This is a genomic window from Pseudoalteromonas sp. OF7H-1, assembly GCF_022347825.1.
GTDB lineage: Bacteria > Pseudomonadota > Gammaproteobacteria > Enterobacterales > Alteromonadaceae > Pseudoalteromonas > Pseudoalteromonas maricaloris.
Window position 1 is genome coordinate 115,343 of sequence record NZ_JAKRFX010000012.1, and the last position, 57,671, is coordinate 173,013.

General features: G+C 42.7%; 46 protein-coding genes (2 of these 46 running past the window's edge). 20 read left to right on the forward strand and 26 right to left on the reverse strand.

Going from position 1 to position 57,671, the window contains the following annotated elements; genetic code table 11:
- A protein-coding gene (locus tag MHN30_RS15575) for a methyl-accepting chemotaxis protein (RefSeq protein WP_239360272.1) crosses the window boundary here: on the reverse strand, positions 1-1,670 show its 5' portion. The gene continues 1,096 nt to the left of window position 1, outside the view; 1,670 of the gene's 2,766 nt are visible here — the first part of the coding sequence; its start codon is at positions 1,668-1,670; its stop codon lies off the left edge, out of view.
- Positions 1,671-1,899: 229 nt separating this feature from the next.
- Between MHN30_RS15575 and MHN30_RS15580 the strand changes: the two genes are divergently transcribed.
- From MHN30_RS15580 to MHN30_RS15595, 4 genes are all read left to right on the forward strand, one after another.
- Positions 1,900-3,012 (forward strand): histidine kinase, encoded by a 1,113-nt coding sequence (locus tag MHN30_RS15580; protein ID WP_239360273.1) that lies wholly within the window; start codon positions 1,900-1,902, stop codon positions 3,010-3,012.
- Positions 3,005-3,631 carry a response regulator transcription factor gene (locus tag MHN30_RS15585; RefSeq protein ID WP_130165838.1) on the forward strand — a complete coding sequence of 209 codons (627 nt, stop codon included), beginning with the start codon at positions 3,005-3,007 and terminating at the stop codon, positions 3,629-3,631. The genes MHN30_RS15580 and MHN30_RS15585 overlap by 8 nt, the downstream gene beginning before the upstream one ends.
- A 39-nt stretch (positions 3,632-3,670) precedes the next feature.
- Positions 3,671-4,576 carry a histone deacetylase gene (locus MHN30_RS15590; protein WP_130165837.1) on the forward strand — a complete coding sequence of 302 codons (906 nt, stop codon included), beginning with the start codon at positions 3,671-3,673 and terminating at the stop codon, positions 4,574-4,576.
- A gap of 303 nt (positions 4,577-4,879) precedes the next feature.
- Positions 4,880-7,834 (forward strand): TonB-dependent receptor, encoded by a 2,955-nt coding sequence (locus tag MHN30_RS15595; RefSeq protein WP_239360274.1) that lies wholly within the window; start codon positions 4,880-4,882, stop codon positions 7,832-7,834.
- A gap of 374 nt (positions 7,835-8,208) precedes the next feature.
- Here MHN30_RS15595 and MHN30_RS15600 read toward each other — a convergent pair whose 3' ends face one another.
- Positions 8,209-8,934 (reverse strand): transporter substrate-binding domain-containing protein, encoded by a 726-nt coding sequence (locus MHN30_RS15600; protein ID WP_130165835.1) that lies wholly within the window; start codon positions 8,932-8,934, stop codon positions 8,209-8,211.
- An 89-nt stretch (positions 8,935-9,023) separates the two neighbouring features.
- On the opposite strand from MHN30_RS15600, the gene MHN30_RS15605 reads away from it, so the two are divergent.
- Positions 9,024-9,902, forward strand: a complete 879-nt coding sequence (locus tag MHN30_RS15605; protein ID WP_010369934.1) for a tetratricopeptide repeat protein — start codon at positions 9,024-9,026, stop codon at positions 9,900-9,902.
- Here MHN30_RS15605 and MHN30_RS15610 read toward each other — a convergent pair.
- The 5 genes from MHN30_RS15610 to MHN30_RS15630 form a co-directional block, all read right to left on the reverse strand.
- Positions 9,880-10,782, reverse strand: coding sequence for a hypothetical protein (locus MHN30_RS15610; RefSeq protein ID WP_239360275.1), 903 nt, complete (start codon positions 10,780-10,782; stop codon positions 9,880-9,882). The genes MHN30_RS15605 and MHN30_RS15610 overlap by 23 nt on opposite strands.
- Before the next feature lie 4 nt (positions 10,783-10,786).
- On the reverse strand, positions 10,787-11,527 hold the full coding sequence (locus MHN30_RS15615; protein WP_239360276.1) for a ferredoxin--NADP reductase: 741 nt from the start codon (positions 11,525-11,527) through the stop codon (positions 10,787-10,789).
- Between the two features lie 69 nt (positions 11,528-11,596).
- Positions 11,597-12,592 carry a hypothetical protein gene (locus MHN30_RS15620; RefSeq protein ID WP_239360277.1) on the reverse strand — a complete coding sequence of 332 codons (996 nt, stop codon included), beginning with the start codon at positions 12,590-12,592 and terminating at the stop codon, positions 11,597-11,599.
- A gap of 169 nt (positions 12,593-12,761) precedes the next feature.
- Positions 12,762-13,463, reverse strand: coding sequence for a purine-nucleoside phosphorylase (gene deoD / locus MHN30_RS15625; protein ID WP_010369942.1), 702 nt, complete (start codon positions 13,461-13,463; stop codon positions 12,762-12,764).
- A 14-nt stretch (positions 13,464-13,477) separates the two neighbouring features.
- Positions 13,478-14,689, reverse strand: a complete 1,212-nt coding sequence (locus MHN30_RS15630) for a phosphopentomutase (RefSeq protein WP_130165831.1) — start codon at positions 14,687-14,689, stop codon at positions 13,478-13,480.
- Between the two features lie 308 nt (positions 14,690-14,997).
- On the opposite strand from MHN30_RS15630, the gene udk reads away from it, so the two are divergent.
- Both udk and MHN30_RS15640 read left to right on the forward strand, forming a co-directional pair.
- Complete coding sequence (udk, locus tag MHN30_RS15635) at positions 14,998-15,627, forward strand: uridine kinase (protein ID WP_010603723.1); 630 nt, start codon at positions 14,998-15,000, stop codon at positions 15,625-15,627.
- A 12-nt stretch (positions 15,628-15,639) separates the two neighbouring features.
- The gene (locus MHN30_RS15640) at positions 15,640-16,863 is read left to right on the forward strand and encodes a NupC/NupG family nucleoside CNT transporter (RefSeq protein ID WP_010369948.1); all 1,224 of its coding nucleotides are present in this window, start codon (positions 15,640-15,642) and stop codon (positions 16,861-16,863) included.
- 170 nt (positions 16,864-17,033) lie between these two features.
- On the opposite strand, the gene MHN30_RS15645 is transcribed toward MHN30_RS15640, so the two are convergent.
- On the reverse strand, positions 17,034-17,918 hold the full coding sequence (locus MHN30_RS15645) for a DMT family transporter (RefSeq protein WP_239360279.1): 885 nt from the start codon (positions 17,916-17,918) through the stop codon (positions 17,034-17,036).
- A gap of 140 nt (positions 17,919-18,058) precedes the next feature.
- Here MHN30_RS15645 and MHN30_RS15650 point away from each other — a divergent pair, with 140 nt between their 5' ends.
- Positions 18,059-19,048: a hypothetical protein gene (locus MHN30_RS15650; protein WP_239360281.1), complete on the forward strand. Its 990-nt coding sequence runs from the start codon at positions 18,059-18,061 to the stop codon at positions 19,046-19,048.
- 386 nt (positions 19,049-19,434) lie between these two features.
- On the forward strand, positions 19,435-19,857 hold the full coding sequence (locus MHN30_RS15660; RefSeq protein ID WP_239360316.1) for a hypothetical protein: 423 nt from the start codon (positions 19,435-19,437) through the stop codon (positions 19,855-19,857).
- Positions 19,858-19,924: 67 nt separating this feature from the next.
- Here MHN30_RS15660 and MHN30_RS15665 read toward each other — a convergent pair whose 3' ends face one another.
- From MHN30_RS15665 to MHN30_RS15675, 3 genes are all read right to left on the reverse strand, one after another.
- Complete coding sequence (locus MHN30_RS15665; protein ID WP_039496508.1) at positions 19,925-20,176, reverse strand: DUF2999 family protein; 252 nt, start codon at positions 20,174-20,176, stop codon at positions 19,925-19,927.
- 8 nt (positions 20,177-20,184) lie between these two features.
- Entirely contained in the window at positions 20,185-21,384 is a 1,200-nt protein-coding gene (locus MHN30_RS15670; protein WP_239360284.1) for an RsmB/NOP family class I SAM-dependent RNA methyltransferase, read from the reverse strand.
- Positions 21,385-21,719: 335 nt separating this feature from the next.
- Positions 21,720-23,159 carry a chitinase gene (locus tag MHN30_RS15675; protein ID WP_222244137.1) on the reverse strand — a complete coding sequence of 480 codons (1,440 nt, stop codon included), beginning with the start codon at positions 23,157-23,159 and terminating at the stop codon, positions 21,720-21,722.
- A gap of 206 nt (positions 23,160-23,365) precedes the next feature.
- On the opposite strand from MHN30_RS15675, the gene MHN30_RS15680 reads away from it, so the two are divergent.
- Both MHN30_RS15680 and MHN30_RS15685 read left to right on the forward strand, forming a co-directional pair.
- Positions 23,366-23,923 carry a GNAT family N-acetyltransferase gene (locus MHN30_RS15680; RefSeq protein WP_130165827.1) on the forward strand — a complete coding sequence of 186 codons (558 nt, stop codon included), beginning with the start codon at positions 23,366-23,368 and terminating at the stop codon, positions 23,921-23,923.
- 1 nt (position 23,924) lies between these two features.
- Entirely contained in the window at positions 23,925-25,259 is a 1,335-nt protein-coding gene (locus MHN30_RS15685) for an FAD-dependent oxidoreductase (protein WP_239360315.1), read from the forward strand.
- Positions 25,260-25,301: 42 nt separating this feature from the next.
- Here MHN30_RS15685 and MHN30_RS15690 read toward each other — a convergent pair whose 3' ends face one another.
- From MHN30_RS15690 to MHN30_RS15735, 10 genes are all read right to left on the reverse strand, one after another.
- Positions 25,302-25,988: a porin gene (locus MHN30_RS15690; protein WP_239360293.1), complete on the reverse strand. Its 687-nt coding sequence runs from the start codon at positions 25,986-25,988 to the stop codon at positions 25,302-25,304.
- A gap of 483 nt (positions 25,989-26,471) precedes the next feature.
- Positions 26,472-27,158: a porin family protein gene (locus MHN30_RS15695; protein WP_222244141.1), complete on the reverse strand. Its 687-nt coding sequence runs from the start codon at positions 27,156-27,158 to the stop codon at positions 26,472-26,474.
- A 246-nt stretch (positions 27,159-27,404) separates the two neighbouring features.
- Positions 27,405-28,103, reverse strand: a complete 699-nt coding sequence (locus MHN30_RS15700; protein WP_239360295.1) for a hypothetical protein — start codon at positions 28,101-28,103, stop codon at positions 27,405-27,407.
- Between the two features lie 157 nt (positions 28,104-28,260).
- Entirely contained in the window at positions 28,261-29,244 is a 984-nt protein-coding gene (locus tag MHN30_RS15705; RefSeq protein ID WP_130165824.1) for an HD domain-containing phosphohydrolase, read from the reverse strand.
- Positions 29,244-32,522, reverse strand: coding sequence for an MHYT domain-containing protein (locus MHN30_RS15710; RefSeq protein ID WP_239360296.1), 3,279 nt, complete (start codon positions 32,520-32,522; stop codon positions 29,244-29,246). The genes MHN30_RS15705 and MHN30_RS15710 overlap by 1 nt, the downstream gene beginning before the upstream one ends.
- Before the next feature lie 178 nt (positions 32,523-32,700).
- Entirely contained in the window at positions 32,701-33,768 is a 1,068-nt protein-coding gene (locus MHN30_RS15715; RefSeq protein WP_239360297.1) for a lipocalin-like domain-containing protein, read from the reverse strand.
- Entirely contained in the window at positions 33,758-36,133 is a 2,376-nt protein-coding gene (locus MHN30_RS15720; RefSeq protein ID WP_239360298.1) for an ABC transporter permease, read from the reverse strand. Before MHN30_RS15720 ends, MHN30_RS15715 begins: the two co-directional genes overlap by 11 nt.
- Positions 36,134-36,215: 82 nt before the next feature.
- Positions 36,216-36,872 carry an ABC transporter ATP-binding protein gene (locus MHN30_RS15725; protein ID WP_239360299.1) on the reverse strand — a complete coding sequence of 219 codons (657 nt, stop codon included), beginning with the start codon at positions 36,870-36,872 and terminating at the stop codon, positions 36,216-36,218.
- 108 nt (positions 36,873-36,980) lie between these two features.
- Positions 36,981-37,673, reverse strand: a complete 693-nt coding sequence (locus MHN30_RS15730; protein ID WP_239360300.1) for an SDR family oxidoreductase — start codon at positions 37,671-37,673, stop codon at positions 36,981-36,983.
- 142 nt (positions 37,674-37,815) lie between these two features.
- A complete protein-coding gene (locus MHN30_RS15735; RefSeq protein WP_239360301.1) occupies positions 37,816-38,202 on the reverse strand; it encodes an STAS/SEC14 domain-containing protein in 387 nt (128 codons plus the stop codon).
- Positions 38,203-38,372: 170 nt separating this feature from the next.
- Between MHN30_RS15735 and MHN30_RS15740 the strand changes: the two genes are divergently transcribed.
- The 6 genes from MHN30_RS15740 to MHN30_RS15765 all read left to right on the forward strand — a co-directional run bounded on the left by MHN30_RS15740 (position 38,373) and on the right by MHN30_RS15765 (position 49,080).
- Positions 38,373-39,176 carry a putative porin gene (locus MHN30_RS15740; protein WP_239360302.1) on the forward strand — a complete coding sequence of 268 codons (804 nt, stop codon included), beginning with the start codon at positions 38,373-38,375 and terminating at the stop codon, positions 39,174-39,176.
- A 144-nt stretch (positions 39,177-39,320) separates the two neighbouring features.
- Positions 39,321-42,572: a S41 family peptidase gene (locus MHN30_RS15745; protein WP_205992132.1), complete on the forward strand. Its 3,252-nt coding sequence runs from the start codon at positions 39,321-39,323 to the stop codon at positions 42,570-42,572.
- A 298-nt stretch (positions 42,573-42,870) separates the two neighbouring features.
- Positions 42,871-45,183: a ferritin-like domain-containing protein gene (locus MHN30_RS15750; protein ID WP_130165817.1), complete on the forward strand. Its 2,313-nt coding sequence runs from the start codon at positions 42,871-42,873 to the stop codon at positions 45,181-45,183.
- A gap of 13 nt (positions 45,184-45,196) precedes the next feature.
- Positions 45,197-46,147, forward strand: coding sequence for a DUF692 domain-containing protein (locus tag MHN30_RS15755; protein WP_239360303.1), 951 nt, complete (start codon positions 45,197-45,199; stop codon positions 46,145-46,147).
- On the forward strand, positions 46,147-47,022 hold the full coding sequence (locus MHN30_RS15760; protein WP_239360304.1) for a DNA-binding domain-containing protein: 876 nt from the start codon (positions 46,147-46,149) through the stop codon (positions 47,020-47,022). The genes MHN30_RS15755 and MHN30_RS15760 overlap by 1 nt, the downstream gene beginning before the upstream one ends.
- A 111-nt stretch (positions 47,023-47,133) precedes the next feature.
- Positions 47,134-49,080, forward strand: coding sequence for a winged helix-turn-helix domain-containing protein (locus MHN30_RS15765; RefSeq protein WP_239360306.1), 1,947 nt, complete (start codon positions 47,134-47,136; stop codon positions 49,078-49,080).
- A gap of 51 nt (positions 49,081-49,131) precedes the next feature.
- On the opposite strand, the gene MHN30_RS15770 is transcribed toward MHN30_RS15765, so the two are convergent.
- The 4 genes from MHN30_RS15770 to MHN30_RS15785 all read right to left on the reverse strand — a co-directional run bounded on the left by MHN30_RS15770 (position 49,132) and on the right by MHN30_RS15785 (position 54,065).
- Complete coding sequence (locus MHN30_RS15770) at positions 49,132-50,241, reverse strand: alpha/beta hydrolase-fold protein (protein ID WP_239360308.1); 1,110 nt, start codon at positions 50,239-50,241, stop codon at positions 49,132-49,134.
- A 203-nt stretch (positions 50,242-50,444) separates the two neighbouring features.
- Entirely contained in the window at positions 50,445-50,846 is a 402-nt protein-coding gene (locus MHN30_RS15775) for a hypothetical protein (RefSeq protein ID WP_239360310.1), read from the reverse strand.
- A 401-nt stretch (positions 50,847-51,247) separates the two neighbouring features.
- Positions 51,248-53,152: a S9 family peptidase gene (locus MHN30_RS15780; RefSeq protein ID WP_130165812.1), complete on the reverse strand. Its 1,905-nt coding sequence runs from the start codon at positions 53,150-53,152 to the stop codon at positions 51,248-51,250.
- Between the two features lie 121 nt (positions 53,153-53,273).
- Positions 53,274-54,065, reverse strand: coding sequence for an AraC family transcriptional regulator (locus MHN30_RS15785; protein WP_130165811.1), 792 nt, complete (start codon positions 54,063-54,065; stop codon positions 53,274-53,276).
- A gap of 98 nt (positions 54,066-54,163) precedes the next feature.
- Here MHN30_RS15785 and MHN30_RS15790 point away from each other — a divergent pair, with 98 nt between their 5' ends.
- Positions 54,164-54,886 (forward strand): type 1 glutamine amidotransferase, encoded by a 723-nt coding sequence (locus tag MHN30_RS15790; protein ID WP_239360311.1) that lies wholly within the window; start codon positions 54,164-54,166, stop codon positions 54,884-54,886.
- 336 nt (positions 54,887-55,222) lie between these two features.
- A complete protein-coding gene (locus tag MHN30_RS15795) occupies positions 55,223-55,714 on the forward strand; it encodes a hypothetical protein (protein WP_130165809.1) in 492 nt (163 codons plus the stop codon).
- Between the two features lie 157 nt (positions 55,715-55,871).
- On the opposite strand, the gene MHN30_RS15800 is transcribed toward MHN30_RS15795, so the two are convergent.
- Positions 55,872-56,648, reverse strand: a complete 777-nt coding sequence (locus tag MHN30_RS15800) for a complement resistance protein TraT (protein ID WP_239360312.1) — start codon at positions 56,646-56,648, stop codon at positions 55,872-55,874.
- 156 nt (positions 56,649-56,804) lie between these two features.
- Between MHN30_RS15800 and MHN30_RS15805 the strand changes: the two genes are divergently transcribed.
- Positions 56,805-57,671: the 5' end (the start) of a VWD domain-containing protein gene (locus MHN30_RS15805; protein ID WP_239360313.1), read on the forward strand. The gene runs 3,234 nt beyond the window's last position; 867 of the gene's 4,101 nt are visible here — the first part of the coding sequence; the start codon lies at positions 56,805-56,807; its stop codon lies off the right edge, out of view.

A 57,671-nucleotide genomic window follows, 5' to 3' on the forward strand; every position in this document is an offset into this window, starting at 1 on the left:
AGGCTTTGATAGATGCTATCAAACTCTCCTTTATAACCATCATTCGTTAAGGCGGGTAATTCTCCTTTTGCGATACTTTCTAGATATCCACTAGTAAGGGCTACGGGTTTAGAGACCGCATCAAGCGTTTCATTAACGCCACGAATGATTTTCCGAAATTCACCCTGATGTTTGGCTTCATCCGCGCGAGTAGAGAGCTCCCCTTCTCCTGCGGCGGCAACTAAACTGTAAGTATCCTCAATAAGTAACGATAGTGATGAGGTGGCGCGCTGTAAGGCCATATGTATTTGCGCAAATTCGCCCTTAAACTCACCGCTAATCTGCTCGGGAATTTCTCCTTTTGAAAGCGAAGTAAGATATTGTTTTGTTTGGCTAATGGGCTGCTCAACAGCATCAAGTAGTTTGTTAAGTCCGCTGGCTATTAATTTCATAGAGCCAACGTATCCCTCAAGGTTTATACGTTCACTTAGTTTGCCATCGGAAGCTGACTTAATGAGCTGTTCAACCTGTTGTTCTGCACGTCTTGTCTGGCTTAAATCCTTAAATTCAAATACCGTACCTAACACCCTACCATTTTGATCGGAAACTGGGTTGGCGGTTACTGCAATGATTATGTCACCTACGCACCACTCCCACTCTAGCTGACGTACTAATTGACCCGCAGCCTGGTGCAGTGCTTTAGAGCTGTGAAGTAAAGCTTCGGGAATTGGATGATTAACGACTTCAGTCGGCACACTTAACGCAGTGCGGTAACGATCAAATAAAGAATCACATTGTGCATTTACGTAGATCACTTGATTACTGTCATCACATAAAAGCACGGGCGCGGCCACGTTATTTAGCGCATAACGGATCCGTAAGTTTTCTTTTGCTTGTAGCTCTAGCTTTTGAGTCGCATCAAGTAAGCTAGTTTGCATTTGCCGTAAATTTGCCAGTAAATTACCTATTTCATCGTTACTGTGTACAACGACTTTGTTGTCTAATCGACCACTCGCAATTGCTTTCGCCACATCAGATGCACGGCGGATTGGACGAGTGATTAAATGCTGCATATACCAAGTCAGTAATCCTAAAGTCACAAGCGCAATAATGATGAGTCCTAGGGTACTAAAAAAGATAAGTTGGTTTTTTGTCGCGACAATTTCACTCGTTCTCGTGTCTACTAACGCGTTAATTTGCTCATTAATTTCAAGTAAGTAAACACTTGCTTGGCGGTCTATTCCACTCACTGAAGCATCAGCAAGGTTAATATCAAAGCCTGAACTTTTGAATAGTTCCACCGCTTCACGATATTTTTGTCCTAAGGTGAGGTGTTCTTTTTGATATTCACGCAACTTATTTTCTAGGGTGGTTGGTAACGTATAGGCTGAAACAATTGAACTGAGTTGCTTTTGTACTTCAGCTTCTTTGGTTTCAAATCTTGACCAATATTTATTTAGCTGGGCAGGATCTCTTCCTCTAATGAGTACATTTTTCCACTCTTGTACTTGGGTTTTGAAATCATCGAGCACTATGTTTATTTGCTCGCGAGCAGCCAATTCATTGTCTATCATGCTGTCATACTGCTCCGCGACGCGTTTCATCACCAAAACAGTAATCATCGCACCGATGAGCATTACCACTAAACCCGCAGTTACCGCAGAAATAAGTTTTGCCTTAACACTTTTCATTCTGAGTATCCCTAATTATGAAAAGATTGTTACATAAAGATAGAACAGGAATAGTGGTGCCACAAATCAATGCAGTATCAAGGGTGAAAAACCGTTATTGCACTTTGATTTACAATGTAAAACTTATGACATTCGTCATCATCACAGAGTCACAAATATCTGCTAGGATAGGTTCGCAAGAGAATAAAGGAATAATACCTGCAGAGCAGGTTTTTAGCGGAGTAAGTAGATGTCGGCGTTTTTTCGCTATCCGACGGCTTGGTTGGTAACAACCATTTTCACTTGGTTAGCCGTTGCAATACCAAGTTTGATTTATGCTCAGCAAAAAGCACAATGGCTGCCTTGGGTACAGCATATCGGTGTTTTGATCCTCGTACTTTTATGTATCAATGAATCCGAAAAATACTATGGCTACAAGGTTAGGTATTCAATGCTGTTTGTATTGGCACTTTTGATCCAGTCAATTAACCTTACCTCCCCAGCCGCAATTCATCTCATTTACAACGTAAAACTCGTTGGGATCCTTGCTTTTTATGTTCCTTTAAGTTTTGCGCTTGGGTATATCCTAGTTACCTCCTGCTTATATGTTGCGTCGCAATACTTTTTTTGGGGACATGGTTTTGAATATCTCAACGCTGTGTTATTTGCTTGTTTTCAGTTATTTGCGTACGTGGTGTGTAAAAGAATGCAAAAAGAACAAGAGGCCAAAGAAGCGCTACAACTCGCGCACAGTGAGCTATCTGCAACGCAGTCTCTGTTGAGCCAAAGTATTGCTAAACAAGAGCGACTTCAGTTAGCACGAGAATTACATGACGATGTTGGACATCAAATAACCAGTCTGATTGTAAATTTAGATGTCGCAAGACGAACTGCGGCTGCACCATTAACCGAGCTATTAGATAGCTGCTATTTGCAAGCTAAAGACACCCTAAAATGTATTCGCGATTTAGTCAGCGACAAGCGTAGCAACGAGCATATCGATCTCCATGATGCATTGCTGAGGCTTACTGAATCAATCCCTCGTCTTAACATTGAACTCGACTATGAACATCATCCCTTACTCGAGAAATTAAGTTATGCCAATTGCATTTTAAAATGCTGCCAAGAGGCCATCACCAATACCTTGAAGCACGCCAAGGCGGATAAAATGCGAGTACGAGTGTATTGTCAACAAGGGTTAAAAGTACAAATAAGTGACAACGGCATTACCTTAAATAGTATTCGATTTGGAAATGGTCTGGCTGGTATGCAGGAACGGATCCAAGAACTCGGCGGCAGTCTTGATGTGTCAACTCATCAAGGCGTAACATTAACTATCCATTTTGGGACGACAAATGGCTAAAATATCAGTTTACCTAGTCGATGATCAGGCGCTTGTGCGCCAAGGTATGCAAGCACTGCTTTCGCTAAGTGGTGACATTATTTGTTCTGGTAGTTGTGGCAGCGGCAGTGAGTTCATCCAACAGGTTCAATTAAACCAAATTACAGCTGACATTGTACTTTTAGATATGCGAATGCCTGAGCTAGATGGTGTCGATGTGCTCACCGAGCTTTTGCCTTTGGCAATCAAGTTTAAAGTCATTATCCTCACTACCTTCAATGATACTGCAAAGCTAAAGTTAGCCCTAGAGCTTGGTGCTAAAGGCTGTCTTCTTAAGGACGTGGACTTAGAAGAGCTAATTGATGCCGTTCGACAAGTCCATCAAGGTGAGCTCATCATCCAAGACGAGCTTGCTGAGACCTTACTAAAACCTGACCCCACTTTAGATAAGCTCACCACACGAGAAAAGGATATTTTAAAACTAATCGCGAAAGGATATTCCAATAAGGAAATCGCCAATACATTATATAAAGCGGAAGGTACCATCCGTAACTCGGTTTCTTGTTTGCTCGCAAAACTACAAGTACGAGACAGAACACAAGCAACACTGAAAGCTAAAGCGCTCGGCTTCGGGGATTGATATTGCTACACTGTCATATCGCCATTTCCGGAGCCGTTTTTGAACAACCCAAATTTACCACTAGTTTATCACTCTAATTACTCATTCAATTTTGACCCAAAGCACCGCTTCGTGATGAGTAAATTTGCGCGTCTTTACCATGAAGTAGACGCATTAGGGCTCATTCACAACAATGTTTATAGCCCTGAAGCCGGCGACCCATCGCCACTTGAAAGCGTGCACTGCGAGCAATATATTTGGGACTTATGGCGTGATCAACTCAACGCTAAAATGATGCGCCGTATCGGCTTGCCTTGGTCGGAGCAGCTTATGGCACGTACTTTTACTGCGCCTCTTGGAACGCTAAAAACTGCAGAACTTGCGCTTAAACATGGTATTGCATGCCATTTAGCCGGAGGCACGCACCACGCACACTATGATTTTGGCTCTGGTTTTTGCATGGTAAACGATCTCGCTTTTACGACCACACATCTGCTCGACAGCAATCAGATCACCAATGCCTTAATCTTTGACTTGGATGTTCATCAAGGCGACGGTACCGCCGCTATGCTAAAGCACAACCCGTATGTTTATACCTGCTCAATCCACTGCGAGAAAAACTTCCCCTTTCGTAAGCATGATAGCGATTTAGATATTGGCTTAGAAGTAGGGATCAGTGACACTCACTACCTAGAAGTTGTCGCACATACACTTGAGTCATTATTGATTGATCTAAATCCAGATATTGTGCTGTACGACGCTGGTGTCGATGTTTGGCAAGGTGATAACTTAGGTAAATTGGATATCTCATGGCTTGGCATTGCGAAACGAGATGCACTGGTGCTGAGCTTATGTCAAAAGCATGGTGTCCCTGTCGCGACCGTGATTGGTGGCGGATACGATAAAGATCACCAAAGATTAGCAAAGCGCCACGCGATTGTGGTGCAACAAGCTGCAAAACTTTAAACCAACTAAGCAACCGTCAAATCAAACAAGTTTCCCTTTATTCTTCAATGAATAAGCTTCACCAATGAATAAACTCCTCATCAAAAACAACAAATTTATATTATTAATTCAATTTTTCTCAACTTTTTTGGAAGAAATAGTCAAATTGAGACGAAATATGTTAGATCTTTACAAATGGAAGAACAAAAAACGCTAACCATTTGTTTATTATACTTATAATAAAATTTTAAAATTTACATTTGTAAATATATACAGACTTTGTTACAAAATATGTGCATCTTTGCAAAATATAAAGGAATAATAATGAAAATAAACTTAGTTACATTAGGTGTTGTACTTGCACTCTCTTCAGCTGCTCCTGCGTTCGCAGATAACTCAACGGGCTCAATTTCAGGCATTGCCAGCCACGGTTCTGTTGTAACAATCAAAAATAAAAATACAGGCCTTTCAAGAACGTTTTCCGTATCAACGAATGAGAAGTTTCACTTTAGACAATTACCTACCGGTAATTATACCGTTTCTAATGGTGAGCAAAGCTTCGACATAGTTGTAACTGTTGGTGGTACGCGCTCTATCGATTTTACAGACAAAGTTGAAGTTCTTAGTGTCGTTGGCTCCCGAGTTTCTCCCTTAGATTTAACTTCAGTGGAGTCAGCAACTGTCTTTACTGCGGAAGATATAGATCGACTACCAATTACAAAGGACTTAACGAGTGTTGCATTACTTGCTCCAGGTACAACTAAAGGTGATTCAGGCTTTGGAAATCTAGCATCATTCGGTGGTGCATCTGTTGCTGAAAATGGCTATTATATCAATGGCTTTGATGTTACAAATATTCGGAAATTTACTTCTTTTGCCAATCTTCCTTACGATGGCGTATCACAACAACAAGTTAAAACTGGTGGTTATGGTGCCGAGTATGGACGTTCGCTCGGTGGCGTCGTGAATATCGTGACAAAACGCGGTTCCAATGATTGGGAGTTTGGAGGCTCAGCATATTGGACACCTAAAGGCTTGCGTGAAGATCGAACCGATAACTTAAGCAAGCAAACCGACCCTTCTCCGAGCGAAAAGTATCATGTATATAATTCTGACAATACATATGATTACTTGAAATATAACGTATACGGTTCAGGTCCGATCATTGAAGACAAACTATTTTTCTTCGCAATGTATCAATGGCGCGACGATGAATGGAACGATTTTAATGTCGACAGAAGTACACGAAACACCGATGAGTCTCCGTTAGGCTTATTTAAGTTGGACTGGAATATTACCGATAGTCAGGTATTAGAATATACCTATATTCTTAATGATGATGAGTACACGATTCATCCATACACCAACCCTGAAGATGAATATTACACGGGTAAGCATGGCACACCAGCAGATCCATATTCAATAAGTGACAGTGGTGATATTCACATCCTTAGCTACACGGGGTATATCACAGATAACCTAACTGTAAATGCACTTCTTGGGCGTATGGAGTTTGATTCTAGTGTTAGAAATCCACTTGAAGGACCTGGGGCTGAATGCCCATTAGTTTATGATCGCCGCGAGACTCCAACTTCTTCACAACGGATCGGTTGTTGGGGTAAAGATTCAAACCAATATTATCGCTACGATCCTGAAGGAGAAACAGAATCTGATACTCGTGATTCGATTCGACTGGGATTACGCTACGACATTGGCGCACACAGTATTTCTTTTGGCTATGACAAAGAAGAGTTTGAATCAACCAAACTCGGACGAGAGTTCTCTGGTGGTGATTACTGGCGCTGGCATAGGGGCACAGGAAGTGAAGTACGAGGTGTGGTTGTACCCGAAGGACAAGATTATGTTCGCCACCGTACTCTCACAGAAGCTTCGGGTAAATATCTCGTGGAGAATACCGCGTTTTATCTAACTGATGAGTGGCAAGTCACAGACGACATAATTCTTCGACTAGGTATTCGTGCTGAAGGGTTCGAAAACTTTAACTCAAAGGGTGAATCCTTTGTGAAAGGTGACACTAAATATGCGCCTCGATTGGGGTTCTCTTGGGATGTCTTTGGTGAAGGTGATAAAAAGCTATTTGCCACAGCTGGACGCTATTATATTCCTATTTCGGCCAATACTAACATTCGTGGTTCTGGTATAGAGTTTTCCACAGAAGAATACTTCCTTGTCGATAGTGCTGATGAAGATCCAACAACAAGTGCACCAACCAAGTTAGGTGCTAAATTAGGCGAAACATCATACAACGGTGATGAAAATCCACCTCATCCAGGTTCTATTGCTGCTATTAACCTTGAACCAATGCACCAAGATGAGTTCATCTTAGGCTATCAGCAAGAGTTTGATACTTGGACCGTAGGAGTTAAAGCAATTTATCGTGAAATAAAAGATGGTATGGATGACTACTGTGGTCACCAAGCATTTATAAACTATGCAACCGATAATGGCTACAATAACTTCGACTACAATAGCATGGCAAATTGTATGATGATGAACCCTGGCAATAATGTTGAAATTGCTATGGATCTTGAAAACGATGGAAACTATCAAGCCGTTTCAATTCCCGCCAGCTACTTTGACCTAGATAAATATAAACGTACCTACACCGCTGTAGAGTTCTTTTGGGAACGAGCATTTGAAGACAATTGGTATTTAAAAGGCTCATACAGTTATGCTAAGAGTAAAGGGAACGCGGAAGGTTATGTGAATTCGACATTAGAGCAGGATGATGCAGGAGCCACACAAGATGTGGATCATGCATTATTCCAAAAAGGTGCTGATGGCTACTTACCGAATGATAGACGTCATACATTGAAACTGTTTGGCGGATATAACATCACAGAAGAAATCGCAGTGTCTGCAAATATTTTGGTTCAGTCTGGTAGACCAGTAAGCTGCTATGGATATCTACCATTGGAGCAATACAAAGACGAATTAGGTGTTGATTATAGCGGTCTTGCAGGTTATAGCGCATCTTCATTCTTTTGCCAAGGCAAGCTAGGCAGTCGCGGTAATGAAGGAAGAACACCTTGGGTTAAAACTGTAGATTTAGGTGTTACATATAAACCTGAGTGGGCAGAAAACCTAACGTTACGCGCAAATATTAAAAATGCATTTAACTCTCAAGAAGTTACAGAATATACGGAGACAAGTGAAATTGGTTCTGCATCAGCGCCTGAAGCAAACCCAAATTACTTAAATGCTTCAAACTATTTAACACCTAGAAGAGTTGAGTTATCAGTCAGTTATAAATTTTAGAACATAGAATCAAGCTCAATGCGTTGTTAACCCAAGCATTGAGCTTTTCTAACTAAAGTTAGCTGTGAGGAACATACAACCGTTCTGTAGAACAGCACTAAATCATGCGCTATTTAAATTAATTTTCAAGTAGTTAGAACCATCTTCTCCTTTCTTTAGACAGCTATCTCCACTAAAAGAAAATTACATACCATTTATGAAAACTTCACAAACAATTCGTTTACCAAAATAACTACAAAAGTAGTGCTATTTTGAACTTCAAGTGCAGAACAACGTGGGATAACGGCAGCGTGGCGGTTGGTCAAATTAAGCTTAGCTACTAATATTGATTAGTGCCCTAACACTCTGGGCAATCTTTCCCTAAGGATTGCCTATTATGGTCCAACAAATTCTTGATTATGCTTTACCAGTGCACGCCTAATTCGGTCTATGAGCATCGGATCTGTATCCTTGCTAAATGCCATACATCCACGCTGCTGACTTGCCTTCGTCACTTCTAAAAGCGGTGTAACTTCGTCATCGTTAAGCCCTGCAGTTTTAAGTTCTTCACTCATGATGTATTCCGTTGACATTACAAGGTCTATCCGCCCTTTGAAAAAGAGTTTGTAAAAGCTTTTGGAGTCGGCGGCAACAACCAAATGCTCTCCTTGAGTAAATCCGTGTTGAATCAAAAAATCATAATAGATATTGCCTTTTACTACTGCAGAAGTGTACTGCTTGGCATCTTCCAATGAAGCCACTTGAATATCTTTGCGCGTTTTAAGCTTGAAGAAATACACGCCCACAGGGCGGATCAAAGGGCATGCCCATTCATAGTCAGCTTCACGCTCAGCGGTACGATAAATAGAGTAAATCATTGTATTTGGGCGCTCTTTGGCAATTTTCATTGCCCGTACCCAAGGGTAAACTTTTATCTCGTAGTCAACTTCAGCAGCAGCAAGCACTTCCCTTACCTTTTTTGTTGCTCTCCCAACAACCTCACCTTTGTCATTGGTGAAGTTGTACGGCTTCCACTCTTCGGTTACCACGAGTAGATCTTTTGCAGAGGCACTCAAACTCGTTAAAGAGAGTATAATCAGGCTATAAATCGCTAATTTCATTACATAAGCCAATATTTCTTCTCCGCTTTTTGCAATTCCACCTTAACTCATGCACCATATTAAAAATATAAAGTTTCAAGAACATCAATATGAAAAGCATAGTACTATTTATCCTTCTCGTCGCTTGTAGTTTTACGAGCATGGCGAATGAACAGGCAACGTCAAAAAAGCCGACAGAAAACCAACAACAACAAGCTTTATCACAATTACAAGAGCCCATGTATAGACCCTTAATTGAGCGTTATATCCTTGATGAGTTAAGAGCAGTCAGAGAAGATCAAATGCGTTTAAGAGCTGATATAGAGAAGAAAATCAGCCACTCTCAGCTAGATACTGCAGATCGTGCAATTACCTACACCACGGATACCATCAATAATGTGCTCTTTTTGATCACAGCAGCTGCGTCCATCTTAGTGGTTGTTGGTTGGACTTCTTTTAGAGATATTAAGAGTAAAGTAGAAGATATCGTTAGCCTGCGCGTTGGCACGATCACCGACGAATATGAAAAGCGCCTTCAGGTTATTGAAGAGAAATTACGCGAACGTTCTGAAGAAATCCTCAATAACCAGAAGAAAATCTCTATAACGAATGAAGTACACTCTCTGTGGATGCGGGCAAATCTTGAGAGTGACATGAATTCTAAAATTGAAATTTACGATGAGATCCTAAATCGCAAACCGGAAGATGTCGAGGCGATTGCCTACAAAGCCGATGCGTTATTAGAGCTTGGTCAAACCAACACTGCAATTGCTTTGTGTAATCAAGCATTAGAAATCGACAGTGACTATGGCTATGCCTATTGGCAGCGCGCGTGTGCTTACTCCATGCTATATAAGCATGCAGATGCGATGGCCGACATCCGTATGGCTTTGGAATATGCGCCTAACTTAAAGAACGAGTTACAACACGAGCCAGCGTTTGCAAGCCTTGCAGATAACCAGAGCTTTAACGAGCTGGTGAATAGTTAAGTTGTTTTAGCAGCTCGATTTGTAACTGCGTAATCACATCGAGCTGCTTCTTAGAGATAATTAACGGATTTTCAATTTGATGGATTGCAGCCCCTTGCAAATTAAAGTGTTTTTTTAGCTCAACCATCATATTACTGTCGTAGAAAAGCGCAGCCAAAGAGCCATCTTCAAATGCTTGTGTTAAGCCATACTCAAGGCGTTTATGCAGTTTAATATCCTCTTTGCGGACATAGAAGTAAACCATTGAAGGGTAGAGTAACAGGTTCTTCTCGCCATAAGTCACTTGCTTGTTATCGAACGCCTTGAGCTCAGGAACGACTTCAATGACACCTCGTGGAAAAATTTTACCGGTACTATTTGCAAGCACTCTGTAAACTGCCAACCCATCAACATATTTTTCTACCGTAAAACCCGCTTTTTCAAAAATCTGAACATCGGGCCAATCCTGCCCCAAGACAACGTTGAACTGTTGTAGCTCAGCTAATGATAAATGCACATTCAGCTTGCCGCTGTCGGCCACGTTCATTGCCAGTGCCCTTATACCAAAGCTGCCAAACGCTATGGGAATGGCCACTGGCTTTGCTTGAGTGTCTCTAGCGGCTGTTGAGACCGTCCAGAATACATCGATATTGTGCTTTAGCAATTCCTTAAATTGCCGTGATTGATTAATTGGTAAATCAATCGGTTCTATCCAATACTCGCCATATTGCTCTCGTGACTTATCTAAAGCTAAGCGCAAGACTGACAAAAAATATTGATTCTGCGGCGTGCCATTTTCTTCTGCTGCGTCCACGACCCTAATGACCTTTGGCTCTGCAGAAACAGTATTCGCGGTTACCAGCAATAATAAGCATAAGAGATACATAACACGAGCCTGCATAGGATCACCAATATTGCTCAACGGTAATATGCCCAGGCTTGGCTCGCCTATGGCGTTCGTACCCCATACTCTGCAACTGAGCACTTAGCTCTTTCACCATTTCGGGGTTACCACAAAGCATAAAATGACTGTTATCCGGAAACTGCTTATAGCCTAGGTAGGTTAATAATTGCTTGTTTTCGATCAGTTCAGTGACACGGCCTTGGCAACCGCTCTCAGGTTGTTCCCGTGTAACAAGCGGCACATAAGTAAAGCCATCTCTTTGTTGTTGCAACTGCTCAAGCTCTTCACGGTAACACAAATCTGCATTTAGGCGCACACCATGAATAAGGATCACCTGTTTAACCCTCTGCCACACGTCACCTTCTCTGAGCATAGACAAAAATGGGCCAACCGCCGTACCTGTACTTATCATCCAAAGCGTATCGCAAGGTGGTAGTTCATCTAGTATAAAAAAACCGTTTGCTTGGTAAGCTACATTGAGCTCATCACCGACTTGTAGCTGATGTAAAGGCACTGAAAGGTTGCCATCGGGCACTTCAACTAACAAGACTTCATGAATTGGTTCTGACGGCGCGTTTACAAAAGAATATGCTCGCGCGATGCGCTTTTCCCCTTGTTGCAAACTCAATTTAGTATATTGACCAGCCTTAAACGGTGCGATATCCGCTTTAAATCTGATACTGAATAATGTGGGCGTCCAATGTGTGATTTCGACGATTTCTCCTTTTACCCATTGCGACATTATTTCTCCAAAACTCACAAGCCGTATTTATTTAACGATAACATAACCATGGCAAAAAAATTGGCTTTGTCAAAGTTTCGGGCACCAGGTTTTTCCTAATTCAACAGGAAGCGGATCTCTGACGATGATCTGTGAAGTGACTTTGGGCAGCGACAGATTAAACTTGTCGATATGCGCATTCACCATGGACGCATATCCTGCATTTGCAGCGCCGAGCGCATAGGCTTTCATTGTTGTCGACACGGTTACGGCTTGTTTGTTTTGCTCTAACTGTTGTACCAGCTCCCGCAACCAACCGAGATAGTTTTGATTATCTTCTATTAGGGAAGGCTCCGTCGCAATATCAGCAAGCGCCTTGTGGTAGTTTGAGAAGTCTGAGTTGAGTACATATATCCCAAGACCATTGATTGATACTTGCTTCACAGCCCTATAGTTTTCATCTTTTGCGTAATGGGTCGCCGCATCAACGTAATAGCTCAGCGCCTCATCGGCTTCACCCATTGCAAATGTTGCATTGCCAAGCGCAGTTAACAGCCCTGCTTGCATAAAGCTTGGTAACATTTCTCTATCCACGCTTTTTAAGAGATTGTAGCCAATCGCGGGTTGTTCAAGGCGCGTGTACGCAATCGCGATGTTCACTTTAAGTGCAGACTTATGCTGGAAGCTGGCCGGAGTGTTCATTGCACATCGATAATGCCAGATAGCTTGTTCATTCTGGTTACGGCGACGATAACCAACACCAATATTAGTCAGAATTTTCGCCCTATCTTCGTCAGCCAAAGTCTTGAAGGGTGGCGCTTTAAGCGTATTTAGCGCTTTAATAAAAATGGCGTTATTGAACGTATTGGCACTCGCTCTAATGGCAAGGTAATGAAGTTGATATAAATCTGCAACAGCAAGATCCTCCCGAGCAATCGCGTTTTGGTATGCCTTAAGCGCTTCATCAGGCGCGTTTTTAACCAGAGATTCAAACGCATCTAAGTCCACTTCGGCATTCGCCATTAATGCTAACAAGCCCAGAACAAAAATCGCCATCGTCCAATACCAATACCAATACCTTATCATTAGAAAACTCTACCACCTTTGTGTAGTGTAAACTAGTCGAGGGAATTTTGGATGGACCAAGATCAAAAAAAAAGCCGCTTCAAGCGGCTTTTTTGGGTGTGATTCGCGTTGTTTTAGGCGTGTCTCCAAAACTCTGCGATTACGTTACCAAGGAACTTTTCAAGTTGTATTAAATAGACTCTAGCGCAATTTTAACCATTTCATTGAACGTGCTTTGACGCTCTTCTGGTGGCGTTGCTTCACCAGTAATAACATGGTCACTTACTGTGAATAGTGCCATCGCTTTTGCACCGTATTCAGCCGCTACGCCGTATAAACCAGCCGTTTCCATATCAACAGCCATTACGCCTAGCTTGTCTAATTCTTTATAAAATTCGCCATCGGCTTGATAGAAAGTATCTGTAGTGAAAACATTACCAACTTTTGCTTCAATACCTAAACGGCGAGCAGCGTTTACGCCATTTTCTAATAAACCAAAATCAGCAATCGCAGCGAAGTCATAGCCACGTACACGCGCACGATTCACATTTGAGTCTGTGCTTGCGCCTTGTGCAAAGATCACATCGCGGATCTTGATGTCTTGACTAATACCACCACATGTACCGATGCGGATCAGGTTCTTAACACCAAAGCTAACAATAAGCTCACGAGCATAGATTGACATAGATGGAATACCCATGCCTGAACCCATGATGCTAACTGGCTTACCATTGTAAGTACCAGTAAAACCAAACATGTTGCGAACGTCAGTTACCTGACGAGCATCTTCCAAAAAGTTTTCTGCAATGTATTTTGCTCTTAGTGGGTCGCCCGGCATTAATACCGTTTCTGCAAAATCACCTGGCTTTGCGCTAATGTGTGGAGTGCTCATATTGTTTCCTTTAGTTAGGCTTTTATCTCGGCCTTAAAGCCTTCACCGTACTGCGTTGCATCTAAATCAAACCACTGGGCAAGCGTTTGACCTATGTCAGCAAAACTTTGTCTTTCTCCTAACGGAGTATTGTTCATACCCGGTGTATATGCCAATACGGGCACGTACTCTCGCGTATGATCTGTGCCTTCTGCGGTTGGGTCACAACCATGGTCGGCAGTCACTAAAAGCAAGTCATCAGCTTTTAGTTTGGCAATAATTTCCGGTAAAAATGCGTCAAACTCAGCAAGTGCTTCTGCATATCCCACTGCATTTCTGCGGTGACCAAACTTTTCGTCGAAGTCGACTAAGTTGGTGAAAATAAGACTATGATCTGGCGCTGTGTCCATCACTTCGCTTGTCTTTGCTAGCAGATTCAAAAGACCCGGCGCTTTGTGTTTTTGCGTGATCCCTTGATGCGCATAAATATCTGCAATTTTACCAATACTAATTACTTCGCCACCGTCATTGGCTAGCTTATCTAGCACTGTCGGCGAAGGTGGTAATACCGAATAGTCTCGGCGGTTACCTGTACGAATAAAGTCGGCACTTGAAGTGCCTATAAATGGCCGCGCAATCACTCGTCCTATATTCATTTCATCAAGCAGTGCCCGTGCGATTTCACATACTTGATAAAGCTTGTCAAGTCCGAACGATTGTTCATGAGCGGCTATTTGAAAGACGCTATCAACTGAGGTGTAACAAATCGGCTTACCGCTTTGTACGTGTTCTTCACCCAGCTGTTCTAAAATCGTTGTGCCCGATGCGTAACAGTTACCCAAAATACCAGGTATGTCTGCGCGTTTGCACAATTCATCTATAAATTCTTGTGGGAAACATGGGTTAGTATTTGGGAAGTAACCCCACTCAAACAATACTGGCACCCCTGCCATTTCCCAGTGGCCAGACGGCGTGTCTTTGCCACTCGATAATTCTTTTGCATATCCCCAAGCAGCACTTGGTTCTATGGTTTGCGCCACAGCGCAAGCTTCTTTACCTGCAGCTTCACATGCTGCAATAAGGCCTAGTTTAGAAAGATTAGGTAAGTCTAACGCTTGTCCTTTTTCTTCTTTATACGCCTGCAATAAATGAGCGAGAGTATTCGCGCCTACGTCACCAAACTTTTCTGCGTCCGGTGCTGCGCCAATGCCTAGGCTATCCGCCATTAAAATGATTGCTCTTGCCATAGATACCTCTCTATACTGCTCAGGCTGTTATTTATTCTTAAATACATGGTTACCTTAAGCGTTGGTTACTTTATGTTTGGTTAAAAAAATCGTACAGGACATAAGTCCGCTGTCATAAAATAGTCACAAAATTCACGAAAAGCTGCGATCTTGCTAATTTGGCTCTGTCGCCCTTAAGCGGACATAAGTCCTGTTTTGAGTCCGCCAAACCCGTTAAATTTGCTCATTAAGCGAGGCAAAAGAGATTAATCGTGTCTTTTTTGCTATTGTGATCTTCCAACATAAACAACTGCTGGGTGTGAACTTTAGTGACACGAACTATTATAGCCATAGCTGGCGCATCTGCGTCTGGTAAGTCTCTTTTTAGTCAAACGATCTACAACGAACTAGTGAATGAGCTTGCCTCAGGCACTATCGCGGTAATCGAAGAGGACGCCTATTATAAAGATCAATCGCATTTACCTATAGAGCATCGTACTCAAACGAATTATGATCATCCTGATGCGTTTGAACACGAGTTGTTACGCGAGCATTTAACTAAGCTTCGCCTAGGTGAATCCGTAGAGGTTCCTACCTACGATTACGGACAGCATACACGTAGTGATAAAACCCGAATAGTAAACCCTGCTAAGATACTAATCGTCGAGGGTATATTACTACTGAGCGATCCTGCATTAAGTGAAGAGTTTGATATCAAGGTGTTCATTGATACACCTTTGGATATTTGTTTGCTGCGTCGCATGCAAAGAGATATAGAGCACAGAGGAAGAAGTCTGTCATCTGTGGTAGAACAATATCAGGCGACGGTAAGACCGATGTTTTATCAGTTTATCGAGCCATCCAAGCATAATGCCGACTTGGTTGTGACCCGTGGCGGTATGAATCGCGTTGCGATTGATATTATTAAAAGTAAAATAAAATATTTGCTACAAGAATAACGGGAAATTGGCATGACAACAATTATGAGCTTAGTGGGCATGATGATGCTCCTAGGCGTAGCATTTGCGTGTTCGACAAATCGCAGTGCTATTAATAAGCGTACCGTAGGCGTTGCATTTTTATTGCAAGTCCTTATTGGTGGCTTTGTACTCTTTATTGAAGCGGGTAAAAATGTATTAGCTTCAATGTCTAGCGCGGTTGCTAAAGTGATTAGCTATGCTAATGACGGTATCGGTTTCTTGTTCGGACCATTAGCCAAACAAGACTCGCTAGGGTTTATCTTTGCGATTCAGGTATTACCAGTGATCGTGTTCTTCTCAGCGCTCGTTGCTGTGTTGTATCACCTTGGTATCATGAACTGGATCATTAAAATTTTAGGTGGTGGCTTGCAAAAGTTACTACAAACGTCACGACCAGAGTCGCTTTCAGCTACGGCAAATATTTTTGTCGGCCAAACGGAAGCCCCTTTGATCGTAAAACCGTTTATTCCAAAAATGACGCAATCAGAGTTGTTTGCAGTTATGGTGGGCGGTTTGGCGACGGTAGCAGGCTCCGTTATGGCGGGCTATGTGGCGATTGGTGTTGAGCTTAAATACCTCATTGCCGCGAGCTTTATGGCTGCCCCTGGTGGTTTCTTAATGGCAAAAATGATTGTGCCAGAAACCGAGAAGCCACACGAAAACCTATCTGATGTAGATAGTGGTGATGATAAACCAGTAAACGTAATTGATGCAGCTGCATCAGGTGCATCAAGCGGTATGCACTTGGCACTAAACGTAGGTGCGATGCTACTTGCGTTTGTGGCACTAATTGCGCTACTAAACGGTTTACTAGGCAGTATTGGTGGAATTTTTGATTACCCAACACTGACGCTACAAGAAATTTTAGGCTACGTCTTTGCCCCTGTTGCTTGGCTACTTGGGGTACCTTGGTCGGAAGCCGTGACGGCAGGTAGTTTTATCGGCCAAAAACTGGTAGTTAACGAGTTTGTTGCCTACCTAGATTATATGAATTATCGCGATACGTTGAGCACGCACACTCAAGCGATTGTCACATTTGCTTTATGTGGATTTGCTAACTTATCGTCGATTGCCATCTTACTAGGCGGACTTGGTGGTATGGCCCCAAGTCGTAGAAAGGATATCGCTCGCCTAGGGCTCAGAGCAGTGTTAGCAGGGTCTATGGCTAACCTCATGAGTGCAGCAATTGCAGGTTTCTTCCTCTCGCTAGCTTAGAAACTTATTGAGATAAGCCGCAGTTGCAAAACAATTGGTTGGTTGCTTTAAGGGGTTAAAGTGACCACACTAACTTGAACGATACTTCACCAAAGGGCCTTTTAGGCCCTTTTATCGTTTCTGAGAAACACTTTTTTGACCACCCTTCTTAAGAAACCAGCACCTCTCACCTACAGCTCCTTCATCGCTTTTGATGGGAATATCTTTTCTTGTAGCCCAGTTACTAGGCTGACTCCTAGCAATACTAAAATACTGCCAAGGATTGTGTTAGCACCGATTTGCTCTTGCAAAAAGAGATGTCCCCATAAAATCCCAAACACAGGAATTAAAAAGGTAACAGATAAAGCAGATGCAGCGCCGAGATCTTCGACTAACTTAAAATAGAGAATATAGGCAACGCCCGTACATAATATGCCAAGTCCAACTACTGCACTTATCACTGTAGAGTCAGGTGTTTCTCTCATTGGCATAAACCAAATAAAAGGCAATACCAATAGCGCAGAGCCCCATAAGTTACCGTGGGCATGATTGAATGCGCTCATTTTTGGTGCCGTTTTGGTGTAATGAGAGGCCACCGCATAGCTCAGAGTCGCACACAGGGTTGCAACAATAGGTAACCACGCACCTTCGTCCAATACGGTGCTATCCAACCCAACTAGCGTGATAACACCTGCAATCCCAAATCCACACCCTAGCCACACCGACTTTTGCGTTGGCACTTTTAGCCAAAACACACTGATTAACACCCCCCAAAATGGTGCGGTTGAATTTAAAATTGAGAGCATGGAAGCATCAAGCGTTTGCACAGCATAAGCGAATAACATAAAAGGTAACGCTGAGTTAAACAGTCCGAGGATTAAAAAGTGCTTTTTGTACTGCCAAAAATGTAAATTACGCTTTAATACTAAAGCAACCGCGGCGAGCGTTAGCGCACCAAATAAGACTCGAAATTCAATGAGTACAGCAGGACCAAGGACACCGGCAGCCACCTTCATAAATAAAAATGAGCCACCCCAAATTGCGGCAAGCAACACTAAACCAAGAAACCCTTTCACTCCATACTCCAAGGTTAATATTAATGGAGCTTTACCTTACGCCGATATATAAATACAGCACAAGCCATTTTTGGTACTGTCATTAGGGTGTGTTTAACTTTCTTTGAGAAAGAGGGAAAGGCTAAAACTTAAGGTATAGAATGAGACTCGCTTTTTACGCAATGATAGTCGCTTTGCTTATCCTCACAGGATGTAGCAAAAGGCAAACTCTAGAGCCAACAGAGCAAATACAATTGACTCAGTTGCCGGTTAGTCTCGCCCAACTTTCTAGTGACGCGGCGCTAACCTTACTACTCATTGACGATCATTTACTACAAGTATGGGATAACCAAAGCCAACAGCTGATTAAACAAGTCGAAGGAAGTAAATACCAACTTACTTTTCGTGACGCTTTAATAGCGCCGAGCAAGCGCAGTATTCTGAGTATTTCGGACTCCCAACTCAACATCTGGCAATTGCACTCAAACGAAGTTGTCAGTTATCCATTACCTGAGTTTGACTCATTCATTCGCGTTACCAAGGCCCAGTGGTCCAGCGACGAGCAGTTTATCGCCCTTGGCTACAATGACGGTAGCGTACTACTTTTGAGTTTAGACGAGCGGATCATCACCAGAATAAACCTTCATGAAAGCAGCATTACACATTTGATGTTTAATCGGAGTTTAACCTCGCTCTACTCGGCCTCTTTAGACGGTCACGCTAAAAGGCTTGAGTTAACTAGTAAAGAAGTCACTGTAGATTATGAGCTGCCTCATCGTATTACCAGTTTGGCATTATCACAAAATGAACATTGGCTGTTCGTATCTGACGCCCTGCAAGACCAAAAATTCATTGATACGCGTACAGGTCAAGCAGTGTTATCTCTATCCTATCCTCAGCGCTTCAAGTTTTTTCGTAGTGCGCAGTTCGTCGCTGACGACAAATTTCTGCTAACCACCTCTTCCAAGGAATATATTTCGCTATGGGAATTAACGTCGGGAAAAGAGATTGTCAGCTGGCCAATTACACAACTGAATCTGGGCAGCACCGTTTATGATGTACACATCTCCGATAGCAATGTGCTTACGACGATAAGTTCAGATGGGGTATTAGAAAAGTGGGCCTTAACACCTATATTGTTTGATTATTAGAGACAAAAAAAGGTAGCATTCGTCGATAAGAAAAAATAATAAATACATCTATGGAACACTCAAATTTTGACAATCAATCGCACTGTTTAAATTGTCACACTCAACTTGTTGGCGAGTACTGCTCAGGTTGTGGACAGAAAAAAGCGTCGAGACTGACCTTTAAACACTTACGCATTTTGCTTCAAAGCGCACTGCTTGAACTCGAATCCCCTTTTTTTAAATTACTTTTTGGATTATTACTTCGACCTTTTAAGACCATTCTTGGATACTTGAATGGACAGAGAAGCCGTTTTGGTAATCCCTTCAAGTTTAGTTTTATTCTACTCACCGTGATCGTGCTTGCCTCGCATCTACTTGAAATCAGCTTCATATCCAGCAGTCAACTTTTGGAATCGAAAGAGCAGCTCAAATGGCAATCTGAAATCGCACTATATGAAGCAACGCACATTTATCGCGTCTTTATTCTGGCATTCTTACTCGGATTAGCCTCTAAGCTAGTGTATCGTTCTGCGCCCTACACAATGCTGGAGTACGCTATAGGACACCTACTCATTCTAACCCTAAGCATACTGATATTCTCAATTCCACTAATGCTGGGTATCTTCGCCGAGCAGCTTTATGCAATTTTTTCGCTCTTATTTTCTGGTTTGTACAGCATAATACTTAACTATAAAATGGCGGAAAATGAGCTAATAAAGTGGAAAAATTGGGGTAAGGCAATACTTGCCTACGCGATAGGGTCGACCCTATTTTCTGGTATTCTCGGATTTTTATTTGGGGTGTACAGTGGTTTTACTCACAAGATTTGATCTGCATGTGAGTTATTTAGCTATGCCCTAGACAAGGCTGAGCTTGTCTAGGGCATAGCCATTAATACTACTGTTTTAGCTGTGCTTTTGCAGCCTCAACCTTTTCAAAATCAAGACCTAATTCGTTAACTGCTTCTTTGATTAATGCCGGATTTTGCATTACCAAAGCCATCAACTGCTGAAGCTTTTCGGGTGGAATACCTAGTTGCTGAATAGTCGCCATCGCCATCATTGGATTTTCAGTCAGCTGGGTAAATACCGCTTGGATCTGTTCATCCGAAATATTGTGCTCTTTAAGTAATGCAATGATTGGGTTCATCTTGTTTCCTAACTAATTTTTACTAATCGTGCGGCGTAAAAACCGTCAAATTCTGAATTTACTCCTGGAAGTAAATGTAGTGAGTCTTCTAGTTGCCAATTAGGGTTATTTGCCAAAAAGCGTTCAACCTGCTGCTCATTTTCAGAAGGAAGAATAGAGCAAGTTGCATACACTAGTTTGCCGCCCACCTTACACATTTGACTGTAACGCGCCAGAATATCGGTTTGCAAAGCAATAAGTGTGTCTAAATTTTGCGAATTCAAGTGCCACTTTGCATCTGGATTCCGCTTTAATACACCAAGACCAGAGCACGGCACATCCAATAGCACGCGATCAAACTTCTCTTTTTGGCGCTTAATGGTTTTATTGTTTTGAATAACACGCGTTTCAGCAACATGCACACCTGCACGTTTCGCGCGTTGTTTCAACGTTTCAAGTTTATGTTCATGGATGTCCATAGACAACAAGCGACCTTTATTCTCCATTAGCGCCGCTATATGTAAGCTCTTGCCACCAGCGCCTGCACAGGCATCAACCACTTTATGGCCAGGCTGTATTTCTAAAAAAGGCACAATTTGCTGAGAACCTGCATCTTGCATTTCAAACCAACCCGCCTGAAACGCTTGAGAGCGAAACAGGTGGCTATTGGACTCAACTTTTAGCGCAACATGAGAATCAAGTGCAACCTGTGAAACCTTGACCCCCTCTTTTGCTAGAGACTCTGTTACTGTCGCAATATCGCTTTTTAGGCTATTGACTCGCAAATATTGTTGGGCACTTTGATTTAGCGCGGATGCAACCGCTGGCCACTGCTCACCCAGTTGCTCATTCGCAACCTCGTTTAACCAATCAGGTAAAGATAAACGAACGGCTTGAGGCGCCTGCTCAATTAAGCTTTGCAGCTTTTCCAGATTATAACGCTCGGTATCCACCCACTCTGGAAGCGGCTGCGCTGTAACAACTTGGCAAGTTAACCAGTAGCCAAAGCCATCTAGCGGCATTTCTTCATGCTCAAGTAGGTAAGCCAGTAACCGTTTAAAGCGGAAGATATGGTAATAATTGCTCACCACATACTGCCTTTCATCAAGGTTCCACTGTGGGTTGTTCTGTAGTAATTGAGTTAATGCTTTATCGACATGAAGAGAAGTATCTAGCACATGTTCAATGCACTCAGACAGGGTTTGGACTAACGAGCGAGTTACAGACACGATATGGTCTCGATTATTGCTAAAACACTATTTTAGCGCGCATACCATGGGGCATCAATTAGAGTTTATGATCTTTGCCAGAGAATCTTAAAAGTTGTGGGGCAAATATAGTAAGCCCCACAGCTATTAGCTTATTTAACCTGAGGTTTGGATAAGAAATAAACTAACTCATTGTTTTTAAAATAATATTAAATTATTTCCTTGTCTAGCCAGAGAGTTTTAGGGGTAATTAGGCGAATTTACGCACCAATAGCTTGCTATTGGAAGTGAATTCAACGCAGTTAGCGCTAAAACTGGCTGCTAGAAAGGCATTAATTATCCGAAGCTCAGGTTATTTAGTTAACCGCTAACCAAGGACCCGAGCCATCGGCAGTTGGGATATTTCCTTTGGTCCACCACTTGGCTTCGTAGATCACACCATTGTAGCTCGCTCTATCACCTTTTAAGTAAACCTTGTCGGCATCCCAAGCAGGTACACCGTCAACAGGCGGTTCAGTCGGGTTGGTTGGTAAGTCATCAACGACACGAACTTCAGGCCAGCTTGCGTGTGATTGATAAAAGTTTGTCACGCATTTCTCGTAGTCTCCCGGCACAAGTGCGGAATAAGCTGTTTGATACCCCACGAGTTTGCACTCAAATGAATAACCTCCTGGGCGGTCTGCATAATAAGCCCAATCACCTTCCCAGTTGGTGTAAAGGACATCAGTCGCGCCGTCGAGGTTTAAGCTGCCGTATGGTGTTTGCTGCCAACAGGTATTTTCTTCATCAGCTTCAATGGTGATGTTGTAATAATGCGAGAGTCCTTCCCAATAACGAATGCGGTTAACGGGCTGACCTTTGTCTTTATTTTGCGCGCCGCATTCAATACCACCATTGATAATATTAATCGTGGTACCAAAGCCATAACCAATCCCCGCCTCACTTTCACGCAATGATGGCGTCCAAGTTCTATCAATAACGTGTAACATTGCAGGTTTTGGTGCTTGCGGCGTTAAGAAAAACCAAATTGCAGACGCTAAATTTAGCCAAGAGTCTGCTACTAGACCTGGGTTATTTAGTAGCACCGTTGCATCACCATTAAACATGACTTCACTGAATGCGCCATAGTTGAAGTGATATGAAAGCTGCTTAGCGCCTCGGCCAAAATATCCTTGCCCTGTCCCGCATGGCCAGCGGCGATTCTGCCAGTCATTTTGTCCACACCCCGTGGTATAGCCAGCTTGCCCTTCTGACCAACCCATTTCACGCACATGAACCAATGCTTGTTGCCACTCTTCTAACCCGAGAGGGTTATCAGAAGTGTTGTCTTTGGCAATATGCCCCCCCGTTTCTTGGGCAAAATGCGCAAATGCAGTCACGATTGAGCGTTTACAGATTGCGTCGGCGTCTCGACCATCAGTATAGTCGCCACAAAATGCGGGAAACTTACCAATAGCACGCAAAAAGCGCGTATAGGTGTATTCAGGCGCCGCCATTTGCGTAAGAAATTGCCACTGGGTTTGACCAAATACCCGCTCAGCTCTTTTTACATTATCTGGATTACTGGCAAGCCCAGGCGCAATGGCCTCTACAACCGCATTATCTCTTGTTTCCAGTGCTTTTGACCAAATCGCATACATTGGGTTACTGGTCTTCGCGCTCTCGGCATTATCCAACTCTATTCGAGAAACAATATAACCATTGGGGTTTTGTGGATCGGGTTGCGGACTCATGGCCATCACTTGACTTGCAGTTATGGCAAGCGAAACTGCGGTCGCTAATTTTAGACTGTTCATACTTTTCCTTTACATGTTGTTGTTAATAGTGGAACCCACCGATTCAACAATTATTAACAAAATGACATCGCTGTCAAATTTTGTTCACTTTTTATTATTGCCACTCTTCTATAAGCGCCAGTTAAAATTGCTGAATCTTCGCGTTTTTGGTACATGATCTAAAGTGGTATGCTAGAACCCCACCGTAAATAACAACAGAGCAGCCTATGAAAATTATTCCTTTACAACCAGAACATTTCGAGCGTGTTATCGCACTTGGTAATCTCGTTCATGGTGATAATTATCTTGATAACGCAGGCATTGAACAAATGCGCCAAAAAGGCTGTAAAGACGGTATAAATGCTTCCTTTGTTGCCCTAAACGATGAAGATGAGTTACTCGGCTTCAGAACGTCATATAGTGCCGGACAATGGCCTATAGATAAGTGGAGTTCACCGTCTTTGTGGCCGGTTGATCAAAATGATATGGCATATTTTAAATGTATCGCGGTATCACCGAACGCACAGGGCCAAGGTATTGGACCCCAATTACTAAAACACGCAATAACAGCATTAACACAACAAGGCGCGAGAGCTGGCGTTGCTCATCTTTGGAAACAAAGCCCAGGTAACGGAGCCGTTAAATACTTCACTAAGGCCGGTGGCAAACTGATTAAAGTCCATGATGATAAGTGGTTAGATGACTGTATCTATCACGGCTATGTTTGTACTATTTGTGGTACTGAATGCCATTGCCAAGCAGCAGAAATGGTATTGGAGTTTTAAGATGTCAGGGTTTGATCCACTCACTCAGCCACATTGCCAAGGCCAAGCTTTTGCCAATAGTTACTGGGCTGCAACTTGCCCTTTAGGTGCGCCCACCCCTTCGCTAGATAAACCATTACAAGTAGATATCGCGGTGATCGGTGGTGGTTTTACGGGCTTACTTACCGCCTACCATTTGGCAACCACTCATCATCAAAGCGTCGCCCTACTTGAAGCAAATCAAGTTGGCTTTGGCGCGAGCGCGAGAAATGCGGGATTTGTGCTACCAAGTACGGGACGGCTTGGTTATGCGCAACTGGCCAAAAAGTATGATCTGGATGTCAGTAAAGCCATATATCAAGAGTACAACAACGCCGTTGCTTTAGTCCGTGAACATATCGACGCCAATCACATTGATTGCAACGTGCAAGCATCTGGGTATTTGAAAGTTGCACACAATCAGCAAGCATTTTCGCTACTAAAAGCGCAGTCTGAATTTCTCACTGCAACCATGGGTAGCAAGAGCCATCAATTACTGTTTCGGCAGCAACTGACCGAAACCTATATGCACAACCAGCAAGGGTTTGGCGCATTGCGATTTGACAACGCGTTTGGTATTCACCCTTTGAAGCTGTTGCTAGGTTACAAGGCATTAGCTCAGCAAGCTGGTGTGCAACTTTATGAAAACAGTCTGGTCACCCGCCACCAGAACCAAAATGGCAACCACCAGCTCGAAGTGAACGGCCACAAAGTCTCAGCAAATAAGGTAGTGATCGCAGCGAATGCCTATGCTCAGCGACAGTTTTCACCGTTAACTCAAGGGCGTTACTTGCCTATTTTAAGTAGTATTATCGTGACTGAACCACTCAGCGACGAGCAACTCGCAGCCAATGGCTTAATCACAGAGCAAGTCGTCATGGATACCAGACGGCTTAAATACTACTATCGTCGTCTTCCTGACAACCGTATTTTGTTTGGTGGGCGAGGCGCGGTGTTTGGCCATGATCAGGACAATGCAAAATATCAATACAACTTGCGCTCAGCACTTAACGATTGCTTTCCTAAACTCGATGTTAAAGTTGATTATTTTTGGAGTGGTTATATTGCCGCTGCACTGGATGACCTTCCTCATATCTACAGCGAAAACAATACCGGATATGTACTTGGATATTGCGGCTCAGGTGTAGCGTTTAGTGCTCAGGCAAGTATTCGACTTGCTGAAAAATTAATGGGTCTTAAAGTCCCTAATTTACCAATCTATACTAAGCCACTACCCAAGTTTCCGATGCCGCAATTAAGAAGAGTAGGCCAACTCGCGTATTACCAATATGCTCAGTTGATGGATAAATACGCTTAGCAAATTAAGAAGGTGCGCCCATCACGCACCTTTTTTCAACGACTAAAAGCTATAGCGCAGATTAAAACCAACGTTGTTGTACACATCAGCATTTCTATAGTTTAGATTTGCAGAAATATGATCAGTAAAATGGTAGCCAATCTCAGCAAGGTATACAAAACTACTTTCTCCTTCCTCACCATTGATGCGTTCAAACCCAATACCGGCCCTCGCATCAAATGAGTCTACTGAGCGCGCATAAGCCAATTCAAGATGATAAAGATCGGCATCGTTGTTAGCTGATACGTCAATTTCATTTCTATAACGGTATTCACCGTTGATAATATATTCCACTTCCGCAGTTGCATCCATTTGCAACTTGAGCCGAGAATAACCACCATATAAATCAAGCGATGATTGCTCTGATAGTTGAAATTCATGACCCACTAGTAAAGTAAATTGTTTCCAGTCTGTATCAACTTTTGTTTCGATGATTCGAGCGCCAACGCCACTAGCGATATCATTTTGCTGACTGTTTTTATCACTCGATATTATATAGGTACCTTGTAGGTAAAATTGGTCGAAGGATTTTTTTGCGCTCAGCGCAATCCCTGTTGGTTTTATTTCGCTCAGCTCTTTGATTGAGATTTTCCCATAACCTATCTCAACGTAATCTTTTGACTGCGCGAAGCAATTTGAGCTTACCAAAGCTAATGAAAGGCAAGCAGCTAACTTAACTGTAGAATTCATGATCATCTCCTTATCTATCTACATAGTAAAGGTCGGAGCATAACAAGGTTTTGTTGCACGTTTAAGTGTTTCTAGAATAAAAACACCTTTAATATTAATTTATTTAACCTGAGGTTTGGATAAGGAATGAGCTAACTAATTGTTTTTAAAAACACATTAAATTATTTCCTTATCTAGCCAGAGAGTTTGGGCACCAATAGCTGGCTATTGGTAGTGAATTCAACGCAGTTAGCGCCTGATTTACTCCTTTAAATTGAGCAAGTGTTAAGACTAATTGGTATTACATGCTGGGTGCGATGCAAAAAGCTTAATTTGATAGGAAAACTCGAAGAGATGAACACGAATGTCAGAGAAATAATAGCTTGGTGTTAACAGGTATAGTAGCAAAAGTTTGGATTAGAACATGCATTTTGTTTTAGATACGATTTCTACTGAAAGAAACCGCATCTTACCTAGGGACTGTCGACCCTAGTAACCGTGATATCAGAAACTATATCTTAGGTTTACACCAAAGTTATCATATTCGTCTGCATTTCTGTAGCTAACATTAGCCGAGATGCTGTCGGTAAATTGGTAACTAAGCTTGGCTAAGTATACAAAGTTAGTTTCGCTTTCATCATCTTGAATACGTTCAAGACCAAGACCAACACGAGCATTCAGAGCTCCGAATGAATGCTCGTAGGCAGCTTCAATATGGTAATGATCGCTCGTGTCACTCTCTTTATCAGAGAAGCTTTCTTGATAACTATAGCCATCGTTATAAGCAATATCTGCGATGCCTGAGTAATCCACTTCTAATTTGTATCTAGAATAACCACCATATACATCGACAAAGCCAGCATCTGTTACATCAAACTGATGACCAACTAAAAGGGTAAGATAGTTTAAATCTGTCTCAACTTTAACCGTTGTTTCTATATTTGCGTAATAATCGCTTTCGATTAAAGTACCTTTAAAATCATCACTTAATGCAGCATAAGTACCTTGAAGATAAAAGCCTTCAAATGCCTTGTTTACCGTAACTGCGATACCCGTAGGCTTGAATTCATCAACGCCATCAAGCGTGATTTTTCCATAACCTAGTTCAACGAAGTCTGTTGAGTTTGCTAGGCTGGTTGTTGATGCAAATAATGCAGATACTAATGCCACTTGCTTTAAAATTGAATTCACGATCCACTCCATCATTCTCGTATTTAATTTGTGGCGCATACTACGGAAATTACATATAAATACAACCAGAACCCAAAATAAATACAAAATGACTTTGTAACAAAGTTTGTTAATATTAATCAATGCATTAACTTATTCGGGTTCACTCAGTGTCGTAAACCACGCGGAAGAAAATTAGCTAGGCGCTTTGGAAGTGGATGTTATGCCGTTCACAACAAGATTAACGGCATAACAAGGGCATTGTAGTCAAAAGCTATACCTCAAATTCAGACTGAGAGTATTGTAGACCTCAGCATTTCTATAGCTCACGTTTGCGGAAATATTATTGGTAAAACGATATCCAACCTCAGCCAGGTACACTAAATTATTCTCACTTACATCATCCTGGATCCGCTCAAAGCCAACACCTAGCCTAAAATTAAGGTCTACATGTGTATAGTCATAAGCAGCTTCTAAATGATAATGATCACTTGACTCATTAGCCCCTTGATCAAGAAATAATATAAGCTCTTTATTGGTGTAACCATCATAGTACGTCGTATTGACTAAGCCTGAATAAGCTATCTCCAGTCTATGCCTAGAATAACCGCCATAAATATCAATAAGGCTATGATCATTCAAATCAAACTGCTTACCGGCCAATAGGGTATAAGCTCTAGAGTCAACATCGAAATCTAATGTAGTTAATACGTCTTCTTCTGCACCATAAACTAATCCGGTAACCGCGACGTCATCAGCCATAAGAGCAGAAGAACCTTCTAGGTAAAGCCCACCAAACTCTATATTTGCTGTAATGACAAAGCCTTTAGGCTCAATCTCACTGACGTTATCGAACGTTAACCGACCAAACCCAAGCTCCATAAAATTTGTTGAACTGGCGATGCTAGGCAGTGAAGCTAACATGGCGGTAAGACTTATTGCCATAGTTGAAACTGAATTCACCATCGTATCCTTGTTGATAGTTCCATGCTTAGAACCCAATATAGATACAAATTATTCGCATGGCAAATGCTTTACAATATATGCTGCCTAAAAATGCCTTACTACTCTCTCTATGCTCACAAGAATTAATCTTCAATTAGCCAGCGAAGATAAACTCCCCTCAGTCATACTGCGCTTTAATCTTTAGGATTTCTGGTAGGTTTTCATCGAGTAATTCAACTAATTTTGGGTCAAAGTGCTTACCACTTTCAGAATGAATGAAGGCCAATGCCTTTTCGATAGGCCATGCCTCTTTGTATGGGCGCTTTGAAGTAAGTGCATCAAACACGTCTGCAAGTGCACAGATCCGCCCTTCAAGCGAGATTTCTTCTCCTTTTAATCCTTTTGGATAACCGCTTCCATCAAATTTCTCGTGGTGCTCCATTGCCATTAAATATGCAAGCTTGACGAGTTTTGAATCAGAGTCCGCGAGTATACTTGCACCCAGCTCAGCATGTTGTTTCATCACCTCATACTCTTCGGCATCTAAGCGTCCGGGTTTCAGCAAAATGCTGTCGGCAATTCCGACCTTGCCAATATCGTGCATCGGGGCGGCGAGCATCAAATCTTCAGCATACGCTTCCGGTAAACCACAAGCTTTAGCAAGCACAAAGCAGTAGCGGCTCATTCTCGCAATATGTTGGCCTGTTTCATTGTCTTTGTATTCCGCCGCCTGACCGAGCCGTTGCATCAGTTCAACGTATGCACTTTTAAGCTCAGTGGCACTGACTAAAGACAAGTGCGTCTTCACTCGGGCTCTAGTTATTGCAGGGCTGATAGGCTTTGTGATGTAATCAACACCACCTAACTCAAAACCTCGAGCTTCGTCAAACTCTTCACTCAAGGCGGTCACAAAAATCACAGGGATCCTCGCCGTAGTAGGGTCTTCTTTTAATTTAGAGCAGACTTCAAAGCCTGTCATTTCCGGCATCATAACATCAAGTAAAATTAAGTTAGGTAGTTCCTTATCAACTAATTCCAACGCCAATTTTCCTGACTTTGCAAACTTCATACGATATTGATTGCCCAGCGTTTGCTTTAGAATTTGCAAATTTGTCGCTTCATCGTCAACGGCTAGGATCAGAGGCTTGTGTTCATTTATCATTACACATCAGTACTCATTAATTGTGCGAGAATTTCCTCCGCACGTTCAAATTCAAAATCATCCAATGCATGTTTCAACGCCTCTACCTGGCTTCGGTAAGTGAGAGGGGCACTCTCTAGCAAAGCGTCAAGCACATCATCCTCGACTTGTGCCTCATCTATCATCTCTTTTACTTGTGGCAAGTTTTGCTTAAACAAAAAAACGTCGCCCTCACTCAACGCGTTGGTCACGACTTCTTCATCACTTAGCCCAACCACGTCGTCTAGTTTTTCAATAATGAGCGCCATTTTGGCTCTCAAGCGCTCGTCAATTTCCTTTTTACGCTCGATTTGCTCGAGCAGACCAAATAGCGTCTCCAAAGCCAAGTTTCCAGCAACGCCTTTGATAGTATGAATACTCTGTAGTACATCATTCGTAAACTGACCTTCGTGCGCAAAGAGCGCTATCACTTCTTCTCTTTTACCTTCCCAAAAACGCGCCAACTCTTTTAAAAACCGAGCTTCACTGCCCCACAAATTTATTGCTCTAGCTCTATTTATAAGCTGTTTGTTGCTGGTTTGTCTTACTCCAATCGCCGTATGAGCAATATTGATATTGAGCGTCTCAGCAATGGTGCGAGTTAAATCTTCTATCACCACTGGTTTTGAGGCGAATGCGGCCATACCAGCAGCTTTTGCAGCGGCTCTATCCTCGCCCAACACACTCGCGGTGAGTGCGATTACCGGTGTCTCTTGTTGCCTATTTTCTCGTTCATATGCTTTGATAGCGCGCGTCGCCTCAAGTCCATCACAACCCGGCATATGAATATCCATTAGAATAAGATCGTATTGTTGCGCTTTTGCTTTTTCGATGGCCTCAAGCCCATCTCCTGCGACCTCTATACTATGACCTTGCTTTTCAAGTAATAAGCTCAACAATTCAGTATTTTGTTGAATATCATCAGCAACCAATATATTTAACGGGGGAAGCTCGACATGAACATCTTGCGCTATTGTGAATGCCGCGATTTTCTTAAGAGGCACAGTAAAGTAGAAAGTAGACCCTTTTCCAAGCTCACTATGAGCCCATATTTTTCCACCCATTAACTCGACTAGCTGGCGACTAATGGTCGTCCCAAGGCCTGTGCCACCAAAGCGGCGACTCATGCTCTCGTCGGCCTGCTCAAAGGGGTTGAAAATAGAATCTAGTCTATCGTTGGCAATCCCTATACCTGTGTCTGCAATTTTAAACAGTACATAATCGTCATGGGATGACTCAACACTAAGCTCGACACTGCCCTGTGCAGTAAACTTAATGGCATTACCCAATAAATTAACCAGTACCTGCCGTAAGCGGTCTGAAGCACCATGATAAGTTTGATGCAAACTGTGACTCATCGTGAGCTCTAGTTTCAAGCCCTTTTTCTTTGCTTGATACCAAAACGTCGATACCACATTGTCGAGTAGCTCAGAAATACAGAAATCATTTTCAATCAGGTCGAGCTTGCCTTGGTCCAGCTTAGCGGAGTCTAAAATATCATTAAGTAAGTGCAGTAGCGCCTTTGCACTGGTAAGTATCGTATTTACATGCTTACTTTGATCGGGCTTCAGTTCAGACTCTCTCAGTACTTCACTAAATCCTAAAATAGCGTTCATCGGCGTGCGAATTTCATGACTCATGTTCGCTAAAAACGCTTGCTTGGAAGCTGCTGCGCTTTCAGCGATGCTTTTCGCGGCACGTAGTTCGTCTTCCATGTTCTTGCGCTCGCTAATATCAAGTAATACGCCCGCAATACCCTCAACTTTACCCGCTTGATCGTATTCAAATGAACCTTTATCCAGCACCCACTTGGTATGGCCTGACTTGTGTAATATTCGATACTCCTGCGAGTAACTCGCTTTGCCGCATTGCAGTGCTTGTTCAACCACATCGTTTGTTAAGCTTTTATCGTCTTCAATAATCAAGCTAGCAAAATGAACTTGCCCAGAAATAAACTCCTCTGCTCGATAGCCTGTAAGCTGCTCGACAATGGGACTTACGAACGACATTGTCCATTCGCTATCAATCCGGCAGCGAAACGCCACGCCAGGCATATTATTTAATAGTGTTCGATAACGCGTTTCCTGCTCAATCAGCGCTTTTTCCATTTGCTTTTGGGCTGTTAGGTCAGTGATAAAACCCACATAAAACGCACTTTGGTCTTTTAGCTCTACCTCTCCTATTCCCAATCGGATAGGCACCAAATGCCCTTGCTTGTGTAGCGCCTTGATTTCACGGCCAGTCCCTTTAAATTGTTCAAGGTAAGCGCTGTTGAATGATACTTTCGTTTGCGCTTCTTTAGGTAAAAACACCGCAACATTGCGACCAAGCGTTTCTCGCTCAGACCATCCTAAAATTCGTTCAACTAACGGGTTACAGCTCTTAATAATACCGTCACTATTGATAGTGATGATCCCGTCAACGGCTGTTTCTAGGATCGCCGCAAGCCTAGATTCATTAGCGGCTTTGTCTGCAGCCACCGAACGGTACTTGCTCGCGGTATGAATAAGCGCAGATAAAGCACTAATGATCATACTGACAGCTGCAATAAACAATGCGAGTGACTGTGTGTGCTGATCTTGCATTTCTTGGCTAATTATTGGTGAGTCAGATACAAATTTTGCCGCCTGCATGCCCGTGTAATGCATTCCCGACACAGACGCCCCGAGCGCCAAAGCACCTAAGCACCTCACGACACTGATATTGTTGTCGCTGACATAATCGCGCAGCTTACTTCTCGTTTGAATTGCAATGAAGGCGAGTGACACTGCAACAATAATGGATAAACCAAAAAGTGTAGGGTCATAGCCCAACATAGGGCCAAGCTGCATGGCTTCCATACCGCTATAGTGCATGGTACCAATACTGGCCCCCAAAATGACAGCGGCAAGCCCCTTAACTGCAAGTGTGACATTTGGTCGAGTTATCAAATCAAACGAAACCCAACAGCCTAAGAAAGCGGGGAAGATAGACGCCGCAGTCAGCCAAGGATCGTAATCCACTTCTACACAGAGTGAGAACGCTAACATGCCAATAAAGTGCATACTCCAAATACCACCAGCCATGGCCACAGCACCGCCAAATTTTGCGAGTCGATTTATACGGCTATTTTGGTTTTGCTCAGCAAAGTCGATCTGGATAAGCGTAAAAAATGAGGCAATAACAGCCACCAGCACAGATAATGCCACAAGCGTAGCATCATAAGTTCCGTTGAGTAGCAACTCTGGTGCGGGGTCGGTTACAAAAAACGTATTTAACATAGCAACACAGATAGTAAGATATTCTTAGAGTCTAGCTTTCTAGGACTGAGTTTGACAGAAAAAAGCGCTGTCAAAACAAGATTTCAGGATAAATTCATGTTTATTGTGGGCTAGTACTATCTCACTAGGAAATATAAAGACAATATAGGTACAAGTTAGTCGGTATAACCAATGCGGGCTATTCGTATCCGACTAGCTCAGCGTACCCTTCACCGGTATAGCCGCCGGACACTTTTACTCTTCCTTCCCAATACGGGATAGTCAACTGATTTCTCGCATCACGGTTGGTACTTTCGATCAGAATAACAGGACTGTGCTTTAGCCGTAGTTGCCATTTAAATGGATAGCTTACTCCATCTAACGAAACCTGCTCCAAAACACTTAATTGAATATCCTTATGCGCTATTTCTGTCGCGCTACCCTCAGCTGTAATTTCAGTGCCTCGGCAATCTTTGTAGACTTGTTGGCTATCACGAATGCAAAATACCATTAGTGCACCATTCGAACTATCTTGACCGCGAATGCTAAACCAGTCCCAGCCGCGTTGTGATTTACTGATAAACGAGGAAGACCATTCTCTATCGAACCACGCGTCACCGCTGACTTGATGTGTTTCACCTTGAAAACTAAGCTCACCCGAGACGCTTAAAAAAGGATAGCTGTAGTACATGGAGGCATGGCCGTCGGACGTTTTTTCACTGTAGCCATTCTTCCCATGAAGCACTATCGGACTTTTTCTCAGTGTTAAATTAACACGGTTTTTTTCTTCCTCAGCATAGAGCGTTAACGGAAAAAATGTTTCCGTCTCACTGCGCAAATACCAATTATCTAATTGCGTGATAAATGGGTCCGCTTGAATTTTTACTTGTCCTGCTCTGCCATAACGTTCGAATGCTTGGTGTCTTGTATCGTCTTGAATTGCAAAATGCGCAAAATATAACTCACCATCCCACCATGGACTGACATATTGACCGCTGACAACTGAAGTTCTAAATAACGTCCATTGAACACCAAACTCCTGCCCTGAATCACTTTTTAAGTTTGCAGTAACATACCACCATTCAATTCCTTGGTCCGGGTGACTGCCGTGATCAAGTGGAAAACTTAATTGGTATGAAGGAGAAACGGGGTCGCCCAACTCAAGATTGAAAAAATCATTTTTTGAATTAGGGGCTTCTGATAATTCCGGTGTGCAGCCAACTCCCACAATTAGCAGTAATAAAACGATAAAATAATTAGTCTTCATACAACAGATCCGCAGTATCGTCACGACTCAGTTTGAGTAGAGGTAGTACACTAACTAGCAAAGCTAAACCGAAAATGAAGGTGATAAAGACCGCGATATCAAGATAAGGTAATAGAAAAGGGATCGTCCAACCGAAGCCAATTGGCATCACAAATTTAAGCAATATCCAGCCGAGCATTCCCCCGAGTATCGTCGCCAGCACTAAACTCACCAGCAAAATAATGGCGCTTTGCCCTAATTTAATGGCAAACGCTTGCCAAGTGGTAACACCTAATGTTTTTAAGATGGCCAAAGGTTGAATTTGCTTGGCGCCGAGTGTCAATAATGATACCCACAACCCAAATAGCGCGATAGCAACTATCATTAAATTTAACGCGTGTGTTGCGTAAAACGTATGTTCAAACAAACGCGTAGCGTATTGTTTAAAGTGCTGATTTTGAACCACTTGAGAGTCGTTTAAATGGAATTGCTGCATTACCTTTTGCTTAAATAAAGCGGTATCAATATCTGGCTTTAGAACAATTGAAAAACCATATGCTTCATAGTTAAGCCCAGCCTTTTCAATTGCATCACTAACAGCGACGAACACCGCGCGCTGTTCACCATAATCGTAATAAAAACCCGTTATCTCACAGTTAATATGCTTTTTGCCTTGCTGCAACCGTATATGCTGGCCCATCTTTACGCCATACAATAATTTGCTTGGCTCATTAGCAAGACACCCACTTACGTTCTTATTCGCATCATAGTAAAGCACCTCATTATTAGGAGGCGCTCCCGAAAGTAGCGTAAGATTGTAGTGATGTTCGCCAGAGCGACCAAAGCTAATCAAACTCGCAGGTAGAGTATCTAGTTGACGTGAGCTCAAGCCATAACTTATCTCTGCACGCCAGAACACACCAACCTTTTCAATACCCTGTTGGCTTAAGAGCCATTGATATTGCACATCGGTAACTTCACTAGGCCTCACATATAGATCTGCGCTAAGGCGACCATCTAAATGGATCTGCAAAGCTGAACTAAAACTGCTCACCATAATTTGCAATCCTACTGAAGTGCCAACCGCAAGCAATACGGCATAAACACTGATTGCAAGTACTCTGATCTGCTCGCCACTGTCTGCTTTCATCCATTTAACTAATGGATGCTGAGTTGGTATGCCTTCAAACACAGCTCGTAGTACCACTGGTGTTATCATAAAAAAGAGTAACAGAAGGCAAACGCATAACCCAAGCGCATGAAATGGCGCTTCGCTACCAAGATAAAAATACCCAGCGGCCACAGCCAGTAGACCTCCACTCACTATTATACTCTGCCAAGATTTGTAAAAAGTAAGAGGCCTTACTTGGCAATAGGCTACACTGGCGAGTACCAAAAGGTTTAACACAAATGCTTGCAACACGACTAACCAACTGAAATTAACCGGTAAACGCCTATCTAACGCGAACAAGCTCTCTAACGCCATAGAGATCTCGCTCACCAATAAGTTCGCCCCCAAGAAAGCCACACCTGCGCCCACCAATGCAGCAATCAAGCTTAAGACGAGCACCTCAATGACTACCGCTGCGACTACATTTGCTTGAATACATCCGAGTAGTGTGAGTTGCTGATGTAGTTTTTTTCTTGCGTGCAGACAAAGTTTTATGGCGTTAAAACTTAAAAAAGCGCCAACTACGTAGCCTAGGAATGCAAGTGCTTGCAGGTTGAAGAAAAATGCCTTCGACAACGAGTCGAATGACTGTGCTTGTGCACTTTGCAACTGAGCTTTGTCACCAATAATCTGCCTAACCTTTGTCTCATCCAATACTGCATTTGAGATCTCTATATAACTTATTCGACCTGCTGAATTCAGTAAATGGTCAACTAATGCAATATCGGCTAATGCGACATCACCGGTCAGTTCCGATACAACAACGAAGTATACATCCGTATCAAGAAGCTTGATCACTTCATGCCTACTGAGCGACAACTGTTGAGCCATCGTGTCAGATACGTAAATTGTGCTAAATCCAAATTGTAACGATGCAGTTTGGTTGCCTAACTTGTCTCCCTGTGATTGCGCTTTAGGCACAGACAGCCATTGCAAAGTATTAACTCCTTTGATGCGAAGCCTATTCCCGCTCGGCAGGATAAGCACACCTTCCAAAACAGGCTCAGCAGATACGACTCCTGCGTTTCGAAGCGCCATCCATACATCGGCAGTCAACAGCTCGCGGCCTACGCTTGGCCGAACAAAGTGGCTAATTGGATTGTTAATAAGTGCGCTGGTTTGCTGATAGCGATCTGTTGCTTCTTGATTTAGTCCTCGAATTGAGCCAAGCAAAGCACTACCCAAGGACAAGCCAAAAACGAATAGCAAAAACAACCAAAGATGCCTTTTGTAGAACAGGATAAAAACTGTGAGTATCAGTCTAATTTCTGATAACGCGCTCAGCCTCTCCATCGTTTTAGCCATAAGCACGGTTATTTTGAATGGTGATTTTTCTATCGAGGCTGTCAGCAAGGTGTTGGCTGTGCGTAACCATGAGCAAGTTAACGCCTTGCTCTTCGCACAGTTCACGTAGAAGTAATACCACTTCTTCGCTTTTCGCGGCATCTAAGTTTCCCGTCGGCTCATCGGCCAGCAATAACTTAGGCTTGTTGATCATGGCACGTGCGATACCAACTCGCTGCTGCTCACCACCTGACAATTGCTGAGGCAAGGCTGTTAATTTATGCAAAATCCCCAAGCGCTCAGCCAACGCATTAACATCGCTTTGCTTTGGGTTCAATTGATTGAGCTGTGCTTGAAAAACGATATTGTCGTAGACGGATAGAGGTGCAAGCAATTGATAGTGCTGAAATATCATCCCCAAACCACGACGGTAGAGCGCCAGCTCGGTATCATTAAATTGAGTAATATTTTGGCCATCAATAACAATGCTGCCGCTATCAGGCCTTAATAAACCACCAGTAAGATGGATCAGGGTAGTTTTACCCGACCCACTATCACCAACAATCGCGACCTGTTCTTTAGCGGCAATACTGAGGCTAAGCTTATCTAATACGGCTCGATGCACTTCACCATCACGACGCGTGAAGACTAAGTTTTGAACTTCTACCACTGTATGCACATTCCTTTACTACTATGTGGGCGCTACTCAATGCATCAGTCTCGTTAAGTAGCCAGGATCTTTTATTTCTCGTGTCAGCGCAGGTTAGCTAATGTTTAACTACCAAGGAATAGCATCTCCGCTATAGTCGTAAAAGCCTCCGCTTTGTGCATCCACAAAATGAGATAACACGGAATAGATCCCATTTGCAGACTCATCTGGGGTAATTAACGCATTAGGGCCACCCATTTCCGTTTGGACCCAGCCGGGATGAATAGCAACGGTGCGGATCCCTTCACCCAGCAAATCATTTGATAGGCTTTTTACCACTGAGTTTAACGCCGCCTTCGAACTGCGATAGATATAGCCACCGCCTTTAGTATTCATGGTGTGACTACCTACCTTAGAAGAAATGGCCGCAAAAATCTTTTCATTGCCGTTGCAAAGATGGGTGTAAAATAGCTCAGCAAGTCGCATGGTGGAAAATACATTAACCTCCATCACTTCTCGCCACGCTTCTATATCGGTTTCACCAAACGCATAATCTTTCGGCCCATAAATGCCCGCATTGTTGATAACAATATCGATGGCAACAGGGGCCAGCTTCTCGCTTAATTCTTCCATCTGGTCGTAATTGGTCACATCTAGGGCAAATACTTGGAGCTCAGGAAAAGTTGGCGCAAGAGAATTCAGCTCTGTTGCAAGAAGCGGGTCTCGACAAGTTGCTAACACGTGCCAACCAGCCTGCAGATAGGTTTTAGTTAACGCAAGTCCAATACCGCGGTTTGCACCAGTGATCAGTATTTTTTTCACAGTTGAAGCTCCTAAGCCGTTATGACAAAAGCCAATGGTGTTAATTCACTATACTGATGATAGGTTGAATAATCCACTTTTTGCATACGTGATTAGCGCCTCAAGCCACAGCGCACAAATCATGAATTTAATTCAACTTTAATCATTCTCGTTCATTAAGCCAATTCAATGCATCTCCTTTATCATCAAAATACTTCACTTTACCAGTAACAAACCAGTTACCTATTGTTGCAGCAAGTCGATGCCAGTTTTTGCCGCCATATATTGCTACTTTGGCAAATTCAGTGCTATGCTCAAAGGCGAGTCGGAAGTCATCCCACATGGCCCTTGGCTCCCAGCCCTCAAAATCAGTCGCATCAAGAAATGCATAGATTTTAGGCGTTGTTACTGCTTTAAGTGCACTCTCGATTATTGGTGTAATAACAACATAATCTTCATGAGTGAGTTTACCTGTAGGCTTAAGTGTGAGATAAATATCATCTCCAAAGCGCTCAGTGCCTATTGATATACCATGGAATGAATTCGTCATGTTCTCTTCCTTTATGTTTATCTCATAGATAAAAAGCATAATTAAGTCTCAGCTTTTTTGCCAATATCCAAACTTTTTTCATTATTGTCAGCTTCCGTTCAGATTTCTAATACTACCATGCGCGCCGTTGAGTCGATGTAGCTCAATATATGGAAATTAAAGGGATGACTATGAAAAAACTACTATCTATCGCAGCTGTTTCACTACTTGTTTCAGCAGCAGCTCAGGCTAACACTGGTAACGTACAAAAAGAGTGGTTCAACGCCGCTAGTTACACAGATTATGACTATGATGGCTCTGACAACCGCGCACTGATGCTTTCTTCTCGCTATTTCTTCGCACCTCAAGAATCAGTAGGCGTATGGGATGACTTTGGCTACCTTGATACGGACAGCAATGTAGGCGTAAGTTACTTTAACGATGATTATTCAAATGCTTTCTCAGCTCGTGGTGAAGGCTTTATCACTAAAGAATGGTTTGTAACTGCTAGCATCGCAGATCTTGGCGAAGCTGACGACCATTACTCTTTCGGTTTTGGTTACCTTTACAACGACAACCTAAAGCTAAGCATTCGCCAAGAAGAGTTTGAAAACGGTGATACTACTTGGTTCAAAGCTGAGTACAATCACGAACTAAATTCTACAGATTACATTGGTTTCACAGTTGAAACTGAAGACGAATTTGATTACCTAAACCTAAGTGCACGTTACTTCATGCACGTTGGTGGTGACAGCTACTTCACAATCGACTTAGAGCACAACCGTATTGATACTGATGGTTTTGACGACAACGTAACAAACGTGCTTGCAAACTACTACTTCACTCGCAACTTTGCGCTTGGTCTAGGTTCATATGATTCAGACTTAGCAGTAGAAGCTAAATACTTCTTCAACGACACTTACTACCTTAAAGGTAGTGTAGTTGACACAGACGGCGGTGAAACAAGCAACCTAACGTTTGTTGCTCAGTTCTAAATCAACACATGATTGAGGTACATCTGTACCTCCCCCAACTACTCAACACCTCTTCGCGACCACACTCCGCGTTGGGGTGTTTTTTCACATTTTGAAACAAGCTACTCATCTAAATTGGGTGCATTTCGTTTATCAATCGTTATTATGTATCAAAATAATAACGGAAATGCCTATATTATGATGAAGATAAAAACACTCGTGCTCGCCATTGCTGCGGCAGCCGCGCCTTTTGTTTCAGCGTATCAGACCGAAGATACCCGCCTACTCCGCTTTCCAGATATTCACAAAGATAAAGTCACTTTTGTATATGCTGGCGACATTTATATTGCCAATACCAACACAGGTAAAAGCCAACGTCTGACTGACCATATTGGGTTTGAGACTTTCCCTAAGTTCTCTCCAGATGGCAGCAAAATCGCTTTTGCCGCTGAGTATAATGGCAGCCGTCAAATCTATGTGATCAATGCTGATGGTTCAGGATTAAAGCAACTCACTTATTACAACGATGTTGGGCAAATGCCACCTCGTGGTGGGTTCGATTACCGTGTGATGGATTGGACGCCTGACGGCAAACATATCGTCTTTAGAGCAAATCGAACACCGTGGGGCAAACGTATGGGTCGCCCCTATATGGTACCAGTAGAAGGTGGACTTGAGCAGCCGATGGCCATCCCAGAAACTGGCGGAGGTATGCTTTCCCCTGATGGTAGCAAGTATGTTTACACGCCAATCGACAGAGAGTTTAGAACCTGGAAGCGCTCTCGTGGTGGTCGAGCGCAGGATGTTTGGATTTACGACCTTGAAAACAATACGTCTAAACAACTCACCACTGACAAAGCCACAGATCAGCAACCAACTTGGGTGAATGACAGTATTTACTTTGTGTCTGATCGTGACTACACGCTCAACCTTTATAAATATCGCGATGGCAAGTCACCGGTTAAAATGACTGACCACAAAGATTTTGACGTGCTGTGGCCATCAGCCGGACCAGATGCCATTGTCTACGAAAATGGCGGTTACTTATATCGCTTTGACGAAGCGACAAAGACAACTAAAAAGCTAAAAATCGATGTTGCTGGTGTGCGTCAATATGCCATGCCATATAGTAAAAACGTTAGCGACTTTATCGATTCTATGGATATATCACACGATGGTAAGCGTGCATTGTTTACTGCCCGTGGTGAGTTATTCTCAGTCCCAGTAAAACAGGGTCCAACTCGTAACCTCTCTTACACACCAGAAGGCCGTGAAATTGAAGCAAGCTGGTCACCGAATGGCCGTTATATTGCCTACATGAGCGATAAAACAGGTGAATATGAGATCTATCTCAAAGATAGAGCAAATAACAACAAAACCATTCAGTTAACCGACAACGGTACCATCTGGCGCTTTACGCCAATTTGGTCGGCTGATAACAGCAAACTGCTCTTTGCAGATAAAAACCACACGCTATGGTGGGTCGATGCGAAATCTGGTGATATGCATAAAATTGATACCGCCAAATACGACGAAGATGGTCTAACCGAATATACTTGGTCACCAAACAGTGAAGATATTGTTTTTGTTAAAAACAATGAAAACCGTTATGCCTCGCTTTGGCACTATAATACCGAAGATAAAAAGGTCACTCGACTGACTGACAACATGACCAGTGAGCGTAATCCTACTTTCTCGCCTGACGGTAACTACATTTATTTCACTTCTGAGCGTGACTATAACCTCACCTTTAGCAGCTATGAATTTGATTATATGTTTAATAATGCCACACGCATTTATAGCGTTGCGGTGAATAGTGAGATTAAGCCACTTAATGCCTTTGAAAGTGATGAGTTAAGCATTCAATCAGACGATGAAACGAAAAAGGACAGCGAAAAACAAGCAAATCGCATTGAGGCCAACGGCTTTATGTCGCGGGTTGTATCACTCTCAGCCCCAGCGGGTAACTACGGTGCGCTTACAGGTGTTGAAGGGGGCGTACTAACCTTAACTGACGGTGCGTTAAAGCTCCTCGGCACGGAACCAGATAGCAAGCTTGAAACCGTCGCCGAAGGCGTAAGCAGCTATAAAGTTGCCGCTGGTGGTAAGCACCTGATCGCTCGCGCTGGTAACAACTTCAGTGTAATTGCACCAAAGCCAAAGCAAGATTTAAAAGCCAGTCAGCTTGATTTATCTAAGATGACACTGAAAATCGACCCGCAAGTTGAGTGGCAACAAATGTATGTAGAAGGCTGGCGTACCTTACGCGACTGGTTCTACGACGAGCATCACCACGGTCAAGATTGGGATGCTATCTTGGAAAAGTATCAACCACTTGCCAGCGCTGTCGCACACCGTAGCGACTTAGACTATGTACTTAGCGAAATTGCGGGTGAAATCAACGCAGGTCACATTTACGTACAATCTGGTGATGTCCCAACAGCCGAGCGCAAAAAGCATGGTTTACTTGGCGCAGAAATAAGCGCTCATCAGTCTGGCTACGTAAAAATTGAGCGTATCTACAAAGGTGAGAACTGGCATGAAGACTACCGTTCACCACTCGATGAAACTGGCGTGAATGCCAATGCGGGAGACTACATCATCTCGGTAAATGGCCGCTCGGTAAAAGACGTGGTTAACTTCTACGAGCTACTTGAGAACACCCAAGGCGAGCAAGTTGAGCTGGTATTGAGTAAATCACCAAATTCTGATGGTAGCTGGAAAACCACGGTAAAACCTGTCGCCAGCGAGCAAGGCTTACGTTACATGGCATGGGTTCAATCACGCGCAGACTATGTGGATAAACTATCAAACGGTAAGATTGGCTATGTTCACCTGCCAAATACTCATTATGATGGTAACCGTTCATTATTTAAGAACTTTATGCCACAAACGAGCAAAGATGCGCTGATCATCGACGACCGTTATAACGGTGGCGGCTTTATCCCTGAGCACATGATCACTTGGCTTGCCCGTAAACCACTTAACTATTGGAAACGCCGTGGTGTTGAACCAACAAAAACACCTTCGTTTGCACACGATGGTCCAAAAGCGATGCTTATCAATGGTTATTCAAGTTCAGGCGGCGATGCTTTACCTTACTACTTCCGTCAGGCGGGCCTTGGCAAACTGATTGGTACTCGCACTTGGGGTGGTCTTATCGGGATCTCTGGCAATCCTAGTCTTGTTGACGGAGGCCAGGTTATCGCTGCAACCTTCCGAATTCTAGATAACGATGGTAATTGGATTATAGAGAACGAAGGCGTCAGCCCTGATATCGAAGTGATCGATAGACCTGAACTTGTTCATGCAGGTAAAGATCCTTCTGTCGAGCGTGCAGTGAAAGAGCTACTGCAAGAGTTAAAAGATAGCCCGAAGAAAACACTGACAGTGCCTCCTGCACCATCTAAGTTCTGAGCGCGTTACTAGCTCCTCAAAGTGGTTTAAGGCTCTGACTTTAAACCACTTCTTTTATCTCTTTCTGCTTATTCGCTTTGTGCCCCTTAAATAAGTTATAAAAAAGTTACCACCATGTAATATCTCGTAATCGATCTTATCTCTTTTTACGACTACTTTTTATAACGAGTGTTCATCGCTCACCGTCATCAACTTGCTTAAATTTTGAGTTGTCTTGGATAAATATCCTATATCCTAACTTATTTTTTATTTAAGCCAGTGGTATTGCACAACGTTCACCGTCACAAAGGAGCAAACCATGAATGTGCAGAACAAAACAGGCCCATCGGTAGAAGTAGATAAAGAGATTGATGCCAACATCCTCTTAAGCAGTGCACAAAAACAACAAATTAAAGCGCGCAGTAGCGAGTATAAGGCTGCTGATTTATCTTGTCTGAAAGCAATTGCGCAAGCTGCGATTAACGTGGAGTTATTCACAATCCCACTTTATATGACCGGCCTCTACTCGATTCAAGGTACACACCAGATTGCGGACTCTTCAGATCTCTATCCCGGCCGTTACTGGCCTGGACTTGGTCCGACTGCAGGATACATACCTTCAGAACGATTGTCTCCTTACGACTACGATTTAGAAGACAGGTTTATTGGTTTTAGTGATTCTGAACTTAATGTCAATGAACAGGTGTTTAATGGTGTTTATAGTGTATTTATTGAAGAGATGCTGCATCTGCAACTCGCTTCTAATATGGCGAGTAAGTTAGGGCTCACACCGAGCTTCACCAGTCAGGCGTTAATTGACGAAAAATTCGGTTGGAAGTGCTACAACAATCAAAGCGGTATTCCACATATTTTGGACTTTGCAGACTGTACTACAGACTTATCTAAGCTAAGCCCAGAAGTTCAGGCTTATTTCGAACAAATTTTTCCTGGTAAAACATTACAAGACCTGCGCGTTAACGCAACAGAGCTGAATAAAGAACAGACCTTACTCTTTATGCTGATAGAAGAGACTGAAGAAAACGCTAAAAAAATTATTCAGCCGCAGTTTTTAGAGCCAGATGCAAAAACAAAACAGCCGAAGTATTTTGAACAAGCACCATACAACTGGTGGAAACCGGATTACACCGAAAGTGATTTGCCACTATTCGGCTCAATTGGACACATGTACTTGAGTTATTGGGACTATATTCAAATTGAGTATGATGATAACACAACTCTACTCGACTATGCGCTTTCAAAGGCTGAAGCAAACGACGCTAGAGCACAGAGAAACTACTTTAATGAACGTCCCGATGATGCTTCATATCAAGCCCAATTTCCTGAAATAAAGGGCTCTCTTGACACAAGTAATGAACATAATTTGTTAAAAGAAGCACTCATGAATAATGTGAATGCAATCACAGATCAAGGTGAAGGTGACGGCGTTGCAAAAATGATATGTTTACGCTGGGCAGAAGAATCTTGGGCCCAGAATGTTTTGGGTAAATTACAAAGTGCGGTTAATCCAGCTCACCCGAGCACTGTAGATGCACGTTTTCAACCAAATGAACAAGCTTTAGAGCACGACTATAAGAGCACCGATGGCAAGCCATTGTCCGGTTCAGCCTGTGCCCGAATAACCAACAAATATAAAGACCACTTTCAAATTTTCACCGATACTATGAAGCTCATTGTTAGTTATGAAAAACCAACAACGGCTCATAAAGAACGCTACCTGACTTGGTCAACTTGGTTTGCTGAGGGTAATAGTTGGACGAAGGCATTATTGGATCCCAACGGCGGTGATGAAGCTCACGTAAGTAACCCACAACTTCCACCAGTAGATAGCGTAGTGCACGCGCTCAATAATCTTAGGGAAACAGACAAAAAAACGCAGGAAACAAACAAGCTATTTAGTCAATCTGCGGTAGGCACAATTAAAGGTCTAACTACAGCACTTGATCGTTATTGGTCGGGTAAAACCAGTGAATTTCCGGGCCCTGCAATGGGTGGCTCAGGCGATAGGATTTCGATTTGCTGGGCAACCACAGGAATTGCGCCAGATTTAGTAACGGGCATCGCCCCGCAAAATCCGAACACCCTTTATCACGCCTGCCAAGGAATGAGCTATACCAACATTGGTTCGGATGACTTACCACCTCCTGAGGTCTATCACAGTTGTAAGGGAAGTAACGACTGTAAAGCACAAGGTGGCTGTGGTTTTGTTCATAGCACAACGCCCGGCGGTAGCTGTGGTGGTAGCGTATCAACAGGGCCAAAAAGTGCACCTGCTGATAATAAGTGTAATAACTTGGGTGGGTGTGCGGTGCCTATCTCAGCCTCTCAACTCTTCCCAAAACTTTCCGATGAAGAATACGATATGCAGTTATTTAAGTTTAACCTAAAAGATAACAGCTTCTCTGCTATTGATTACACTTATCCGAAAGGCCAACAAGCTCCAACCGATCAATCTACAGATCATGTGCTAATGCCATATAAACAAGGTGATGCCGTATACGATATTGCTTGGCAAGCATACTGCAATGCCAATGGTTTATTGAACGAAGATGGCGAACCTAAAGAGAAGCCAAAACCTTCAGATATTCGTCTAGCTCTTCCTCCATCAACTTGATAGGAAAGATAGCATGACAAATCCAATTCGGACGCAGCAGCTTGCTGCGTCCGCTATCGAAAAACTCACCGACTTGGGGTTTGGTGTTGGCCTGAGAAGCCAGCACTATCCCTTTATTATGTCCCATTTAGAGCGCGGTACATCACTTGGCGTCGACTGGTTTGAAATCATCAGTGAAAACTATATAGATAATCACGGCTATGGTCGGCATGTCCTCGTTCAGTTAAAGGAACAATACCCGCTAGTGATGCATGGTGTGTCAATGAATATTGGTAGCAGTGACCCACTTAACTTTGAATACTTAAGCAAGCTTAAGGAGTTAAGTGAATTCGTTAAGCCACAGCTTATTTCCGATCATTTGTGTTGGACAGGCCTCGCTGGTTTGAATAGTCACGACCTCCTACCTATGCCGTTAACCGACGAAAGCCTACAACACGTTATCAACCGTGTTGCTCAAGTACAGGATTTTTTAGAACGGCCTTTAGTGCTTGAGAACCCATCAACATATCTTGAATTTCAACATTCAACCCTCACTGAAAGTGAGTTCTTTAGTGAGTTAGTCACCGCAACAGGCTGCGGTATGCTGTTGGATGTAAACAATGTTTTTGTTAGTAGCTTTAATCATGGTTTTGACGCTGAAGCGTTTATTCGTCAACTCCCCCATAAACACATCGTTCAAATCCATCTTGCCGGTCCTAGTGACTGCGGTGATTGTTTGATAGACACTCATGACCAGCCAGTGCCCGCCAAGGTTTGGCAGCTTTACCAACTGGCGCAGCACTTAACAGGTGGCGTGTCTACCCTACTAGAATGGGATGCCAATATTCCCAGTTTTCCAGAACTCGTTGATGAGTTAAGCAAAGCAAAACTGGTACTGACAGGGCATATTCCAAAGCAAGATACAGTTACTAACACCAACGCGCTGTCAACTCCAATCGTCAAAGAGCGAGCAGAATTAACATAATGAAAACGCCAGACTTAACGCAAACTCAGCAGTGGCTTAGCACCGTTTTAATGGTACGAGGCGACCTACCACAAAAGCTCAATACCGCTGCAAATCCGCATGGTTTAACGCTGCATGACTGTGTAAAAAGTAGCAAAACACTGGGAGCCATGAGAAGAGTAGACATCTATGCTGCGGGCTATGTGATGCGTTTAGTAGAATGTCTTCGGGGAGAGTTTGCTCTACTTTGCCAGTTTATGGGCGACGAAGTATTCGACACCTTCGCCAAAGCCTTTATTGTCACCTTACCCTCAGAGTCTTGGACACTACATCAACTAGGCTCACGCTTCGCTGATTTTTTAGCACACACTAAACCTAGCGGTGATTTTAATGCCCACCAGCAAGCTATGTTTAGCTTGCCTTCAGAGCTGGCTAAGTTTGAAAGAGCCAAAGCGCTTGCACTGTTAAAATCAGGACCGGAAACCGAGAAATCAACAGCGCTAATAAACGAGATTGAACTCCTTTGCGGCATTGCCGAAGACTTTGTCATGTCGGTGCCAGAATCCGTACAACTCATTCAAACCGATTACCCTTTGCTTCCTCTTATAACCCAGCTTGAGCAAGCAAAACCGTACACCTTGCCAATGCCTGAGCAAACGCATATTGCAATATCGCGCCAACAATATCGCATCAAAATGAATGTATTAAATGACTGGCAAGCGGATTTAATACTGCACTTGAGAGAAAAACCGCTGCGCTATCAAGAAGCAATAACCTACTGTGCTAAGCGCATGAATATGGAGACTCAAATATTGAGAGCGCAGTCAGCAGTTTGGCTGCCAAGCGCGGTTAATAGGGGGCTGTTTATAATTCAAAATGAACCAGCACCCTGCTGATCCAATTTTCTAATAAAGGTTCGGTTGTTAAAGTTAAATAACTCTTGATGGGTTATTTTTATAGGCAATACAAGATAGACTAGCTGTATCGACTGCTGTTCCCAAATAATAATGATAACAATCAATAACCGTAAGCTAGACTTAGCCACGGGTGAACTTATCTACCTTGATGAGACAATCAAATTAGAGGCAAAGGTGCTGGCAGTATTTGAAATACTGTATCAGCATCGCGGAACGCTTGTTACGCAAGAGCACCTACTTAATTCTGTATGGCAAAATACCGTCGTCGCCCCAAATGCACTTCAACGATGTATCGCTCAGCTTAGAAAACTACTTGGGGATAGTGATAAACGTATTATCCAGACTTTTCATAAAAAGGGCTATCGTTTACAAGTTGGGGATCAGCATACTAATTTAAGCCAAAAGCTGAGAGCCTATATTCTCTATTTCGCAGCTTTCATCACCCTCTTCGGTATGTTGTTTATCTATTCAACTATGCCAAAAGCTAATTTCCAACTTTCAGAGGTTACACCTGTAAGTTACGGATTGGAGTTGGAAAGCACTGCGACACTTACCTCAGGTAGAAGGTTGTTATATGTGGCCAGAACGCCGCAAGCAGCGGAACTAAAAGTAAAGGATTTGGATTTCCAAACAACTAAGTTAGTTACCCGTGCATTGGATTTTGTTGGCAAGCCTCAGCTTAACAAATATGGTAAAAAAGCAGTACTCATTGAAACACGCAAAACAAAATCACAAGCTAAGTGTCATCAAGCTATCGTCGTGTTACCAAGGTTTGCTGCCAGAAAAGTGATCTCTCCTTGCTTGAATAGCGAAGTACAGCAAGCCTACTGGGTTGGTCATCAAGTGTTACTTATCGCCAATAACGGGTATGCCCTTTTTACTCCGCACTCAGATTCAGTCACATTTACTTCTTTACCTATAACTGCAACAATTTTAGCGTCCTCATTTAATGAGGGTCAACTTACTTTACTCACCCAAGATCCAGATAAAGAGGCTTATCTCTCTAGTTATATAATTAGCAGAGAAAACGAGCTTTCTCTTCTTCAACAAGAAAAATTGTCTGGTGTAGAATTGGATCGTTCGCTGGTGCTAGTAAATGGGCCAGATACAACACATATACTTTCAACCGCATCTGCGCTCTACATTTTCCAAAACCTCCAGCTTGTACAAACCATTACTGCAATCGGCTCAGAATCGTTTTACATCACTGAATATCTTAAAGATAACAACTACTTAGCGACACAAGTCCGAGAACAAAAGCAGATTAATATTCAAGACAACCACTCTACAAGCCGACTTACAATCAGCCACTACGACGAGCTATCAGGGCAATTCCAACCAAGTGGAAATGCCATTGCATTTCTCTCTAATCGTACAGGTACCAGTGAAGTTTGGTTAAAGCAAGAGCAGCAAGAGATCCCACTCACCCATAACGGACATATCTCGTCTTTTATCTGGACAAAAGATGGTAAACAATTGTGGGCAGCGTCAAAACAAAGCTTACTGAAAATCAATTTAGTCACTGGCATTGAAGTTTTTCCTGCTTTATTTGAAAAGCAAATTATAATGCAATCAATTGAAATAAAAGGAAGTAACTACCTTCTCATCAATGATCTTGGCAATAAACAGCTAGTACTTTTCGACCCTGTAACCAACCATAAACAGCCACTTTATCAGGGGCAGGTTCACTGGGCACAAATACAGAAAAACGGTACTGTCTATATAGCCACACCAGATGAGCCAAACTTAAAAGTACTCGTCAACAATTCGCTCAAACCACAGCTAATAACAAACAAAATTACCTTGCATTGGCGTTTTTACCTACGTGGGAATGAGCTGATTATTCCCGACAAACAGGCGACTATCTGGCGCTATAACGTCAACACGCAAGTTTTGGACATATTGGGCAAATCTGACGAGCAGACTCGCTTGATCACAGATGTTCAACTACATCCTTTTAAGGTTTTAGCTGACTCACCAAAAACACTTAGCGCAAACCAAGTTAAAGTAAAAATAACAGAACCAGAAAACCACTAATATAAAGGTGGCTCACACATGTGCGCCACCTTTATATCACTCTTAATAATGCTAAAGCCGAGACAATACTTGTTCAATATACTGTTTGGCTTCTTCATTTTTTTGCTCTGTTGCTAGCAGCAAGGCACGCTTTAGCTGAAGTGTTGCTTGTGTTGTATCGCCCGCATTCAAAAGAGTCTGCCCATAACGTAAATTGTAAATAACAGAGTTAGGCATAGTCGTAAGTAGCTCATCGAACGCGTTTTTTCCAAGTATTGTATTGCCTTGCGCGAATAAATATTGCCCTAGAGCAAGCTGATTGGCCTTAATATCAATCGAGTATCCATAGCGCTGTTCTAGTTTTTGGTGATATTCTCGCAACCCATTCAGGCCTGACTTGTCAAATTGAGCATAATCTTGAAGCTTTATTGCGCCAAGAATATGTTGTAATCCATGTCTTAGCGCTAGCTGTGCGCCTACATGATAATGATGTTGACTTAAGTCTTCCAACATCAAATGTTGGTGTCGTTTTGAAACGGCGAGCGCAGCAAAAAACGGCCTATTTTCGTCAAAGCTGCCAAGACTGATATATAGGTTATTGGTAAGTTCGCCCTTGGCGATGTTGTCACTAATATCTTCTTTTAGTTGCTTGGGAAGTTGACTCCAAACTGGCGCAGACAATATCGCGCCTTGGAAATACCCGGGCATCTTTCCTAATAAATTCAAAGCAATCGCCGCCCTGCTTGAGTACCCTTCAATGACTTTAAACGGCGAAAGATTAAATTGCCGTATCAATGTTGGTTCAACTTCACTTGCTAACACGCGAGCTAGCAAGGCAAAATACGCTTGGTCAGATAACTTGTCAGCCCCAGCAAAATTCAATTTGGGCACTCGCACAATCACAAGTTGCGGGATAGGTGAAAAACTAGTGTGACTCAACCAGTCCACTTCAGCTTTCAGTACATCAAAACGACTCTCTCCCGCAGTTGTATAAAGCGTCGAGTATGGCTCTTTTCGGTTAACATCAAAATCAAAAGGCAAATATATTTGTACATCAACAGGCCCTCCCAGTAACTTTGAACTCACAGTGATATGCTGTAATTTTGAGGCTATCTGAGCGTGAGTAACTAACGCAAACAACGCGCAATTTAACCACATCAAACTTTTTAAAAGTATTTTCATGCTTTTCTCCATTTTTGGCTAAGCTTATGAAATAAAAACTTTTAAAACTTGATGCATTGCTTATTTTTAATTGATGAATTGCTGATGTGGCTCAATGGGAGTTTGTAAGAGGCTAAATATCAGGTGCTAACAAACATGGTTACCTAAGTCGCAACGTTTAGCACAGTGACTATGGTTGTAAAAAGTGATGCTACGAAGGCTTATTAATTTCGCGTATACACGTTAAGCAACGGAAACTTGTTCTCACCGAAAGCCAGTGTGAGTGAAAGCGTTTCACCGCCAGCAAAACTTTCAGAAAGCTTCATCGGCGCGATCCTTTGCCCGTTTGCTGTTAGTGCCAGCAGGTGTTTTTGTGTTAATGTCCGACGCCCACTCGATTGGTTTTTAATCGTGATCATTGCCCAGCGTTCACCGTTTTCGTTACTCATTAGTACCGCGTTAAGTACCTTGAAGTCACTGATATCTGGGTAAATATTGGCATCATTCGGAAAAGCCAGTTCCATGTTGTTAGGCACTACACTATCAATCGTTAACGCTTCTTCAGCTGCCTGAGTATTGACAGCGAACGCAAGTAACCACAGTCCAGTTATTATCCTTCTAATCATTTAATTTTCCTTCTTTTTTCCGTTGACTAATTCAATTTTTGGGCACGACAATACTAGCACAGCACCAAGGTTAAACTGCAAAACAAAAATGCCAGACTACACACTGTGCGATCTGGCATTTTCTTAACTAACCTGAGGTTTGGATAAGGAATGAGCTAACTCATTGTTTTTAATACCACATTAGATTATACCCTTATCTAGCCAGATAGTTTTAGGGATAACACCGCTTCCGCGTCCTGCTCTCGCTAAGGTACCTACATCCTGTAGGCAAGGCGAATTTACGCACCAATAGCTGGCTATTGGCAGTGAATTCAACGCAGTTAGCGCTAAAACTGGCTGCTAGAAAGGCATTAATTATCCGAAGCTCAGGTTAACTACATTGTTGACAGTAGTGGTATCAATTATAGAGTTTCTTCTAACCACTTGAAGAATTCACGCTGCCAAACTATTCCGTTTTGCGGTGTCAGTACCCAGTGGTTTTCTTCAGGGAAATAAAGGAAACGGCTTTTCAAGCCACGTAGTTTAGCGGCTTGGAAAGCTTGCATCCCTTGGCTCAGCGGTACACGGTAGTCTTTACCACCATGGATCACGAACATAGGCGCATCCCACTTATCCACATAGCTAATTGGGTTAAACTGATTGTATGCTTTGTTGATGGCCGCATTGTTTTGCTCCCAGTACGCGCCACCCAATTCGTTGTTCACAAAAAACATTTCTTCGGTTGTGCCGTACATACTGCGCAAATCAAAAATGCCACAGTGCGCGATAAAGGTTTTGAAGCGGCCATCATGATTGCCAGCTAAGTAAAACGCAGAATAACCACCAAAGCTCGCACCAACTGCCGCGATACGTTTGTTGTCAACGTATGACTCTTTCGCAACATCGTCGATAGCGTCAAGGTAATCTTGCATTACCTTACCACCCCAATCTTGGCTGATATCTTTGTTCCATTTCACACCGTGTCCAGGCATACCACGACGGTTTGGCGCAACCACAATGTAGCCTTGTGATGCCATCACTTGGAAGTTCCAGCGGAAGGAATAAAACTGTGATAACGGCGACTGTGGACCACCTTGAAGGTATAACAGTGTTGGATATTGCTTACGCTTATCAAAATTAGGTGGGTAGATAACCCAAGTTAGCATGTCTTCGCCGTCTTTTGTCTTCACCATTCGCTTTTCAACGTTCGGTAAATCCAAATCAGCATAAAACGCCTCGTTCACATTTGTCAGCGCAACAAGCTTTTTGCTATTCAGATCAAAGCGGAAAATCTCTTTTGCTTGATTCATGCTATTGCGAGTAACCACCAACTTACCGTCTAAGGCAGCAACAATGCTATTTACATCAAACATGCCCTTAGTTAGCTGCTGAATTTTTGGATTAGCTTTGGTTTTGGTGTTCACCGCTACTTGAAATAGCTGGATTGTGCCGTCAACAGGTGCAATAAAATAAATATGCTTACCATCATGACTCCACTCAAAACTGCTTACCGTACCGTCCCAATGCGCAGTTAGATTGATTTCTCTGTTACCCAACTTAACGATAATGTCATTTTTATCCGCCTCGTTACCCGCTTCATCCATACGTAAGAAAGCCAATTGCCCAGTCGACGAGAACTCTGGGCTTTTATCATAACCCAAGTTTTGCTCGGTTAGATTGGTGGTTTTCTTGCTGGCTAAGTTATAACGGTAAATATCTGTGTTGGTACTGCTCGCATATTCTGCGCCAGTCAGCTTTTTACTGACGTAGTAGATATTTTCACCTTTTGGACCCCAAACATAATCGCTTGAACCACCAAATGGTGACGTCGGACTATCAAAAGGCATCCCTTTCATAATGTCGACTTTTTCTTCTGTGATTAGATCCTGATAGAACACATGTTTAACACTGCCGTCTTTCCAGGTATCCCAATGGCGGTAGTTTAAATCATCAAATACATACGCATCTGCTTGCGTAAGCGCTTTGTGTCTATCCGTGGCTAACACAGCTTCAACATTTACAGTGTCATGAAATAGTTTTTTGCTGCCATCTGGTGAAATGTTGTCGTCTGACAATATCCCTTGATACGCGCTTAAAAGCTGGGACACCCCACCCTTTAACGGCACTTGATAAACTTTGCTATCAAAGTCATTGTTTTCAACGTTTGGCGTTGTAACTCGATAAATCACATGGGTGTTGTCTTTAGATAATCCAAGCGCACTCACGCGCTTTACTTGCCAAAGCTTATCTGGGGTCATTACCTCTTTGGCAACTAACCCAAAACTTGGTGCTAATCCTAAGCTAGCACATAAAAGAATTCGCAACATCGCGAAATGCCTCCAATAATCAAATCCCGCCTAGACTACATAAAGCGAGAAGAACTTAAAAGCATTCGCGATAAGATACTTTCGTCTCTAGCGCAAGTAATCTGAAAGTAGCAGAAGTTGCTCAAAATAAATTTACGTTGTGCTGTAAGTTGGCAATTCGGTACTTTCTCGGTGTTTGGTTGAACAATTTCTTAAACGCTTGAACAAACGCAGAGTCAGAAGCGTACCCCAACTCAATAGCAATTTCCTGTATGCTCTTTTGCGACCCTAACAATTGCAAAGATAAAACTAACCTCACATTTTGTCTCCACCGTGAAAATGATTGAGAAAACTCTCTTGAGCACAATCGCGACAAAGTGCGCTCAGAAGCGCCCACTTTTGTTGCCCATTCCTTTAAAGTAAATGGTAGATCCGGTTGCTCTTTAAGCTGTAAGAAAATGGATAAAAGGCGTTTATCGGTAGGTATGAGTAGGGGTATTTCATAACGGTTTGCGATCGTGATTTGATCCCGCAATACCGTTAACAAATGTGTGATATTGGATTGTGCTTGAGTGAGCGTCTCGTTTTCAAATAGCAACAAAATGAGCGCTTTAATAAATGGCGTTACCAAACAGGATTTTGGTTCGTCTCCATACTGAACATATTTGTCGGGATTAAGGTAAATCGCCAAAAACTGTGTATCCGTAATCGCTATGGATTTATGCACTGTATTTGCGGGTATGTAGAGCATGCCATTGTGAGGAACAATCCCGCTTTTATCGCCGATACTCGATTGTAATAGCCCCTGCAAAGGAAACACAATTTGATGCCACGAATGTGAATGGAAGTCATCAATATAGCCAGAAGCCATATTCGTCGTTTTAGTTACGATTTGTTTATCAGAAGAACCTTTGATGAGGTCATTAGCTTGCATCTTGGCGACTTATCAACATTAAACGTCTGTTAGTATAAGTTACGCCATCCAAATTTAATATACCATCTACAGCCTATCGTTAATTAAAAGGCACAAAGATGCATATTCACTTTATCGTTCATGAACATTTTGAAGCGCCCGGCGCCTATGAATCTTGGGCAAATAAACGCGACCATACCATTACCTACTCGCGAGTTTATCAAGGCGAACCACTCCCAAAAAATGCCAAAAACCTAGATTTTTTGATTGTAATGGGAGGACCTCAAAATCCGTCGACAACTATTGAGCAATGCCCACACTTCGATACAAAAGGTGAGCAAGAAGTCATCTTGAACTCGATTACCGCCGGAAAAGTCGTGCTTGGTATATGCCTAGGGTCGCAACTCATTGGTGAAGCATTAGGTGCAACATTTGAACCTAGCCCTGAGCGTGAAATAGGAAAATACCCGATAACCTTGACGGAAGCTGGGATGACACATCCACTATTTAGTCATTTTGGAAAAGTGTTGGATGTCGGCCATTGGCATAATGATATGCCAGGACTCACCAATGGATCACAAGTGATTGCATATAGTGCGGGGTGCCCAAGGCAAGTTGTCGCCTACAGAGACCTAGTATACGGCTTTCAGTGCCATATGGAATTTACCAAAGATATCGTCGCATCACTGATTGAAAATGACGACCTCAATGACGCTTCACAGTATCGATTTGTAGATGAGCCAGAGATTTTGCTGAACCATAACTATGACGAAATGAATCAAAAACTGCACGACTTTTTAGACAAGTTAGAAAGCTTTTATAAATCAAAAGTTGAGTGTTAATCATATTATTTAACCTGCCTAATTGCTCAGGCTAGCGGCCTCTGTACGTCTAAAAAATATAATTGCTTATTAAGGAAAATTTAGGTGTAATGAATAAATAATAAGCGCTGAGCAATGCAGGGAAAGCTTACATAACAAATAGCTAAGCTGATTAAACTAACTAAGAGCGCTAAAGCCTCTAAAAAGCCTATTTTTTTCTAAGTAAGTCCACAGCATAAACGACACCAACTCTGTCACACCGAGCAGGTGACGGCTCAACCCAACAAACGATTATGCAACACAAACTGCATGTCGCATAAATACTAAATTTTTATACAACTACGGATAGCCCAGAGTATGCCCAATCCTTTTATTCCTGAATCGTTCAAGCCTCCGACGTTTTTTGATAGTGAAAATTTTCACTTCAGAGTGCTTGAAGAAGAAGTTGCTGAGTTAGACTTTGAAGCGGTAATGTCCAGTCAAAAAAGGCTACAAGGAATATTTGGCCCTGAAACTGAGTGGCCTAAAGTTAATATGACCCTCGAAGAAAATATAGAAAGCTTAAAGATTCATAAACAAGAATTTGAATCAAGGGATGCTTTTGCATATTCCATATTTAACAATTCAAAGGAAAAATGCCTAGGCTCTGTTTATATAGATCCAAGCCGATCACTAAATTATGACTGCGAAGTCTACTTGTGGATTCGAGATGATAGTATTGCGTTAGAAAAAATACTTTATCAGACTGTCTTAAATTGGCTTCAATCAGTGTGGCCTTTCTCAAAAATAGCATTACCGGGCAAGTCGATTTCATGGAAAGATTGGACTCGTGAGTTAAAAGTTGTATAACAAGCCAATAAAGCACTAACACAGACCCACCACAGTTCGCATCTAGATTATGATGGGTGTCTGCTATTCGCTATAACAGTTAAAAATAAATGGAAATATAGTATTGGCACGTTACTTCCATGCTAAAACTATATTTCCAATATTACCGCACACCTAGCTACAACAGGCCCGAAATAGAATTTACTAAACCTTGAACTAGCTTGGGTCGAGCCTCAACGAATTCCAGATTTACTTTATTCGCTGTAGAAACGATCCGTGTTTGATACTTTTTACGGTCAGTCACCTCGTTTGAAGTTACTGATTTATAGCCTGAGTTACCTTGCTTTAGTTTAGCTCTATTTCCTTCTTGTACTTCAACACCAGATTTCGCGCGCTCAGAAACCTGTAAGTCAGTAACAATATTAAAATAAACATCTTCTACCATTGCGTCAGCAACAAAGCCTGCAGCAGCGCCAAGCAAGCCTGCTGCTGCTTGCCCTCGACCACTACCAAACTGAGCACCAACAATAGCACCCGCTACAGCCCCACCATAGCCTTGGGCTAAAATTCCCCGATTTTCATCAGCGGTTGTTCTGCCTGCTTTGAGAATATTCGCTTGGATCCAAAAGTGCGCTGCATCTGGGTCATTAACAACCTTGTAGCCTTTTGACAGTAATGCAGTTTGTATCTCGTTAGCGATGACTAAATCCTGCTTATCCGATGTGTTCCTGAGTTGTAAAAATACTGTACGCTTGTCCTGACTGACTGGGTCAAGAAATATAGAGTCGCTCATTTTAGTTTCAACTCTTAAATCCCGCTTTTTCACCGCAGTGTGCATCGCATTACAACCAACTAATTGCATCACTAGAAAAAATGAGCATAGCGTAAAAACCAATTTCCAAGCACCGAATCTAGGTGTCGATATAAAATGTTGTGATATAGCTCCGTGTTCCATGTCCATAAACCCTTCAATTTTGTTAACACTCAGATAATTTATTCAATGAATCAATACTGAACAAGGTGGAAATTTCGACCCTGTTTTATGCTGCTTTTTTCACGCATCCTTATTTTTCAAAGCAACTTGCTCTCGCTCAAATACATAAGGATGGTTATGGACCTGCATAAATACACTCCTCTACGCACAACCCTAATTACGCTGTTAACAGGCGCTTTAGTCGCATGCGGTGGGGACTCAGATAACGATATAAATAAACCAACAAACAGCCTACCGATTGCTCAAGCAGGAGAACATCAAACGGTCGATGAAAAGGCAACCGTCACATTACACGGTAGTGGCACAGATAACGACGGAGTGATTCAAAGCTACCAGTGGCAGCAACTTTCAGGCCCCCCTGTTTTGTTATCAGACCAAAGCAACGCAACTTCCTCGTTTGTGGCTCCGGATGTCACAGAGAACGAAGAATTAAGTTTCGAGTTAACGGTTATTGATGATAAAGGAGGAAGTGCGACTGACCAGGTGGTTGTCACCGTAAACAACCTGAACAACATAACGATTCAATTGCAAGTACCTCAGAGCATCGCGAAAGGATCGTGGGCACAATTAAAAGCAGATATATCGAGTGCCGTTGAAATTGACAGCATCGTATGGGAAGAATCAACAGATATAGAGCTTAACATTGATAACGATAAACCTGATTTTGCTTCACTAAAAATCCCTGAAGACTACACTGGAGATAACCTTGAGTTTACGGTCACAGTCTCAGATAAGTCAGGCTACTCTACCTCTGCAAGCACCAATGTGGCAGTTGCTGAAGCAATAGATTTTGTTGACTACACAGGTGACCATGACGAGCAACCGCTTGAAGATGCTGAAGTCATAGCTACATTAGACCCGAGCAGCGAATTGAAGCCAGCAACAAGAGGCGTTGACGGTTACACAACCTTCATCGTTGATGGCCAATCGGGAGTAGAAATTACCCCGGAGATGGGTAGACTCACAATCACCGCAGGTGCGTTA

Bases quoted from the DNA above. Each gene is read 5' to 3' on its own strand.
- MHN30_RS15580 (WP_239360273.1), top strand. From the start codon at position 1,900: ATGTCGGCGTTTTTTCGCTATCCGACGGCTTGGTTGGTAACAACCATT.
- MHN30_RS15585 (WP_130165838.1), top strand. From the start codon at position 3,005: ATGGCTAAAATATCAGTTTACCTAGTCGATGATCAGGCGCTTGTGCGC.
- MHN30_RS15595 (WP_239360274.1), top strand. From the start codon at position 4,880: ATGAAAATAAACTTAGTTACATTAGGTGTTGTACTTGCACTCTCTTCA.
- MHN30_RS15600 (WP_130165835.1), bottom strand. From the start codon at position 8,934: ATGAAATTAGCGATTTATAGCCTGATTATACTCTCTTTAACGAGTTTG.
- MHN30_RS15605 (WP_010369934.1), top strand. From the start codon at position 9,024: ATGAAAAGCATAGTACTATTTATCCTTCTCGTCGCTTGTAGTTTTACG.
- MHN30_RS15610 (WP_239360275.1), bottom strand. From the start codon at position 10,782: ATGCAGGCTCGTGTTATGTATCTCTTATGCTTATTATTGCTGGTAACC.
- MHN30_RS15615 (WP_239360276.1), bottom strand. From the start codon at position 11,527: ATGTCGCAATGGGTAAAAGGAGAAATCGTCGAAATCACACATTGGACG.
- MHN30_RS15620 (WP_239360277.1), bottom strand. From the start codon at position 12,592: ATGATAAGGTATTGGTATTGGTATTGGACGATGGCGATTTTTGTTCTG.
- deoD (WP_010369942.1), bottom strand. From the start codon at position 13,463: ATGAGCACTCCACACATTAGCGCAAAGCCAGGTGATTTTGCAGAAACG.
- MHN30_RS15630 (WP_130165831.1), bottom strand. From the start codon at position 14,689: ATGGCAAGAGCAATCATTTTAATGGCGGATAGCCTAGGCATTGGCGCA.
- MHN30_RS15640 (WP_010369948.1), top strand. From the start codon at position 15,640: ATGACAACAATTATGAGCTTAGTGGGCATGATGATGCTCCTAGGCGTA.
- MHN30_RS15650 (WP_239360281.1), top strand. From the start codon at position 18,059: ATGAGACTCGCTTTTTACGCAATGATAGTCGCTTTGCTTATCCTCACA.
- MHN30_RS15665 (WP_039496508.1), bottom strand. From the start codon at position 20,176: ATGAACCCAATCATTGCATTACTTAAAGAGCACAATATTTCGGATGAA.
- MHN30_RS15675 (WP_222244137.1), bottom strand. From the start codon at position 23,159: ATGAACAGTCTAAAATTAGCGACCGCAGTTTCGCTTGCCATAACTGCA.
- MHN30_RS15680 (WP_130165827.1), top strand. From the start codon at position 23,366: ATGAAAATTATTCCTTTACAACCAGAACATTTCGAGCGTGTTATCGCA.
- MHN30_RS15685 (WP_239360315.1), top strand. From the start codon at position 23,925: ATGTCAGGGTTTGATCCACTCACTCAGCCACATTGCCAAGGCCAAGCT.
- MHN30_RS15690 (WP_239360293.1), bottom strand. From the start codon at position 25,988: ATGAATTCTACAGTTAAGTTAGCTGCTTGCCTTTCATTAGCTTTGGTA.
- MHN30_RS15700 (WP_239360295.1), bottom strand. From the start codon at position 28,103: ATGGTGAATTCAGTTTCAACTATGGCAATAAGTCTTACCGCCATGTTA.
- MHN30_RS15705 (WP_130165824.1), bottom strand. From the start codon at position 29,244: ATGATAAATGAACACAAGCCTCTGATCCTAGCCGTTGACGATGAAGCG.
- MHN30_RS15710 (WP_239360296.1), bottom strand. From the start codon at position 32,522: ATGTTAAATACGTTTTTTGTAACCGACCCCGCACCAGAGTTGCTACTC.
- MHN30_RS15715 (WP_239360297.1), bottom strand. From the start codon at position 33,768: ATGAAGACTAATTATTTTATCGTTTTATTACTGCTAATTGTGGGAGTT.
- MHN30_RS15735 (WP_239360301.1), bottom strand. From the start codon at position 38,202: ATGACGAATTCATTCCATGGTATATCAATAGGCACTGAGCGCTTTGGA.
- MHN30_RS15740 (WP_239360302.1), top strand. From the start codon at position 38,373: ATGAAAAAACTACTATCTATCGCAGCTGTTTCACTACTTGTTTCAGCA.
- MHN30_RS15745 (WP_205992132.1), top strand. From the start codon at position 39,321: ATGTATCAAAATAATAACGGAAATGCCTATATTATGATGAAGATAAAA.
- MHN30_RS15750 (WP_130165817.1), top strand. From the start codon at position 42,871: ATGAATGTGCAGAACAAAACAGGCCCATCGGTAGAAGTAGATAAAGAG.
- MHN30_RS15755 (WP_239360303.1), top strand. From the start codon at position 45,197: ATGACAAATCCAATTCGGACGCAGCAGCTTGCTGCGTCCGCTATCGAA.
- MHN30_RS15760 (WP_239360304.1), top strand. From the start codon at position 46,147: ATGAAAACGCCAGACTTAACGCAAACTCAGCAGTGGCTTAGCACCGTT.
- MHN30_RS15765 (WP_239360306.1), top strand. From the start codon at position 47,134: ATGATAACAATCAATAACCGTAAGCTAGACTTAGCCACGGGTGAACTT.
- MHN30_RS15770 (WP_239360308.1), bottom strand. From the start codon at position 50,241: ATGAAAATACTTTTAAAAAGTTTGATGTGGTTAAATTGCGCGTTGTTT.
- MHN30_RS15775 (WP_239360310.1), bottom strand. From the start codon at position 50,846: ATGATTAGAAGGATAATAACTGGACTGTGGTTACTTGCGTTCGCTGTC.
- MHN30_RS15780 (WP_130165812.1), bottom strand. From the start codon at position 53,152: ATGTTGCGAATTCTTTTATGTGCTAGCTTAGGATTAGCACCAAGTTTT.
- MHN30_RS15785 (WP_130165811.1), bottom strand. From the start codon at position 54,065: ATGCAAGCTAATGACCTCATCAAAGGTTCTTCTGATAAACAAATCGTA.
- MHN30_RS15790 (WP_239360311.1), top strand. From the start codon at position 54,164: ATGCATATTCACTTTATCGTTCATGAACATTTTGAAGCGCCCGGCGCC.
- MHN30_RS15795 (WP_130165809.1), top strand. From the start codon at position 55,223: ATGCCCAATCCTTTTATTCCTGAATCGTTCAAGCCTCCGACGTTTTTT.
- MHN30_RS15800 (WP_239360312.1), bottom strand. From the start codon at position 56,648: ATGGAACACGGAGCTATATCACAACATTTTATATCGACACCTAGATTC.